We start from the raw sequence: 57316 nt of genomic DNA, 5'->3' as shown, positions 1-57316 counted from the left end.
ATAGTTGCTGTATGTTGTTGAGTATTCCTGGGCCAGTGCCGGGGTCGCCGCTCCAAGTATGGAAAGAGTTGCCACAAAAGCCATTATCAAAGCCAACAGCCGTCTGGCCATGGTATCACCGTTTGAAGGGGTGGAAAATCATCTTAAAACCTTTCCCGTTTGAATACCGTATTAACTTGTCCCTTTACCACCCATTCTGATTCTTTTTTGTCAGAAATGATACCATATAGTTAGATACCGGTGACATACCACCAAGATGCCGGTAAACGGAATACAACTCGAGAATCTTCTCCCTTAAGTCCTCCCGGGGGTTTACGAGATAGCGCGTAAACAAAACCGCCATTTCCACAAGGACGCAGTCCGCCCTACTGAACGGCCTTAGTGGGAGCATTCCCTCGATTTTACCTTCAGGAACCAGCTCACAAATTAAAACTTCCGTTTCTCCAAGGTTATCCTCCCAATGCTCGACCTTTGACGTGACGTTCCCATAAACTCCCGGAAGGCCTCTTATCCAACGGTGGCCATTTTGTTCTTCGAACTCAAGTTTGAGCGGCAGGTTTAGAGCCGTTCTGACGAGCAGTTCGGGGTCATTTGTGAGCTGGATTGAGGCTTTACCGGTTTCAAGAACCTCACGGAAACTTTTTCCGGGGAATAACTTGAACCTTAACTTCTTGCCGTCCCTAACAACACCAGCGGGAGTTATATTAGACCTCGTGACAAGGAGAACCTCATAGACCTTTTTTTCCTCAAAAACGTCCAGCATAAAGACCACCGAAAAAAGAATATAATTCAGAGAGTCTGCTTGGGCAGGACTATTATGTCGTCCCTATCAATGTAAAAGGTAACCGGCTGAGTCGGTTTCAGGTTTGCTACTTCCTTGTCGCTTATGGCCCTCGCAATGATTCTGGTATTGCCGAATATGCCGACGACCTCGGTGAAGAATCCGTAGTACTCAATGAGGTCAACGGTTCCCTCGAGCGAAACCGTGTTCTCCCCGGGCCTGAACTTTATGCGCTCCGGCCTTATGACGAGGACGACGTTGTCGTTCTTCTCGGTGTAGTAAAGCCCATCGAGGCGGAAGCTTTCAAATTCCACTGTAACGCGGTCGCCGTTCCTCTCGACGACTTTGGCCGGGATGACGTTGGTCTTACCCATAAAGCTCGCGACGAATTCCGTCCGAGGTCTCTCGTATATGTCCCTTGGGGTTCCGACTTGTTCAACGGTTCCGACGTTCATGACGGCTATTCTGTCGCTTATTGCCATGGCCTCCTCCTGGTCGTGGGTGACGTAGATGACGGTTATGCCGAGCTCACGCTGAATTCTCCTTATCTCAGAGCGCATCTCAAGTCTAAGCTTGGCATCGAGGTTGCTCAGTGGCTCGTCGAGGAGAAGAACTTTAGGCTCAACGACAAGGGCCCTCGCTATTGCCACACGCTGTTGCTGTCCACCGGAGAGCTGGGTTGGATAGCGGTTCTCAAAGCCCTTCAGCTTGACGAGCTCAAGGGCCCACTCCACTTTTCTCTTGATTTCCTCCTTTGGAAGTTTCTTTAGCTTCAGTCCGTAAGCGACGTTGTCAAAAACGGTCATGTGAGGCCAAAGGGCGTAGTTCTGGAAGACAAGGACTGCACCGCGCTGGTAGGAAGGAAGGTAAGTAACATCCTCGTCGCCGAAGTAGATGTGCCCACTGTCTGGGTAATCTAAGCCCGCTATAATCCTCAGCGTCGTTGACTTTCCACACCCGCTCGGGCCGAGCAAGGTAAAGAGTTCCTTGTGTTTTATGTGAAGGCTTATGCCCTTAAGGGCGGTCGTTCCCTCAAAGGTCTTCACGATGTTTTCAAGCCTTACATCAACCATCTTAATCACCACCTCAGGTAAGGCCAATGAAGGAGTACCTCTGTTTGGTTATTACATTGGCTATAACTATGGCCGTTATCTGCACGAGCATGAGGAACACACCAAGAGCCGCCGCAAGGTTTGCACTTCCAACGGCACTCATAATGAGCTCTCTCATCTTGGCCGTTATCGGGTACCATGTGGAGTTTATGGAACCGAGGGTGATACCAACACTGGTCTCACTCATACAGTAGACAAAGCTCAGCATCGCTCCGCCGAGAAGGTTCAGAGAAATCATGGGCAGGAGTATGCTCGTTAGAGCCTTCCATCTGCCCGCCCCAAGGTTCATTGCTGCTTCTTCAAGCGAAACGTGGACCTGCTGTAGTCCGGCCGAGATAGAACGTGCCGCGAAGGGCAGACGCCTGATAGAGTACGCCAAGATAAGCGCCGCTCCCGGGAAGAAGTAAAGCAGGTTCGTGGGGTCGAGGATTGTTCCCTTGAACGGCGGGACCGTTGAGAAGAAGAAGAAATAGCTCATCGCAATGACTATTCCCGGAACCGCTATCGGTATGGTTGCGAGGCTGTCGAGTATCGGGGCAAGCTTGGCCTTCTTGAACCTGCTGGAGGCGTAAGAGGCCGTAAGAGAGAGGAGTATAATAATAAATATTGCCACCGTTGAGTATAGCAGGCTGTTGAGTATAACGCGCTTTATGTCTGGCTGTGTTATTATAGCCTTCATGTTCTCGAGGGTAAAGCCACTGGGCCATGTTCCGTACCAGGTCTTTGAGAAGGCCAGGAGGACAACCCCAATCTGCGGGAATATTGTTATTAACAGGAGGGGAACTGCGACAAAGGCTATGATAAGGGCCTGCCACCACTTGGGCTTGGCAACCCTTGGCTTCCATCTTCCGCCCTTGCTGAGCATGGCATACTGCTTGAGTCCGACGTACCACCTGACGGCTAGGAACATTATGATGGCTATCGTGAGCATTATCAGAGCCAGAGCTGCCATTTGTGGGTTACCGATTGCAAAACCCGAAACGAACGAGCTGTAAATCTGGTATGACATGAGCTTCTTTGCTATTGCACTTCCTTGGAAGACTATCGGTGCGGCCAGGTCTTCAAGACTGAATATTCCCACGAGAATGGCTCCTGCCATTATACCGGGTAGGGCCAGTGGGAATGTCACCGTTCTGAAGAGATGGAAGCCCCTGCTTCCAAGGTTCTCTGCCTGTTCCTCCAGGCTGGGGTCTATGTTAATGAAGCTCGCATAGGCGTTGAGATATACTATTGGATAGTATGTTATTGTCTGGGCAATGATGACACCCACTAGACCGTCAATCCATACCGGCTTCGGGAAGAGGTGAAGGTGCTGGTAGAAAATCCAGTTTATGAGACCATCAGGAAGGAACATCTTCTTGACAACGACGACGTTGACGAAGGGAGTAACGAGGAGTGGGATGAAGAGGAGGATACGCATGATGTTCTTGCCCGGGAAATCGTAGCGGGCCATTATGAAGGCAAAGAACGTTCCGAGGATTGTGGTCAGAATCATGACGCTTATGGAAACGATGATTGAGTTCAGAACGACACCAAAGTCCCATCCATAAAAGTGGTAGACCTCTTTTCCTCCGTACTGCACGGTTTTGACAAGATATCCATCGGGATGCAGGTTAAAGTAATAGCTTGACCCGAAGATGCTCTTGAACCAGTAGAGGGATATATGACCGTTGTACTCGAAGGCCGTTCCAAGCATTACGAGAACAGGGATGACCAAAAACGCCAAGAGGTATAGTAGTGGGAACAGGAAGGACACTATAACAACCGGGTCTGGGAGGGGAGTTCCGAATAGTCTTTCACTCCACTTACTGACCTTCATTAGCGTTACCTCCTCGCAGTTTTTAAATCACTCGCAACTACCTTAGAATTTACGGACTCGTTTTAAAGGTTTTTGAAAAGGCCAGGGGAAGTTTTGGGAAAGAAAAAGAGAATTCTTGCCTTTGACCTGTTAAAAAAGGAGGTATAAAGGTCAGCTACCCTCCATCTTCTTGAGGTCTTCCATGACCTTGTTGTACTTGGCCTGAGCGGCGTTTCTCCACTCCTGCATGAGCTGACCCTGGAACGCGGCGTCGGTTGCAATCCTGTTGTTTATCTTGGCCGCGTACTGCTCCGTGAACGTCACCATCTTACCAGTTTCTGGGTCTTTGAACTCTATGGGTGCCGTAAGTTCGTCCTTGAGCTGTTCGAACTGCTCCTTGGTTATCTTGCCACTCTTGTATGCGTTGACTATGGCCATCCATGTCTGGTGAAGCGGCCCGTTAACGTCAATGAGCGTGGCCTTGAAGTAGTACTGCAGGGCGTTCACAGTGTTAAGTGCCTCGGTGCTGTTGAAGGGTATTCCCTTGCTTGATATAGAGAGTTTGTATGCCTTAAGCAGAGTCGGGCGGGCCTGTGCAAAGGTCTCCCCGGCGTATTTTCCGTTAAAGAGAACCTGGGCCTCCTCTTGGGTGATGGTCTGGTTGAAAATCGTCGGATTAATCGGAAGCCTGTTGATGTCGGGGCTCATCCAAACGGCCTGTCCCTGTGTGAGGACCCAGTAGATAAAGGCCTGAGCGGCCTCGGGGTGCTTGCTGTACTTGAGAAGCGCTATGGGGTCACCGTTAATAATGCTCTCTCCCTTCGGTATAACGTAGACACAGTTGGGGTTCTGCTTCATTGCGGTGTAACCATAGAAGTCTATGGTGTTTCCAGCGGCAATCTCACCGTTTATAACTGCGTCTCTAACGGCATCACTCGCCTCGTAAACCTTGGAGTTGGCCGCTATAAGGGTCAGAATTCTCCATCCCTTGTCCCAGCCGAAGGCCTGGAGGATAATCTGGTAAATCCTGGTGTTGGAGGTGCTCCTTGTTGGGTCGGCTATGCCGTACATCGGCGGGTCGCGGGCCCAGTCTGCTGTGGCTATGTCCTCCCACTTGTGGGGGAAAGGAAGGTTCTGTTTCTCAAGGACCTGCTTGTTGACGGTGAAACCGAAGGACGAAAGAGCCGCCGCAATCCAGTAGACCTTACCGTTTTCCTCCCTAATCATCGGCATTCCAGCGAGCTCCTTGGGAATCTGGGTGCCTATAAGGCTCAGGACTTTCTTGTCTGTTATTGGAGCGAGGTAACCCATCTTATACATGTCATCGAAAAGGGTTGGACCTCCACCCCAGCCAACGTCGGCACCCTTCTTGATGTACTCAGGCCAGAGTGACTCCGGAACGCCAATGAACTTAAGGTTGGTTATGTGGTATTCCTTGGCAATCTCGCTCTTTAGAAACAGTTCCTTTGTCTTGTACTGGATTGTGGCGTCGTGCCTTGTAACTATAACCAGAGTAATGCCCTGGGTCGCACTGCTGCTTGTGCCACTGCTACTTCCACTTATACACCCGCTTGCGACAACACTAAGACCCAAAACAAATATAAGCAGTATTCCGAGCATCCGCCTCATGGCAACCCCCACCTTTTCTTCAAGGTTCCTTTAAAAAGAGTGTTGGTTCAAAAGTATAAATAAAAGGAAGTCACTTCCTCCTCCTGAGGAGGAGTGGGAGCACTGCAAGGCCGACTATGAAGGCCGGACCACAGATTCCTCCGCCACTCTTGGTGGTAGTTGAGCTCGGAGTGCTTGAAGCTGGAAGTCCCTTTGTCATCTCAAGGCTCCACTCAAAGATGTTTGAGATGACAGTCGGGCCGTCGAGCTTAACACCGTAGTATTCGCTTGTCCACATGGGCTCGTATCCTCCAATGGGGGTCTCACCGCTGACGATGATGACATCGGGCTTCTTGTTGTCTCCGACCTTAACTATCTGGGCTGCAACAATCGGGAACTTGCCGGTCTCACCGGCCTGGTAAGCGTGTGCCGCAGGGGCATTGTTCTCGGTGATGTCAGAACTTGAGTTTGAGTGGACGATAACATAGGTGTACTGGGGCTTGCTGGTCTCGTTAAGCTGGTGCCAGTTTCCGCTTCCGTCCTTGCCGTCAACCCAAGCGACAACACCAGGACCGTGGGCGAGAACCTTTCCGCCGTACTTGAGGTTCTGGACGAGTATGTCCCTCTTCGGGGTGTCCTTCCACGGGTCGTCGTAGGCAACGACACGGTAGGACTTTCCACCGGCGTTGCTGACGGCATCCTCGACAGAACAGAGGTCCACACGGAGGTTGGTTATGTTTAGCTGGTCAAGAAGGCTGTCAATGAACTGCTGGGTCTTGGCACCGTTTCCGTAGTCGGAATCACCGGCGACCCAAAGAACCTTACCGCCCTCCTGGAGCCACTCTTTTATGGCCTTTATTTCATCCGGGAGAAGCGGGCTCGTCGGCTGGCCGAGGATAAGAATCGTGACGTTGTTGTTCTTCAGGGCCTCGTACGTTATTTTGTCACCAAGCCTCTTGATTCCAAGGTCGCTCTCGTACTTGGGGTCACCGAAGTAGACGAAGGTGTACTGCGTCAGTGTCTTGAGCATTCCCTGTGTCAGAACCTTACCCTTATAGGTAACGTCCGTAAGACCCTTGGGGTTCTCGCCGTGGGCGAGGTCTACTGCTATAACAACCTTGCCGGTGTCAGCGGCGCTGACCACTGGGCTGGCAACCATCCCAAAAACAGACAGCAGGACGACTGCCGCCAGGAACAGTGCAACCTTCTTCATGGTATCACCGTCTTCTTTAGCAATATTACGGTTATAAATCTTATCGCTTGAAAGTTTAACGGGTTAGAAAAACTTCCGCAAAGCCCTTAAACTCTTTCGCCGTTTCAGGCTCAGGTGGTAGTGGTGGACGTTAAGGAGAAGATTCAGCTCATAAAGAGGAAACCGACCGAGGAGCTCCTCACCGAGGAGAACCTGAGGCACCTCTTTGAGGTAGGAATTCCCATGCAACACTACATCGGATTCGAGATAAGCGGTTACATTCACCTCGGAACCGGGCTGATGGCAGGCGCTAAAATAGCCGACCTCCAGAAGGCTGGCATCAAGACCAGAATTTTCTTAGCGGACTGGCACAGCTGGATTAACGACAAGCTCGGGGGTGACCTTGAGACGATACAGAAGGTTGCCTTAACATACTTCAAGGAGGGCATGAAGCAGAGTATTAAGGTCATGGGTGGCGACCCGGAGAAGGTTGAGTTCGTTTTAGCGAGCGAGATACTGGAGAAAGGTGATTACTGGCAGACGGTAATAGACATCTCAAAGAACGTAACGCTAGCCAGAATGATGCGCTCGATAACGATAATGGGTCGGCAGATGGGAGAGGCCATAGACTTCGCCAAGCTGATTTACCCGGCAATGCAGGTGGCGGACATATTCTACCAGGGCGTTACTATCGCTCATGCAGGAATGGATCAGAGGAAGGCCCACGTGATAGCGATTGAAGTGGCCCAGAAGCTAAAATATCATCCCCTCGAGTGGAAGGGCGAGAAGCTCAAACCGGTAGCTCTACACCACCACCTCCTCCTCGGCCTTCAGGAACCGCCGGTCTGGCCAATAGAGAGCGAGGAGCAGTTCAAAGAACTCAAGACCCAGATGAAGATGAGCAAGAGCAAGCCCTACTCAGCAGTGTTCATCCACGACAGTCCAGAGGAAATCAGGCAGAAGCTCAGGAAGGCCTTCTGTCCAGCTAAAGAGGTCAACTACAACCCCGTTCTGGACTGGGCCGAGTACATAATCTTCCGCGAGGAGCCGACTGAATTTACCATCCACAGGCCGGCTAAGTTCGGCGGAGACGTTACATACACGACCTTCGAGGAGCTCAAGAGGGACTTCGCCGAAGGAAAGCTCCACCCGCTCGATTTGAAGAACGCCGTCGCTGAGTACCTCATCGAGCTCCTCAAGCCGGTCAGGGAGTACTTCGAGAGAAATCCAGAGCCGCTTGAGCTGATGAATCAGGTAAAGATTACCCGCTGACTTTTTCCTTTCCTTATGCGGTGATAGAATGCCGGGAATTGACGAAAAGGACAGGGAGATTCTACGGATTTTGAGAAAAAATGGCAGGATTACTCTGACCGAACTGGGAAAGCGCGTTAACCTATCCCCCGCGAGCGTGAAGAGCAGGATCGAAAAGCTTGAAAAGCTTGGAGCCATCAAGGGCTACTCCGCGATTATAGACCCGTCTTTCCTAGGGAATTTCGTCAGGGCTTTAATCTTCATAAGGCTCAAAGAGGTTGACCCCTACACGAGAAGCCTTCTGAGAGAAGTCGCATCGCTCGAGAACGTCGAGTTCCTCTACATAAAAACCGGGGACCGCAACGTCATCATCAAGGCGGAATTCGAGGACATGGAGGAGCTGAGGGAGTTCCTGGGGAGTCTAAAAAAGACCTTTGGAATAAACGCCCTGACGATAGAGGCCAACCTCGTCGTGGAAGAGCTCAAGGACTGCTGGCTCGCCGATGAGGACGCCTCCCGACTCTGAGCTGTGATGAATGGACGGCTAACCGAGGCGGTGAAGATGCTCTTCGTTATAAGGCCCGGAAGGAAGAAGAACGAGCTTGAGGCATTTTTCATCGAGAAAGAGCCTGAGAAGCTCTCGCAGATGCAGGGACTTAAGGCAGATAGAGTTTACCGATTCATAATGCGCGAGGGCAGGCTCTTTAAGGTCCTTGAGGGAAGCCAATACAGGAATCCTAAAGAGATAGAGAAGCTTTTGAGAGGGGCGAGAATAGTCCTAGTCAACGCCGACGAGTGGGAGGACTACTTCAGGCGAAGACTTCAAAACAAGAGAGTTGAAAAGGCCGAGCTGTGTCGTCTCTGTCTCCTCGAGGGTAGAATAACGGTTCTAACGCCTGGCAACAGGATAAAGTACCGTAACGAGTACATCTGCAAGCGCTGTGCCGAGGACGAGCTTAAGAGGGAGCTCCGGTTTCGTTTCAACACCATAGCGATGTTCGAACAGGCGAAGAAGCTCCTGGAGAGGTTTAGGGATCTTGATAAAGTCCTATACGCCTTCGACCCCCGCTTCGACCCGACTAAGCATCCAGAGATAACCAAGTGGGACGAGCTGAAGGCGAAACGGGTAAAAGTTGAGAAGATTAAGATTGATGAGCTCTCACTGCCAGAGAAGTTTAAGGAAGTCCTGAAGAAGGAAGGGGTTGAGGAACTCCTCCCGGTTCAGAGTTTGGCCGTGAAAAACGGCCTCCTTGAAGGAGAAAACCTCCTGGTAGTTTCGGCAACCGCCAGCGGTAAGACCCTCATCGGCGAGCTAGCTGGAATTCCAAAGGCGATGGAAGGCAAAAAGATGCTCTTCCTCGTTCCCCTCGTCGCTTTGGCGAATCAGAAGTACGAGGACTTTAAGAGGCGCTATTCAAAGCTAGGCCTTAGGGTTGCCATCCGCGTTGGAATGAGCCGTATAAAGACGAGGGACGAGCTCGTGGTCGTTGATACCGGAATAGATGCGGACATAATAGTGGGAACCTACGAGGGGATAGACTACCTCCTCAGGGCCGGAAGGAAGATTGGCAACGTTGGAACGATTGTGGTGGATGAAATTCACACGCTGGATGATGAGGAGCGCGGGCCCCGCTTGGATGGGCTAATCGCGAGGCTGAGGAGGCTCTACCCAAAGGCCCAGTTCATAGGTTTGAGCGCTACCGTCGGAAACCCGGAGGAGCTGGCGAAAGAGCTCGGCCTAAAGCTCGTCCTCTACGACGAGAGGCCCGTGGATTTGGAGAGGCACATAATCATCGCCCGCAACGAATCGGAAAAGTGGAGGCACATAGCGAACCTTTGTAAGGCGGAAGCCATGAGGAAATCCAGGCAGGGCTACAAGGGACAAACTATAGTCTTCACCTTCTCGCGCAAGAGGACGCACGAGCTTTCAGCATATTTAACGAGTAAAGGCCTCAAAGCAAAGCCCTATCACTCCGGTTTACCATACAAGCAGAGGAAACTTACTGAGATGGAGTTCTTAGCTCAAAGGCTCGACGTGGTGGTTACAACGGCGGCACTCGGGGCTGGCGTTGACTTTCCCGCTTCGCAGGTCATCTTTGAAAGTCTCGCGATGGGCAACAAATGGCTTAGCGTTAGGGAATTCCACCAGATGCTCGGAAGGGCTGGCAGACCGCTCTACCACGAGAAGGGCAAAGTTTACCTAATTGTCGAACCCGGTAGGAAGTATTCTGCTGGGATGGAGGGAACGGAGGAAGAGGTAGCCTTCAAGCTTTTGACTGCCCCGATAGAGCCCGTCACCGTTGAGTGGAGCGACGAGCTTGAGCAAGACAATGTTCTCGCTCATTCCTGCGTCTTTAACAGGCTTGACGTCATAGAGGAGGTTCAGGCGAGATGCCTCGGGGCGAACCAGAGCGCCGAGAAAGTTCTGGAAAAGCTTGAGGAGTCCGAGCTTGTAAGGCTGAAGAGGCCCTTCGTTGAGGTCACCCCCTATGGAAGAGCTGTGAGTATGAGCTTCCTCCTGCCGAGGGAAGCAGAGTTCATAAGGAAGAACCTGGGGGAGAAGCCCGTCCGCTGGATTGCCCTCAAACTGCTCCCCTTTGAGAACCTCTATTTGAGCGGGACGCTTCAGAGGGAGCTTGAAAGCGCCGTGAGGGGAAGGATAAGCTCCAACGTCTTTTCCTCAAGCTTCGCCTCAATCCTCGAGGAGCTCGACAAGGTTATCCCGGAGTTAAGTCCCAACTCAGCTGAAAGGCTCTTCACAATCTATCAGGAGTTCTTCATGTGCGGTGAGGATGACTGCACCGAGTACGCGATGGAGCGCGTTGGGAACCTTATTATAGAGCTCCGCAGGAATGGAAAGCACCCGACCCAGATAGCGGAGCATTTCAGGAAGGTTTACGGGCTAATAGTCTATCCCGGTGACGTTTTCACTTGGTTAGATGGGATAGTGAGAAAGCTTGAAGCAGTAGAGAGAATCGCGAGGGTCTTCTGCGTGAGGAAGGCCGAGGAAGAGGCTAAAAGGCTGAGGAGGGAAATAGAGGAGGGAAGAACACTCACACCTGAAGGACCATCTGAGCCGGGTCGCGTATCGCCGGGCCGAGGCCGAGGATATAAATCGCCAGATACCAGAACTTCCTCTCCTCCTCGTCGGGAACGAGCTCCCGGAGGGCGTAGTAGACGATAATCAGGATAAGGGTTATCCACGGGTAGTAGATGTAGGCCCCGAACCACCGGACAAGGTGGCTCTCGACCCAGTGAACCTCATGGTAGTGGTAGAAGTGGATTCCCACCACCGTTGAGGCTATGTCAAAGTAGTGAGCCAGCACAGGATACAGGTAGAGCTTATCGAAGGGCTTCCACTTGTAGAACGCCAGAACCACAGCCCAGCTTATGGCCGTGTGAATTAGGGTCAGCTCGTAGGGGCGCCAGTTCTTTGCGTGGGTAATCAACAGATAGTTCGCCCAGAGCGCCAGAATGGTTCCCCACGCTATCGTTATTTTTGGATACGTCTTCAGCTTTGCATCGGCAACGATTGCCGGGACTATTAGGGCAAAGGCCGTGAAGAAGATTCCCGGCGTCAAAATCAGGGGGTTCTCTGGCAATACCCCACCGTCCACGAGAGCCCTGACAGTTGCCCCAAAGACGACCATTGGAGTTACAGCCCAGAAAAGCCTCTCGTCAACATTTATTTTCAACGGCTTGATTATGTAGCGGTAGGAATAAATGACCCCTAAACCGAACAGCAGGGCGTAAACGAAGGTATTGACAGCGTTGTAGCCACTCCTCGTGAACATCGGCTCCCAGAAGTAGTTGTAGAAGAAGTCCCATAGAGCCTTCTCAACGCTCATTCTAACCACCGGCTCCCGTTGGAGTTGAACCTTATAGGCCTTTTGGGACAAGTTATTAAACAACCTCGCCGTAAATAGTTCGGGTGATAGGGTGTACGGGCATGCTGGAATGGTACCTTTCACGGGGTTTGGAGTAGTTGCGCTGATAGGCTTTCTCTTCGCGCTATTCATAGCGGGCCTAGTGCTGGCCTTCAGCGCGAAGCTTGTCGGGATAAAGGACGCATCGGTTATCGGCGCAATGGTTGCAATCGTCGGCGGTGGAATCCTGGGGCTAATCATTGGCGGAATAGTGTCACTGGTCTTTTCGGTAATGGGGCCGTTTGGAATCTCCCTCGGCTGGCTGGCCTTCATAGTGACCTACGTATGGGTCATAAAGGTCGTCTTCCACACGGATTGGATTAGGGCGTTCTTGGCGTGGCTGATAGCGATTGTGGTTGAGCTAATCATCGCCGGAATCCTCGGACTGATGGGAGTTGCAACCCTCGGAATGTTCCATCCATGAGCGGAAAGGATAAATAGGACTTCCGCGAAGGGTTCACGATGCCGGGCTTTTTCCAGCCAGTGGAAGAAATCAGCGGAATAAAACCCTTTGAGGGGTTTCCCCTTGAGTTCAGTCAGGCCTCAATCTCGGCCATTGTCTCTACCGATGAGTTAGCTGGCTCTATCTTCGTCCACACCCTTCTGGGCGAGTCCCTTCGCGGTGGAAAAGCCTACCACGTCGGACCGAAGAGGGTCTTTGCTCCGGGGGTTCTTAAGGCCCTCGAAGTCGAGCCTTCAAACCTGTTATCGGCGAGTGTTTATAGCGGCGACGAGCTTCTTCAGGCCCTCGAATACGTAGACGATGGTTCCCTCGTTCTGGTCTCCCAGTTCCCAGCCCTCAAGAACATCTCCCGGGAAACCCTCTTGGAGCTCAGGCGGAAAACGGACGACATGATGCTCACATTAGTCTTCCACCACGAAACCCTGACCCTCAACGAGCTCGACCTTCCCGGTGAATTCGCAAGGCTGTTCCTTCTCCCTGAGCTCTTCGATGCCCTCCTTGTCCTCAGAACAAGCTCCTACAGGGGACACCACAAGCTGAACGTAACGGTTCTAAAGGCCCCTCCTGAGCAAATAGGAAACATTGGAGACCACTTGATTCCTGTTGATTCTCTCGTAAAACTCATTGCTGGTAGATGAGTATGTGCCCAAACCCGTGGACAAAACGCAGGTACAGGAGCAGGGCAAAGGTCAAAACAACGGTGAAGAAAACAGCATAATCCGTTCCTCTCATTTTAATGTCCCTGTAAAACGTCCTTTTCTTGCCCGCTCCAAAGGCCCTGCTCTCAAGGGCTATGCTGAGCTCGTGGGCGGTTTTGAGGGAGGCAACTATCAGCGGAATCAGGATTGGGACGGTCTTCCTTATTCTGCTCAATATATTGCCCCTATCGAGCTCAAGACCGCGACTCCTCTGGGCGTCCATGATTGTGTTGGCTATGCCGTAGAGCGTTGGGATGTAGCGGAGGGCTATGGTGAGAGTCAGGCCTATCTCGTAGGGAACGCCGAGCTTCACAAAGCCGAGTATAAGTTCCCTCTGCCTCGTTGTCATGAGTAGCTGAAACGTTATCAGGCCAAAACCCAAGAGGCGAAGCGAGAACGAAACTCCGAGGAGAAAGCCGATAAGCCTTGGTTTGTAAATCAAGGGCCATAGGAAAAGGGTAAGAACGACCAGAAATGCCAGTGGCTTCAAAAGCCTTAACTGTTCTCCAATTCCAAGCCTTCCTAGGAACTTCCCCGAGAACAGGATTAGGAAGAACATGGGGACGAGAACCTTCGGGTCGTTGAAGAGCATGAGAGAAGATATCCCAAGCAACGTGGCTATTATTTTAACCCTTGGGTCGAGGGAGTGTAGGAAGGACTTCCTTTCAACGTAGAACTGATAAATCACCGCCGACCCTCCCGACCAGTTCCTCGGCGCTCCTCACGAAGCCTGTCCCAAGTTTCTCAGATAAAATCATAAGCTCTGGCCGTTCTAAGCCGTATCCTTCAACGTTGAGCCTGAAGAACTCCTCAACGGACCCATCAAAGACATTCCTTCCATCGTTAAGGAGAACAACCCGTTCGGCAAGCTCTAGAACTAAGTCCATGTCGTGGGTTATGAGAAGGATTCCGTGGCCCTTTTTCCTGAGGAATTTAATGACTTCCACAACGCTCCTCTCGGCCTTCAAATCGAGTCCAGTTGTGGGCTCGTCAAGGATTAAATATTTTGGCCTCATTGCCAAGACACAGGCTATTGCCAACCTCTGCTTCTCACCACCACTGAGGGAGTATGGAGCCCTTTCCTCAAAACCTTCGAGGTTTACAGCTTTAAGGGCCCATCTCACGCGTTCCTCAACTTCTCTCTTATCGAGTCCGAGGTTCTTTGGCCCGAAGGCAACCTCATTAAAAACCGTCTCCTCAAAGAACATGTGTTCGGGATTTTGAAAGACGTAACCAACCTTTCTGCTGAGCTCGGCTACCGTATGTTCCCTCGTGTCGAGCCCATCGACCAGAACCCTGCCTTTTTCCGGCTTGAGCAGGCCGTTTAGGTGCTTCGCCAGTGTCGTCTTTCCGCTCCCGTTCGGGCCAACTAGGGCAAGGACTTCTTCCCCGAGGGTAAGGTCTATCCCCCTAAGGACTTCCTGTTCGTTGTAGGCAAAGTGGAGGTTTTCCACCCTAATCATCACACCTACGGGAGCACTAACTCTTTTAAATATGAGCCCCGATTTAGCCGACATGAATGCGAGGGAAGTATCTCTAACCGCTCTCTTCGTGGCATTAACTGCCGTGAGTGCCCAGATTGAAATACCCTTAGGGCCCGTTCCATTCACGTTGCAGGTCTTCATGGTCATCCTGTCAGGTCTTCTCCTTGGTGCGAGGCTCGGGTTTTTAACTCAGGCCATTTACATCTTAGCTGGTGCGGTTGGTTTTCCCGTATTTGCCGGCTTTACGGGTGGTTTTGCCCACCTTTACGGCCCCACCGGTGGCTACCTCCTGGCCTTTCCGCTTGCCTCGTTTATCGCGGGCCTCTTTGCAGAGCGGTTTAAGAGTTCGTACCTCTGGATTGCCGGTTCCCTTTTGGCCCTTGGCATCATCTATCTACTCGGCTGGCTTAGGCTCGGCCTTTACTTAGGGGGCAACTTTGCAAAGGCCCTCTACATCGGCGTCCTTCCTTTCGTGCCCCTGGACATAGCAAAGGCCCTCGTAGCCGTTGGGATGGCGAGGGCCGTTAAAAGAGCTCTCCCTGAGTTTTGAGCTCCTCTATAGTTTTCTCTGCAAAGGCCACATCAAAGGAGCTCTTAACGCGGAAGAAGCTCAGCGTGACCTTTGGGTTTCTTTTTGCAAGTTCCTCTATCGAAATCGCCTCGTAGTCAAGGAACTCAACAACCCTCGAAAAGCTCTTATATCCTTCAGCAAATGCAGACTCCACCGCATCTCTCAGCGGTTCTGGTTCATAAACGGCGTGGAAAACTTCTCTGCTCCCGTCGCGCCAGACCGGGATTACGGCCTCGGGTTCGTTCTCGTAGTAGAGTCCAACAAGATAGTTCACGAGAAATGGCATAAGCAGGGGCATGTTCCCCTCAACCAGAAAGAACGGCTCGTCCGGAAGGGCTTTGAGAAGGGCCTCGATTTTGTTTCTCGCTGAAACAGGAACAGGGTTCAAGAGGTAGAGCGAGTAGGTTTTCAGCTTGTCCCTCCTCACGATTGTTATTGCTCTCTCTATCCTCTTGCTCGTCCGCAGTCTTTTTTCGGTGAGCTTTACCACCGGTTCGCCGTTGACTGGGGTAGTGTAGTTCTCCCACCTCTTCTCTGGAAACGCCATGATTACTCCGAGCATGTCCGTCAATGGGGGAGTGCTTTTAAAAAGGGTTCGAAAGTTTTATATACCCTGAGTTACTAAAATTTCCCGGCAAAAACGAGGAGGTGGTGGACATGGCCGAGATGATAATACCCTACCCACAGCTCCAGAAAATTCTGGAGAGAACCTGTGAGCTTGCTGTCATAAAGCCCCGTGCCGAGGAGATGATGGACATAGTTGAGAAGAAGCTCGCTGATCTCTTCGAGGTTGCCTACGAAAACGCGAAGGCCGAGCGCTCAAGCACAATAAAGATGCGCCACATCCCGATTACCAAGGGCTTCAAGAACAGCCTCAACCTCTTCAGGGCCGTCATCGAGGACGAGAACGTTCAGATTGAGCCCATCAGGAAGTACGTCCTCAAGAAGATACCGGGTGACATTCCACTTGAGGAAGATGTGATAAACGAGCTTCCGATTATAGCGGGAACGCTCTTCGTCCTCATCGGAAGGGTCATCAAGGCTCTCCATCCCGAGATTAAGAACGTCTATCCAGAGCATGTCGAGGAAGCTAAGAAAGTTCTGGACTACACGCTTTAACTCCCCAAACTCTTTCTTTATCCACTCGAAGTGTCTGTCCTTTGTCACGAGCTTAAACGCCTGTTAATGGCCACGGCGACAACTATTGCATCAACCTCTGGAACTGGGGTTTCCCTTTTCACCATCGCCTGCGAAATTTTGATTGCGAGAAGATAGTCCTCCAGAGTTGAGATTATCACGGTCAGTCCCAGCTCAAGGCCCCCTGGGGAACTCTACGACGTTGAGAACCGTTGTATGCCCATTGAGCTCCTCCCCGGATTTGACTGCCTCAATCAGGACGTCGGTGTCGTAGAGAGCCTCTTCCATTCTACATTCCTCGTTTCTTTGAGCGCTTCCTCGTACTTCTCAACCGGCGTTTCCCCAGGCTCCTTTCTAAGGGGGCGGAGAAGGATCATATTGGACAATTATGTGGATTTATTTAAGACTTTTACCTCTCCCTAAGTTCAAATTTGAGGAGCATGAATACTCCAATTACAGCCCAGAAAGCCAAGGAAATAAAGGCAAGCCCTATCTTTTCTCCACTCATGACTGTTGAAGCGCTCACTGTTGGGATAAGGAGCAGGGATTTCCTCAGTGGCTCTGGAACCACACTGAGAGGATAGTAAACTGGCGGAAAGACCGTCAGGAGTGTCGTTAGAATCGTTGAGAACCTCATAACCGTTAGGGGCTCCTTTATCCTCGCCCCAAGAAACGTTCCTAGAGAGACACTCCAGAGCCAGAGAGCTGTTACCGCAAAGAGAATGCGGAGAAGGTTCTCAACTCCCCCGCTCATTGTGAGGAAAAACCCCAGCACAATGACGTAAGGAAGGGCGGGCAGGCTCATGCCGATTGAAATCCCGAGGGTCTTCTCGATTCCTCTCCCCGGGAGGGAAGTGAAGATGTCGTAGAACTTCGAGCGGACCTTCATGCCCACGAGCTCTATCGAGAGGTCCGCTATTCCAACCCCGACGATGAAGCTCACCATCGCACCGGCTATCGCTGAGGAAAGAAACCTTCCGTCACTGACGACGTAGACTATGAAGATGAAGGAAAGGGGCTGTATCGCGAAGCTGAGCATCGAGCTTTTTCCCTTCATCAGGGCTCTGTGGTAATACTCCACTATCGCAAGAATCATTCCAGACCACCCATTAGGAAGATATCCTCTATCGTGAGTTCTTCCCGCCTGAACGGTACTCCAAGCTCCTCGAGTAAGTTTGTAGCCTCTCTTTCCTCGGCCTTTGAGCGGAGGTAAACGAAGGTGTCCTTCCCAGCCCTTCTTACCACGAAATCGCCTTCAAAGCGGTCGAAGACGACGAGCTTCGAGGTGAAGCCGGAGAGGTAGCGTTTTGCTATTTTCTCTGGCTCTCCAAAGGCGAGGGCCTTTCCGCCCTTGACCAGCAGGACCAAATCTGACACGCTCGATATCTCGTTGAGGTAGTGACTTGTCAGGACTATAGTTGAACTCTCTGCCCTCTCCCGAAGTATCTCCCACAGCCTCAGCCTGCTTTCAACGTCGAGGCCAACCGTAGGTTCGTCTAGGAAGTAGAGCCCGGCATCAGCCGATAGAACCATCGCGAGGAGGGTCTTTCTCACCATCCCTCCCGAGAGCGTCGAGACTATTCTGTCCGGATAATCAATCTCAAATTCCTCCATGGCCTTCTCTGCCCTGCTTTTGGCTTTTCCCCTCGGCAGACCGCGCATCCTGAGGTAGTAATAGACGTACTCGAAGGGCGTCAGCGTGTAGAAATGCGCTCTAGCCTCCTGTGGGAGGAGGGCTATTCTCTTCTTTATCCCGTCTCTGCATTTCGTTATTTCCTTTCCGAAGAGTCTGACGGTTCCTTCGTCATAGGTCAGTAGACAGCTCAGAATCCTGATGAGAGTGGTTTTCCCGGCACCGTTAGGCCCGATTATCCCTAGGATAACCCCCTCGGGGACAGAAAAGGAGACGGCGTCAAGGGCCCTTAGGCTTCCATAGTACTTTGTCAGATTCTCGACTTCGATGGCCTTCATACCTGGGAACTTTCAAGGGTAAAAAATAAAAGATTTCGGGCTACTTGAGCCACCTCTCCATCCAGCCAACAATCAGCTCGAGCCTTCTCACGCGGTGCTTAGGCTTCCCAGAGCGGGATAGGTCGTGGTTCTCGCCCGGGAAGAGCGCCAGCTCAACCGTCTTTCCGAGGTACTTGAGGGCCGTGAAGAACTGCAACGCCTCTGGAAGCCAGCACCGGTAGTCATCTGTAGAGTGGATTATTAACAAGGGGGTTTCAACGTTCGGTGCGTACTTCAGCGGACTCTTCTCCCAGTAGCCCTCAGCGTTGCTCCAGGGGTCGCCGCCAATCTGGTCCGGAGTGAAAAAGTAGCCTATATCCGTCGTTCCGAAGAAGCTTACCCAGTTTGAGATTGAACGCTGAGTAACTGCCGCCTTAAAGCGGTTCGTATGACCAACAATCCAGTTCGTCATGAAGCCGCCGTAGGAACCGCCGGTGACGCCTGTCCTCTCCTCATCTATGAAATCAAACCTCTTTAGAGCCTCATCAACGACCTCCATCAAATCCTGGTAATCCTTCTCACCGTAGTGCCCCCTTATGTCGGCGAACTCTTCTCCATAGCCGTCGCTTCCTCTGGGGTTGGAGAAGATAACCACAAAGCCCTTGGCCGTCAAGACGTGGAACTCGTGCATGAAGGAGTAGCCGTAAGCGGTTTTAGGCCCGCCGTGTATCTCAAGAACTGCCGGATACTTCTTGCCCGGCTCAAAGCCAACGGGCTTCATTACCCACGCGTCTATCTCAACCCCATCGCTGGCCTTAACTTCAAAGTGCTCGGGCTTCGAGAGGCTGTATTCCTTAATCCAGTCGTTGAAGTTGGTAACGCGCTTCTCCTTCCCGTTCCTCAGGATGTAAAGCTCTGTCGGAGTTACTTCGTCCTGGGCAGTGAAGGCTATGTAATCCCCTATTGCAAAGCTCTCAACGCTTCTGTTTCCACCAACAACGCGCTCAATCTTCCCGCTGAGGTTCACCCTGAAGAGGTTCGCCCTCGGACCGTCGGTGGCAACGTAGTAAACCCAGCCATCCTTAAAAACCAGCTCTGCCCTCTGGGCACCGCGAACGTCGCTGTTAAGCGAGTTGTAGGCTGACCTGTCAAGGTCTTTTGTAAGCTTTCTGAGTTCCCCACTCTCGGGGTCGTAGTGGTAGATGTGGGTGTTGGTCGGGATTCCACGCTCGCGGGTGTTGGCCTTTAAAATGAAGGTTCCATCGTCGAGGGGTATGAAATCCGAGATGCTCCACTTCCCTGGTGTTAGGCGTCTAGCTTTCTTCCCTTCGAGGATGTAGAGGTCGCTCACCATCGGCTTCCTCTCGCGGTCTTCCTGAGCGATGAAGTAGAGCTTTCCTCTGTGGAAGCGGATTTGAGAGACGTCGAGGTTCTTCGGCGTTAGGCGTTTCTTCTTCCCCGTTTTAACGTCCACAAGATAAACCACGCTCCTCTTCCCATAGACCCAGCCGATTCCGTTGAACCAGAATGGAATCTCCTTAATCAGGTGGACATCGTCTTTGGGCTTCTTTTCGATGTCTATCGGAGTAACGACCGCTATGCCCTTTCCATCCTCCGTAAAGCGGAGGTTCTTAATCCCGTACTTGAACTTCGCTAAAAGCCTTGCCTCCCCCCCATCGGTCGGGATGACGTACATCTCTGCCTCTTCGCCTTTATCGCGTTTGGAGGTAAAAGCTACGAGCTTCCCGTCCGGCGAGAACCTTGGATTCCCGTCCTTCTTGCCGGAGGTGAAGGGTTTAACTCTCCTTCCGTCGTAGAGGTAGAGCCTTGAGAAGTAGTCGTCCTTCTCAACGCTTATCTCCGTCACCTGAAAGACGAGCTTTCTCCTGAACGCGTCGATGTTTCCGACGAGCCTGAACTTTCCGAGGTCTTTCTCGGTCAGACCTTTCGCCATTTAGAATCACCGAACTAATTCGGCTCTTTTCATATAAAAACTTGGCGTTTCGATGAATATAGAAAAAAAGGTTAAATATACTTTTGTCTATAGTTATCATTGAAAATTAAAGAAGGTGAATTTATGAGAAGAAAATATGTAGTAGCTTACCTATCTATCTTTGTTGTCGGATTTCTATTATTTGCACCGGCAATTGAGGGTGTCCCTCCAGCATATTCTGGGCAACTGTACTCACTATACGGAGACTGGCTCCAGGGAAAGCCAGTTGGGCTTGCAGTGTTCAACGTTGAGCCAATGATTAACGGAAAGGAGTTTACGGGGGATTTGATTCTGACAATTATTAATTATTCCTCAGATTCTCCAAAGATTGTTCTTGTAAAACACATAAATGGTTATTCTCAAACTGCATTCAAAATAGAAAGAATCCCAGTAGGTTTAAGAAAATTTAGTACTCTTCAAAACGGTAAGCTAGTTCAGAGAACTAGAACTGCTTTTAGGGATAGAGAGTACTATGTAGGGGTCTTTGGATATGTAAATGGGAAATTCTACAGCGGTGGAAAGTTTGTTGTTTTTGAACCCAAAAAACCAATAACACAACTGAACATTCAGTTAAAGCTCGTCGAAAAAAACGTCTCCAAATCGGCTGTATTCAAAGGAAAAACTCTTGTTAGAGACCTGGAAAGTCAAGGAATCAATCTTAAATACTCAGAAGGCATTGCTTACTCCTCAACCCCTGTAAAAACTCAAACACAAACCGTTTACCTCCCAGCAGGAGTCATACATAGTGCCCCTTGGACCAAGGTTTCTTGGTGGATATCAGGGGGTTACATAGTTAACGGTTATGGAACAGATCAACAAACGGCTCTTTGGTATGATTCCTTTGATCAATACATAATTGGATATTTAACCCCACCGAATCCCCATGAATGGGGGAAGAGCGGCAAGGACAAAGCGGTCTCCTATGTAACCACTTGGGTTACACTTGATAACACAAACTCCGGGAAATATAAGAAAGAAACAGTGATGGCTCACGTTATGTATGAGCTTAATGCCTACGTCTATACATCCTGGATAACCGGACTTACGGTAACCCAGTATATCCTTAAGCCTGTGAGAATAAGTGGGCTCTCTAGTGGTCAAGTGTCCGTTGAAACTCCCCCTGCCGTTCCAAGTTACAGTGATACAATCAATCAGAACGGAGTAGCATTTGGATTTGAGCCAAGAAACTCTGGCTCCGGCTGGATGGTCAAAGAAGTTACGTTCAGTTTTGGGCTCAACTATGGTGGAGCAGATGCAGATGTTTCAGTAACTCTCTACAGACAAGCTGGTGGTTCGTCCTATGGGACACCTTTTGTAGTTGCTTACAATGCCGTTGGGGCAAAATACTGGTATAAAAACAATGACCCAAGGAATTATGAGCTCTTTATTCATTGGTAATCCCCAACTTTTTAAAACCTTTTTCCCCCTTTACCAGGGGATGAGAAATGACCGTCAAGGTCCGCTTCGATAAGGAAGTGAGAGACTACGCTAAAGGCGAGAAGGTTAAGGACTCGATTCTCAAGCTCACCGAGACGGCATTAGCTCAGGCACTCGAAAACTTCCATAGGAGAATGATTGTAATCGAAGGGGACACGCTAAGGAAGGCGGAACTGGCCGGAATTCTTGCAGGGGCCTCTGCTAGAGTTCTGAGCGATGTTATCGATGAGCTGATTAGGAAGCGCCTCAGGGATGAGAGCGAGGATAAAATCGAAGTTCTTTACGCCACAGACGCCCTCGGGGAGGAAACCTTTGGAAGAAAAAGATACGAAGCTTTTAGGAAGCACTTTGACGTTCTAGCTGGTTCAAACGTCGATGTAAAGGCAGTAACCTTCAAGCACACCCGCGACATACTCGGAAGGACATACGACCTTCTCGTCCTTGATATGAGCTACGATTACTCCCCCAACGATTTGGGAAGGATAATCGAGACGGTTCGCGGTGGCGGGCTGATATTCATCCTTGCCAACCCCTTCGAAAAGTGGAAGGACATGTGGACGGGCTTCCACAAGAGCCTAGTTACTCCTCCCTACACGATAGACGATGTGAAGAAGCGCTTCAACAGAAGGCTCATCAGAAAGTTCACGGAGCACGATGGGATTTATATCATAACCGAGAACGGGAAAGCGAGAAAGAAACCAAAGCGCTCGAAGAGTCAGGCAAGGATTAAAGGAAGAAAGGGCGTTCCAATTCCCGAGGAGACGCTCTTCCCGAAGGAGCTCTACGAGATGGCCCTAACCAAGGGGCAGGTTGAAGTGATTAAAGCCTTTGAAGAGCTCGTTGACGGCGGAATGCTCGTTTTAACCGCCGATAGAGGGAGGGGTAAGAGCGTTTCAGTTGGTATAGCGTCTATCGGCCTTGCACTCGCACTCAAGAAAAGGACGAGGATAGTTGTTACTGCTCCAGAGCTTGAGAACGTCCAAGCGTTGTTCCGCTTCGCTAAGAGGGCCCTTGAAAGGCTCGGCTTCAAGCCCTACGTGGTGGAAGAGAAGGGCCTCATAAAGGAACTCTACGCGAGGAAGATAGGCCTACGCTATTATCCGCCAGCTGAAGGGCATAAAAAGAGCGCCGACCTCTACATTCTGGATGAAGCTGCCGGAATCCACGTGCCGGTACTCCACAAGTACCTCAACAAGGAGCGAGTGGTTTACTCGTCAACCATACACGGCTATGAGGGAGCGGGTAGGGGTTTCTCGGTCAAGTTCCTCAAGAAAGCAAGGGAGAAGCGCTCTTTTAAGGAGCTCCACATGGACGAACCGATTCGCTACGCTGAAAACGACCCCATTGAGAGGTGGCTCTTCGACGTTCTGCTCCTCGATGCGGAGCCGGTCGAGCTGACGGAGGAAGATTACGAGCTCATAAAGAGGAAGGAAGTCTACCTTGAGGAGCCTGATTTGGATAACTGGTTCGAAAACGACAGAGAGGATTTGAGAAACTTCGTTGGAATCTACATTCTCGCTCATTACCGCAACAGGCCGAGCGATGTGGCTCTTTTGGCAGACGCTCCGCACCACGAAGCGAGGGTTCTGAGGCTCAAGAATGGCAAGATAGTGACGGCGATACAGATAGCCAAAGAGGGTAGCATTCCGAAAAAGGTAATAGACAAGATGGCCAAGGGTTACAAGCCACGCGGGAACATAATCCCCGACATGATGGTCAAGCACCATTATCTGAAGGAGTTCGCCAGGCTGAAAGGCTACAGGATAGTCAGGATAGCGACTCATCCAGATGCCATGGACATGGGACTCGGAAGCAAGGCTCTTGAGCTCCTTGAAAAAGAAGCCAGAGAGAAAGGTCTCGACTGGATTGGTTCCGGCTTTGGAGCGAGTGAAGAGCTCGTCCGCTTCTGGGTCAGGAACGGCTTTGCCGTGGTTCACCTCAGTCCGGCCAGAAACCCTGTCAGTGGAGAGTTTACCGCTATAGTCCTCAAGCCGATAAGCGAGAAGGCTAAAAAATTAATCAAGAAAGCCAATGACGAGTTCAGGATTAGGCTTACAGAGTGGCTTGGAGATACTCACCGTGAGCTCGAGCCTGAGATAGCGCGCTGGCTCTTCGAGACGCCCTTCGGCGAGGCCGTTGATTACCCGGTTTACCTCACCGAAATTCAGAAGAAGCGCCTTGACGCCTTCACAGGCAAGGTTTTGACCTACGACACGGTGGTAGATGCCGTAAAGCCAATAGTGAAGCTATACTTCCTCGACGGCTGGATGAAGCCTTATCTGGATGAGAGGCAGATAAAGCTCTTAATCTACCGTGTTCTACAGGCCCACAGCTGGGAAGAAACCGCGAAGCTCATAGACAGGACCGAGACCTTCACAATGATTGAGGTGCGCGACATCATAAGGGGCCTCTGGTACTACTACAAGAGGCTCCTCTGACGAACATTTTTATATGATTAGCATCTAAATGGTCATGTTCATCTCAGCGGTTTCAACGGTGACAGCTATGCCAGGGGGAAGCTGGGAGAAGATAATCTCGATGACGAAGGACGGAATTCGAAGTATCGGAATTATCAAACGGAATTCTCGGCGCGGGAAGAGAATTGCACTTCTCATAGATGGTCCGAACATTCTTCGCAAAGAGTTTGGGATAAAGCTTGAGGACATCGTCGAGGTGCTTGAGAATCTTGGAGACATTCGGGTCGCTAAGGTCGTTCTGAACCAATACGCGCCACAGGGTCTTATTGAGGCCGTTTCAAATCAGGGGTTTGAGGCCATTGTCGTTTCCGGTGAGACAGGAGTCAAGCTCGCCGTAGAGGCCATGCGCGAAATTTACAATCCAAACATAGACGTTATAGCCATAGCGACCAGGAACGCAGAGTTCCTTCCGGTCATCCTCAAGGCAAAGGAAAAGGGGAAAGAAACGATAGTCATAGGAATCGAGCCAGGCTTCTCCGTTGCACTGAAGCACGCCGCGGATTATGCTATAATACTGCAGTCAAAGAACGAGAGGGGGAACGAGGGATGAAGGAGACGCTAATCAAGGTTCTGAAGCGTGAGAAAGAAGAACATGAGGAGACCCATGGGAAGAGTATCGGGCTCATAATTGACGGCCCAAACATCCTCCGAAAGGAGCTCGGCATAAAACTTGAGGACATCATTGAGGCACTCGAACGAATCGGCCGAATAAGGGTGGCGAAGGTCGTGCTCAACCAGTACGCACCGCAGGGGCTTATAGAGGCAGTCGTTAACCAAGGACTTGAACCTGTAATTGTTGCTGGCGATACCGATGTGAGAATAGCCATTGAGGCGATGGAGCTGATTTACAACTCTGAAGTTGATGTCATAGCGTTGGCCACGCGCGACGCCGATTTCCTGCCTATAATCCAAGAAGCTAAGAGGAGGGGGAAGGAAACGATAGTCATAGGAACAGAACCTGGCTTTTCTGTAGCGTTGCAGAACGCAGCGGACTACGTCATCAAAATGGTAGGCAAGAAGGAGTAATGGACAACTATGTGAAGCAAACCTTTTTTAATCCCGTGATTATTAGGTTATGGAACTCAACAACCGGTTAATTGGAGGTGATTCAATGAAGAGAATAATGGCACTGCTCCTGATGGCCGTTCTCCTTGTGTCCCTCACGGGGGCGAGGCCAGTCAAGGCCGAGGAGACGCTGACAGTTTACTCCTACGACAGCATTGAACCCTGGATGAAGGAGATAATTCCAATATTTGAGAAGGAGTATGGGGTCAAGGTTCAGCTTGTGACCTTTGGAGATGCCGGAGAAGTCCTGAGCAAGCTTATAATCGAAAAGAACAACCCTCAGGCTGACGTCGTGGTTGGAATAGATAACAGCTACCTCCAGAAGGCCCTGCAGGCCGGCATTCTAATCCCATACAAGCCCGAAAACGCGAGGTACATACCGGAGTGGATTATCAAGGACTTTGACCCGACCTTCCACCTGACCCCCTACGATTATGGAGCCATAGCGATAGTCTACAAGAAGGATGTCATTAAGAACCCGCCGAAGACCTTTGAAGACCTGACCAAGCCGGAATGGAAGGGCAAGCTAATAGTTGAGAACCCACTCACAAGCTCAACGGGAATGGCGTTCCTCCTCTGGACGATAGGAGTTTACGGCGACAGGTGGCCGTACTACTGGGAGAAGCTCAAGCAGAACGACGTAATAATTGTCAAAGGCTGGAGCGCCGGCTGGGAGATGTGGGACAAGAACCAGGCCCCTCTCTTTGTCAGCTACGCCACAGACCCCGCCTATGCTGCCTGTGAGGAGAACAGCACAAACATCGGTGCGATTTTCCTCAACAACACAGCTTACGTCCAGATTGAGGGTGCCGGAATCGTCAAGGGAACTAAGCACCTTAAGCTCGCCCAGGAGTTCATAAACTTCCTGATAAGTAAGGAAGCCCAGGAGAAGCTTCCAACTACCCAGTGGATGTATCCTGTCAATAAGGAAGTAAAGCCCCCGACATGCTTCAACTATGCACTCAACGTTAGCTCAGCGAAAGTCATCTCGATACCGGCCGAGGAGCTCGCTAAGAACACAGACAAGTGGCTCAAAGAATGGAGGGAACTGATGGTCGAGGGCAAAAAGCCCGAGGAAATATCGCCAACCCAAACGAGTTCATCGGACAGGACGACAACGACAGAGGGTAAGAAGGGTTCAAGTATCTGCGGTCCCGGTTTGATTGTCGGACTTACGGTGGCGCCTCTCCTACTGAGGAGGAGGCTCTGATTTTTCAAATCTTTTTTACTCAGCCTCTGTTTTACCGGAATTACCCACTCACAGGTTTCTCCAAAATGGAGAAAACTTTAAATAGGCAATAACGCCAAATACTAGCGTTTGAGAGAACCGGGGTAGTGATGGCGTATGAAGTACCTCGTCGTTGTTTCGTACGATGATGACGCCGAGCGAAAGCGCGTTGACTACCTTCTCTCCAAGTGGGCCGAGAGGGCAGGCGTTGAAAAGCCAAGGGGTATGACGTTCATCATAGAGACCGACCGCGATAGGGAGTTCTTTGAGGAGCTGTTTTCAAAAATAGAGGGCAATCCCGCCGAGAAAGTCAGGGTCTTTCGCGTTGCTGAGGAGTGGCCTGAACTCAGGGAAAGGAGTGTTACGAGGGAGTACCGGATACCAGAGGAGGAGGGCTTCGTCAGGAGGTTTCTCACCTACCTGTGCTCCAAGCTCGGAGGGACGTTCAGGCTCGATGAGACCTGCGAGGTTTACACGAGGAAGGGGAGGGGAACGATAAAGTTCGACCTCACTGGAGTTGGAGCGAGTACCCTCGTCAGGGTCACGGTCTCGGGCTACGGTGAGGTCGTTGATTATCTCATTTCTCGAATTGACGAGGAGCTAAAACCCCTGGCGGGTGATTCCCATGGGGCTCCTTGAGGAGGGAAACGCGAACTGCGTTAAAGAACTTCTCCGCCCAGCGGAACGGGTTTTGAGGCTAGGAACCGACGTCTGGCGGGAAAGCTACGGAACCAGGGCTGAGCTATGGGGCAGAATCGTGGAGGCTTACAACCGCTACCAGGAGGGTGAATGCGGGGATTTCCTTAGGGACCTGGACAGGCGCTTCAGGGCAAAGTTCGAGGGGGCGCTGGCCCTTTTGGCGTGGTCGTTTAGCAGAAACGGAGAGGATTTTGAACCCGCTAAGAGAAGGTTCACCCCCGAGGAGCTGGGGGCCATTGAGAGGCTCTTCCGCTACAACGTCTTTGAAATCTACTCAAGGGAGGACGTCATGAAGCTGATAATGCACAGGGACAACGAAGTTCTTTCTCTCCTTCGGGAGTATTACTCCTTTGACAAGTGGCTCCAGGAGTTCCTCAGAAATCCAAGGCACGGACTGGCCCTCAGGGACTTCCTGAAGTCAACCTGGGACTCGTACAGGGAGAAGATAAACCTCGCGATTGCGGAGGCAACCGCGCGCTTCGACTGGTTCAGGGACTTCCTTGAGGAAGCCAAAAAGGAGACGGAGGCAGTCGAGAGGGTTTACAGGAAAAAGCTTGAGGAGAAGGAGCTGGAAGTCCAGAGGCTGAGAAGGGCCATAGAACTCATCCGCGAGCGCTGGAAGGAGGAGGTTGAGAGGATTAGGGCTGAGGTTGAATCGGCCAAGGAGGAAGAAATCGAGGCGCTAAAACGGAAGAACGAGGAGCTCAGAAGACAATTCGAGGAGGAGAAGGCCAGACTCATCGAGGAGATATCGCGGATGAAGGATGAAGAGCTAAGGGAAAAACTGGAGGAAGAACTCAGGAAGGCAGAGGAGAGGATGAAGGCCGAAGTCGTTGCCATCGCCGAGAGGCTTAGACAGAGGGAACTTGAGCTGAGGAAAAAGGAGATGGAACTCAAAAAACGAGAACTGGAGCTCTCGAAAGCTGAAGAGGAAGCCAGAACGCAGATTGAGGAAGTCCTTAGACTTGCTGGAAAGGTGGAGAAAGGCTCGCGCTTCGTCAGAAGCGATGAGGCCAGGATGATGGAGATGAACTTCGCAGGCAGGATTAGGGGCAAGCTTAGAAACGAGGTAAGGTTGCTCGGAAAGACCTTCAAGGTCGAGGCCATAGAGGAGAAGGAAACCTTTGACCGCTCCAGATACAGGGAAAAACTCGACGAGATTGCCCTCAAAAACGTTCCAACCAACGTTCTCATCGAAGCTAGCTTGAAGGAGAAGAAGCTCCTTGGTAAGAAGGAGAACCTCATCGTCAGGGCCCTTTACCTCTCAAGACCTGAGCGCTACGCCGAATACGGCTTTGACACGGATCCTGTAGAGCTCGCCGAGCTGAACGCCATCCTCGACGACGTAAGAAAAGGAGAAAAGAGAACTGTTTTACTCATAGCTTCACCAACCGGCTTTGAGAGGAGGATTTACAACTACGTCTCCTCCGATGAGTTCCACAGGAACTTCGTTGACGCAAACGTTTCCCTGCTACTCCTTGACCTCGGCTCGGGCGAGATGATTCACAATCCCAACGATCCCTACGCAAGGGCCTTTGCCCCGCTCCTCAGGCTTGAGTTCGACGAGGAACTGCTTGAAAAGGCCCGGAGCTTCCTGCGCAACCGGCTAACTTACAAGCACTACGTCCGCTTTGAGGAGGCGCTGAACGAGCTGAACCTGCCCGTTGAAATCGTAAGGAAGGCCTTCCTCTCCCTCCAAGGGGAGGGCTACGTTGCCAAGTACGTGGAGGGTGTTGGATACGTCCTCGTTTCAAAGGAGTTTGGAGGTGAATGAGATGGGAATACGAGACGTTTTTGGTAGGAAAAGCACCGTTGAGAAGCTCTCCCTCAGGGAACTCCAGGAGGAGGAGATTAGGCTTAGGAACCGGCTCGAGAGGCTGAAGAAGGACATAAACGCCATAGAAAAGAGGAAGAAGGAGATCTTCCAGCAGGGCACAGGGGCCGACAAACTCAAGAAAAAGATGCTCGCCCAGGAAATTAAGAGCCTGGATATGGAGGAGAAGCTCAAGCTCAAGGAGTTCACGACGGCCCAGAAGCAGTACACCCTGATAAAGAACCTAATCGTCGTCAAGAAGTACGAGAAGGAGCTCCGCAAGGTTGGAGTCTGGGACAAGCTCAAGAAGGTGGAACCTGGAGAGCTTGAGAAGGCCCTCATAAGGATAAACCTCGACGGCAAGGAGTTCAACGAGATGGTGGAGAGCCTTAACAGGGTCTTCGAGATGGAGATAGCCGAGTTCGAGGAGGGCGAAGACGAGACGGAGAAGGAGCTCTTCGAGGCCTGGACCCAGGTTGAGAGCGGTGAGGCGGAACCAGAGGAAGTTGTGGAGAAGGTCCTGAAGGCCGAGACGGAGGAGGAGTGACATGGGGCTCCTCTCAAAGTTTTTTGGACCGAAGAATCCGCTGGACGTTCCCCTCAAGGACCTACTTGAGAACCAGATGAAGCTTGAGGCCCAGATTGAGAAGGTTGAGCGCGAGCTCAGGGCCATAGAAGCGGAGATAGCCGAGCTCTTTGAGAGGGCAAAGAAGGTCAGGAGCAGGAGCGAGGAACTCACGATAGCCACGAAGATAAAGACCCTCAACAAACGCAAGAAGAACCTCCAGGCGACCCACGCCCAGCTGAACAAGCAGTTGATGCTCGTCAGCAACCTGCTCATCATCAAGGAGAACGAGGAGCTCCTGAAGGGAACGCCAACCTGGGAGATGCTCAAGAAAATGTCGCCAAGGGAGCTGGAGGAGAAGTTAATCGAGATGGAGCTAGATGCGAGAAACTTCAACGAGAGCCTTGAGAAGATGCTCGGCATGACCGACAGGACGATCGGAGTCGAGGACTTTGAGGCCGACGAGGAGCTTGAGGAGATACTGAGCACAATAAGAGCTGTCAAGGAGGGCGAACTTGAGCCGAAGGAGGCCACGAAGAAGGTAATCGAGGAGGAGACGGAGTGAGATGCCGAGGAAGAGCCTCGAAGAGGACTTCGTCAGGCGACTCGTCATCTCGATTTTCCTGATTGCCCTCCTGAAGGGCTTTGGGTTACTCATATCGTTTTTCGTCTTCCTACCGTGGGTGGAGAGGTTCCTGAGGGAAACCGGCTCACGGGGGCCATATCCCAGGCCCAGACAGGTTCCGAGGCCGATGCCGAGGGAACCGAGTAGCAAGAGTAGAAATCGTGGGATTCCTCTCGCTGACGGGTTGATTTTTGAGGCGCCGAAAAAGTTAATCCGGGGAACTGAGGCACTGATAAAGGTCGGCTTCAGGAACAGGACAGGAAAAAGCCTTCGCGTTTCGATAGACCTGTCCGAGTTAGCTCTTCATGGGAAGCTGGAGAGAAAGGTCATCGGCTTTTACCTTCTCCCCGGGGAGGAGAGGAGCGAGTACGTGCGTTTCGTGCCTTCTAAAGCTGGGAGGCATTCGATTGCAGTTCGCGTTAGCTCAGGGCCGTTTGTGGAGGTGAAAACCTTCGAAATCGAGATTACCGGGGAGAGCGGGGTTAGCGGACTGGATGCGCTCCTGTCGAGGTATGAAAGGGTCGAGCTCATAGGCGAAGGGGGCTTTGGCAGGGTCTACCGTGCCCTAAAGGATGGCAGATGGATCGCTCTCAAGGTTCCCCACGTTGTAAACAAGAGAACCGGAAAGCTCTTCCTCCGCGAGGTTTCGGTATGGCGCGAACTCAAACATGGCAACGTAGTGAAACTCCACGACGCCAATCTGGCTCCATACCCCTACATAGAGATGGAACTCTGCGACCGCTCCCTTGAGGACGTTAAGAAACCCCTTTCCCCTGGAAGAGTTGCTGAGATAGCCTTTGAAATAGCGGAGGGATTAAAATACGCCCACTCCAAGGGGATAATCCACCGCGATTTGAAGCCCAGTAACGTCCTTCTCAAGGGCTCCAAGCCGAAGATAAGCGACTGGGGGCTGGCGAAGGTTCTCTTCGAGAGTGGAACCACGACGGTAACGGCTATGACGCCCTACTACGCCGCGCCGGAGCAGATAAGCCCCTCACGCTTCGGGGAAGTTGACGAGAGAACCGACGTGTGGCAGTTGGGAGTTCTCATGTACGAGCTCTCGACCGGAAGGAGGCCCTTTGAGGGGAGTGATTTTGTCGAGGTTGCCGGAAGGATAGTCATGGAGGAACCGGTGAAACCGAGCGAGCTGAACCCCAAGGCAAAGCCCCTTGACGGAATAATCCTCCGCTGTCTGAGGAAGGATAAGGAGGAGCGCTACGAAAGTATGGAAGAACTGCAGAGGGACCTGGCCGAAATACTCGGTGTCAAATACAGGGAGGGGCTCAAAAGGAGCGTCGAGCTGTCGCGCTCGGCCTACTACGCGGGCCAGCTGTTTCTCCTCCATCTCAGGATTGGAGACACAAAGGAGGCGTTAAAATACGCGAGGGACTTCCTACGGTACGCGAAGGGGAAGGAGAGGAAAGAACTTGAAGGACTCATCGAACAGATTGAACTGAGGATTGAAGAGGGGCTCCCCGTTCCGGAGGAGCTCGTTGAGAAGGGTGAGGTTATCGTTCACTCGGTTGGTGGTTTCTGAGGGGTGAAAACCTTGGACAGGCTTGTGGCGAAGATAAACTGGTCCTTCAACCGATGGAAGGGCTTCGATTGGGAATCCTTTGAGAGGAGGTACGACTCCGGGTTTGAGTTCGTCAGGAGAACCGGCTATGCTCATGAGTGGTGGAACTTCTACGAGGACTTTTCCCCCAACAAGTACTATGGCTTCACAATTAGGACCCCTCAGAAGTTCCACCGTGGAATCGTGCTCTTCATAAGTATGAACCCCCTTAACAGGAGATGGTACTTCGTTGGATTTTACTGCGATGCCGTTAGACCCCCAACGGACGCCTCCCCAGGGGTTCCAATCAGGAACCTTCTCCCGAATGAGGTCATAATGGAACTCGAGGAGCTACTGAGGAACCCGAACTGGAAGGACAGGCATCTGGCCTACGTCTCGCGGGTTCTCTCCGGTGAGGAGGAATACCTGGGCACGCTCGTCGCCCCCAAGGAGTGCTCGGCATCGTTTTTGCCCGAGGCTTATCTGGAGGTTTTCCCGGAGGATTTGGGCGTCTCTCGTATCGGCGGACAGTGGAAGATAACCTACAGGATAACCCCAGCCCAGGTCAAAAGGCTCCTGGAGGAGGTGAAAAGACGGCATGAGGTTATCACCAGCGAAGAGGCACAGTTAATCGTGGAGAGGATAAATCGAGCCCTGGAGAGGCTCAGGGAAGACTCTGTTACCGGAGGGCGGGAAAGAGGGACGAAGTGGGTTCTTACGTTTCCAGGTAACGCGCGCAGAACCGGGAGGACGGGTACGAGGAACGCTCCAGGTTTCCCGTTGGAGCTTCTTCAGCGCTACGAGCCCCTGGAATTCCTTGGTGAGGGTGGGTTCGCCAGGGTTTACAAGGTGAGACGAAAGAAGGACGGTAAGGTAGTTGCGCTGAAAATCCCAAGGATAGACGAGAGGACGAGCAAGACTTTCCTCCGCGAGGTTTCGACATGGTTCCAGTTGAACCACCCGAACATTGTAAAGCTCTACGATGCCGACATTCTCCCGGTCCCGTACCTTGAGATGGAGTTTGTTGAAGGCGCCAACGTTGGCGGGAAGGTAGTTAGAACGCTTGAGAAATTGTCCAAGCCCGTTGATGAGCAAACCGCTCTGAGGATAGTAAGGGGAATCGCCGAAGGACTAAAACATGCCCACTCGAAAGGCATCTACCACCTTGACCTAAAGCCTGGAAACGTTCTCCTCAAGAGTGACCTAACGCCAAAGATAACCGACTGGGGACTCGCAAAAATCGGAACGATGAGCTCGGGAAGGAGCGTCATGGGCTACACACCGCTCTACGCCGCACCCGAGCACCTGATGCCCAGTAAATACGGCAACACCGATGCGGGAACCGACGTATGGCAACTCGGGGCGATTTTCTACGAGTTGCTGACCGGCAAAGTTCCCTTCGAGGGCTACACATACGAGGAGGTCTTCGGCAAGATAACCGACGAGAACTACCGCCACAAACCCCCTTCGGAGTTTAACCCCGCCCTTGCGAAGTACGACGGCATTTTTGAGAAGTTACTTGCAAAGAGGAAGGAGGAGCGCTATCAGTCGGTTGAGGAGTTCCTGAAGGACCTCAACGAGCTTGAGGAGAGTGAAAAACGCAGGGCGGAACTTGAATCCCGGGTGGAGGAGCTGAAGAAGACCCTGGCCAAAAGCGTGGAGGCGTTAAAGAGAAGCAAGACCGCGGAGGAAGTCAGGGAAAACAGCAGGCTCGTCGTGCAGACGCTCTCAAAGCTCGCCCTGGCCTACGCGGAGCTCAACAAAAAGGCGGAACTGCTGAACACGCTCAACGACCTGAAGTTCTACACGACGCAAAACAGGGAGGAACTGGGAAAGGCCATCGAGACCCTTGAGTTGATGATTAGGGAGAACCTGCCCGTGGGGGAGGACTTTGTTGAGAGGCTAAAGGTCCTCCTCCACAAGATAGAGCGCGAAAACGGGGTGTGAAGGATGAAGTTTTGGAAGTCCAAGGAGGAGAAAGAGATAGAGCGAAAAATCCGGGCCAGAAAGGCCAAGATGGCCCTTAAACAGTACATAAGCAACCTTGAGGCACTGAAGCGCAGGGTCTTCCTCCAGGGGAGGGAAGCGGCGAAGCTCAGGGATGATGCACTGTTAATGAGGAGTGCCGTCAAGTACCTAACCCTTGAGAACAGGATAAAGCAGGCAAAGCGTCTGCTCCTCCTGATGGAGGAGGCCGAGATCCAAAGGGAGCTCGTCAAGGTCTCCGCGGAGTTCCTCCAATTCAGCAGGGACATCGTCGAGAGCATCGCCGAGGGACCGGGGGCGGAGGACATCGCCAGAATGCAGGTCGAGTTCGAGAAGGCAATGACGAAGGTGGAAAGCCTCGACGAGGCCCTCAGTGCGATGCTCGACATGACGAGCGAGAGCATCCTGAGTGGAAACTTTGACGAGGATGTGATAAAGGAAACGGAGGCCTTCTTCGACATAGAACCATCGGAGAAGAAAATCAGGGAGATTGAAAAGATGATGAAGGGTTAGTCCACACAATCTTTCCATTTATCACAACCTTTTCGACATCGCTTCCCCTCGCGGAGTAAACGAGGAGCGAATAAACGTTTTCCATCGGCATGAACCACGGTTTGTCGGCGTTTATGAGGACCAAATCCGCTAAGTAGCCTGGCTTTATCAGCCCTGCCCTCAGGCCGAGCGCCCTCGCCCCAAAGAGCGTCGCCATACCGAATATTTCCCGCGCCGGAACCGCGTGGGCTTTTCCAGCTGTCATGTTTGCTATTACTCCAGCCGTCCTCATCTCAAGGAACGGGTCAAGGATTCCCGTTGGGTTTGGCGAGTCGTTGCCGAGGGCAACGTTGAGTCCAAAATCCAGAAGAAGTCTCAGGTTAACAGTCTTCGCCTCAAGCTTGACATTGCTCGTCGGACAGTGGACGAGCGTCGAGCCTGCTTGAGTGAGAGCTTTGAAGTCTGAAACGCCAAGGTAAACGCCGTGAACCCCTACCAGCCTCTCGTTCAAGAGACCAGCTCTTTTCAGCAAACTAACTGGCGAAAAGCCATAGCGCTTCTTGACTTCTCTAACCTCCGCCCTGCTCTGGGCAAGGTGTATGTGAACCCTCGCGCCGGTTTCCTCCGAAAGACCAGCAAGTTCACGCATAAGCTCCTCCGAGACGGTGTTGGTCGCATGGGGGGCAAACACGGGTTTAACGAGTTCGCTTTTTCCATCCCAGCGTTTGAAGAACCTAAAGCCTTCCTCAGGGCTGGCGAGGGGGAAGTCCACCTCGTCCATAACCGTTTGCCCGATGAAGGCCCTTATCCCGAGTTTTTCAGCGACTCTGGCTATCTCATTGGCAAAGAAGTAGTGGTCGTTTATCGTCGTCGAACCGTTCGCGAGCGCTTCCCTAATGCCAACCTCCGCCCATTCTCTGACTTCTTTTTTGCTCCAAGTCTTTTCCATAGGCCATATGATTTTTTCAAGCCACTCCTCCGTGGGTAAATCCTCACCCAGACCCCTAAACCTTGCCATCGTCACGTGGGTGTGGGCGTTGACAAATCCGGGTGTTATAATGTAGTCTTCCCCGCCGTAAACCTCATCGATTCCCCAGTCTTTCAGCTCCTCCTCGGAAATAACCGCCTGGATAATGTTTCCATCGACTATAACAGCGCCGTCGCGGAGGGAGTTATAATCAACGAGCTTTCCAAGTAAAGCAAACATGCTCTCACCGTTGAACATACGGCAGTTGGTGACTTAAACCTTTTGACGTTATGGCAGACAAATGCCCAAAGAACTTAAATTTGGAGATAGGAAACTTCCTCCATGCCCCGGCTCATCAGAATTGATTCGGGAACAAGGGTTCTCTCGCTCTGGCTGAATAGCCTCTTCTGATTGGGTTAGCGTTATAAACTCGTGGGGAAAGCTTTTGGAGGTGATAATGGTGATTGATAAGGTTTACTGTGCCGATGTTAAACCCGAAATGGAAGGAAAGAGGGTTAAACTCGCAGGCTGGGTTTATAGGAAGAGGGAGGTCGGAAAGAAGGTCTTCATAGTGCTGAGGGACTCAAGCGGAATCGTCCAGGTCGTCTTTTCAAAGGACCTGAACGAAGAGGCCTACAGGGAAGCGAAGAAGCTCGGCATCGAATCGAGCGTAATCATTGAGGGAACGGTAAAAGCCGACCCCCGTGCTCCGACCGGAGCTGAAGTTCAGGCCGACAAGCTCGAGATAATCCAGAACGTTGACTTCTTCCCGATAACGAAAGACGCCAGTCCAGAATTCCTCCTTGACGTTAGGCACCTCCACCTCCGCTCGCCGAAGGTAGCGAGCATAATGAAGGTTAAAGCCACTCTCGTTCAAGCGGCCAGAGAGTGGCTCCTCCAGGACGGCTGGTACGAGGTCTTTCCTCCGATACTCGTTACTGGAGCGGTTGAAGGCGGTTCAACCCTGTTCAAGCTCAAGTACTTCGATAAGACCGCTTACCTCAGCCAGTCGGCACAGCTCTACCTTGAGGCGGCCATCTTCGGCCTCGAAAAGGTCTGGTCGCTTACGCCGAGCTTCAGGGCAGAGAAGAGCAGGACAAGGAGACACCTCACCGAGTTCTGGCACCTTGAGCTTGAGGCCGCCTGGATGGATCTCTGGGACATCATGAAGGTGGAGGAAGAACTCGTAAGCTACATGGTGCAGAGAACGCTCGAGCTCAGGAGGAGCGAGATTGAGACATTCAGGAAGGACTTAACGACCCTTAAAAACGCGATTCCACCCTTCCCGAGGATAAGCTACGACGAGGCTATAGAGATACTCCAGAGCAAGGGAGTAAACATAGAATGGGGCGAGGACATGGGGGCGGATGAAGAGAGAGTTTTGACAGAAGAGTTCGAGGCCCCGTTCTTCGTCTACGGCTATCCAAAGGGCATCAAGGCCTTCTACATGAAGGAAGACCCCGAAGACCCGAGGAAGGTCCTCGCAGCGGACATGCTGGCTCCGGAAGGCTACGGCGAGATTATAGGTGGTTCCCAGCGTGAGGACGATTATAACAAGCTCGTGCAGAGAATCCTTGAGGAGGGCATGAAGCCCGAGGACTACGAGTGGTATCTGGATTTAAGGAAGTACGGTTCAGTCCCGCACAGCGGTTTCGGTCTTGGCTTGGAAAGGCTCGTCGCATGGGTTCTCAATCTCGACCACGTTCGCTGGGCGACCCTCTTCCCGAGGACACCGAGCAGGCTGTATCCATGAGCCCTTTGCTTTACAAATTCTCGGGAAAGTTTTCGATTTTTCTTCTTACTTTAAGGTTTGGAAGTACGAGAGGCTTTTGGAAAAAGCTTGACCAAAAGTTGGTAGCTCTTCTTTGAGAGAGCATGCTATAGGGTTTTTATCCTCCAACAGCTCATTTCCAAGAGGGAACGTTTTGAGTGGACCATTGGTAATGGTTTACTCCTCTTTTGACATCCTTCGGGCGTCGATTTTAGAGTTAACCGTGAAGCATTTTATAAAGTTCTCTCCAAAATAGCTGTTCATGAGGAAAAACCACTTAGAATTTGGCTTTTTAGAAAGGAGCTACGAACTTTGATCAAACTTCGCGCAGGCGAAGTTTGTAATGGTGGGCCCGCGGGGATTCGAACCCCGGACCTCCACCTTGTAAGGGTGGCGTCATGACCATCTAGACCACGGGCCCGCCCTAAATAGGAAAAATGATGGCGGTTATAAAATTTTCTACTTCTCAACCCCCCTCCTCACTTTCACGGCCAAACCGCTCTGGAAAACCTTCAGCTCCTCACCGTTTAAGAGCGTTTGGCCTGTCGCGAGAAGCTCATCCCGCTCGTTCACCACCAGAACCTCATCATAAGGCCTTATTCCCGGGTCGGCATCAACTACAAACTTCGCGAAGACGTTCCTCCCCTTTCTTGCGAAGGGCTCGGCATCGCCCTTCACAACGACACGCATCCTCGGGAACGGAAGAACTTCATGGAGCCTCTTGGCTCCTTCTATTCCAAGCGTCAAGAGACCGTCCTCGGCTCTAAAGGTAGCGAGGTGCTTGCCCTTGACCTTAATCTGCCTCGGCATGCCTGTCTTTCTTGAAAGCTCAACGAAGGCATCCCTGAAAGCCTCTCCAGCCCCTTCCCCGAACTGGTATTCTGCTATGGCCATTACGTATTTTTTGGCCTCCGTCTTTTTGGGTTTCTCTATGGTAAAGTCCTCCTCGCCCTCGCTCTGGGCAAAAGGATAGCTTAAGCTGAGGTGCCTCGGAATCTCGCCGAAAATCGGGTGCCTTACCGTTTCCGGGAATTTTCTCTTTACACGCTCGGCCCGTTCTCTGGCCCTAACGGCTGTGGGCCACCTCAGGGATTCCTCGCTCACCTTGAAGAAGGCGCTGGCTTTGGTTATCGGCTCGTTCTTCTCGAGGTAGTCCCTGTATTCGAGCAGACGCTTGTAAGCCGAGTATAGCTTTGGATGACTCCTCGCCCTCTCGTCAACCAGCTCCCACAGCGTTCCTTCCTTTATCGCCTGCTTCACCCTGTTGAGCTCCTCCTTAATAACCCAGAGGTTGTGGATTGCCAAAAGTCTTGTCCTCTCTTCCTTTGGCATCTCCCTGAGTTCCTGAGGGGTATAGCGGGAACAGACGGGACAGGAGCAGGGGAAGTACTCGAGCTCCTCAAGCTTTTTCGTCCCCTCCGGCGTTAAATAGCGGTCGTCCTTTGCGTAGAGAGCGTAGCTGGCAGAATCAAAGAGGTCAACACCCATGGCAACGGCTAAAGCGAAAATCATCGGATGGCCTGCACCGAAGAGGTGGACTGGCCTGTCAGGTCTAAGGCCGAGCTTCGATGCGATAACTACGTCAACAAGGTCTCTATACCGGTAGCTCTCCATCAGCGGAACTACCGCACCGATTGGATGAATCTCGAAGTTCATCTCGCTGAGCCTTTTAGCGGCGTAAGTCCTGAGGTCTGGGTAGGTTGAACCCTGAACGGCCGCATTCATCGCTATCTCCTTTATTTCCTCCGCTTCCCTGGCCCTCTCCAGCGTTATCCTTAAATCCTCCTCAGCTTTCTCTCTTGGAGCGTCAGGCGGAGTTGGTATGTCGAGAAAAGTGCCTATGTCGACGCCTATTGCCTGCTGGAACTGGACTATTTCGCGGTTCGTGACCTTAACATCCCCATATCGCATGAGCTGGAAACTGCCGGAATCAACCTCGATTATCCCATCGTAGTCGAGCAGTTTATGAATTCCCATATCAAGGGCCTTTTCCCTGAGCTCAGGTGTCTTGTAGACGATGTAGGAGTTCGTGATGATAATCCCAAAGCCCATCTCCTTGAGCTCCTTTGGCGTTACGATGAGCTGTTTTGGATTAACCACAGGCATTATTGCGGGGGTTTCTATGGTCTTCCCGTTAACGGTCAGCTTTCCAATTCTTCCAGCGGCGTCTCTGGCCTTAACCTCGAACCTGAACTCCATGCTCTCACCTCTAAGGGAGCTCTCCCTTCAACTTAAAAGCCTGCCGAGAAGAGCCTAATCAGGAGAAACGCCAGAAGGCCCGCAAAAAGGGGTGCCCTCACCCAGCTCTTCACGATGTCAACTAGGAGCTTTTTGTTTACCCTTTCTCCCTTGTAGGCGCTCAGCCCGCTTATCGCCCCCACTATCGCCTGTCCCGAGCTCACGGGTAGGCCAAAGAGGTTCGCGACGCTCACAGCTATGGATGCACCGAACTGGCTTGAGAAGGCCGAAGTCGGCCCGAGTGGGGCTATGTCTCTTCCTATGGTCATCATGACTTCGTAGCTGAAGGTGAGAGTTCCAAGTGCCATGATGAGAGCAAGGAAAGCGTTGGGGTTTGACATACCGCCTGCCTTGGCCAGGCCTATCACGTTTGAGACCTCGTTAGTTCCGAGGTTGAAGGCCGAGTATGCCGAGGCCAGGAAGACGAGCCACTTCTGGGTCAGCTCAAGGTTCTTGAGACACTTTATCCTCCTCAGTAGGGGTTTGTAGAGTTTGTATATCGCTATTGCTAAGAGGGAGGCAAAGACCGGCGAGAAGAACCAGGCGGAGATTATTTTAGCGATAGTCCACCAGTCAACGGGAAGGCCAAGGGCAAGGGATGAACCTATTAGGGCGCCTATTATGGACTGGGTCGTTGAGATTGGCCTGCCCCAGAGACTCGCTATTGTGACTGCGGAGGCCGCACTGAAGAGGGCCAGGGCAACTTCTCCCGGAAGGAGTCCGCTAGCTAACCTTGTTATCGTTCCTGAAACCGCCGAGTGTCCTATAACGGCACCAAGGGTGGTAAAGACGGCTATTATCAGGACAGCCCGCTTAAAACCCACTATCCCGGAGCCGACGGCGGTTCCTACAGCCTTTGCACTGTCGTTCGCTCCAACGGCCCATGCCATAAAAATGGCAGTCGCTACGACCTCCAGCATCTCCCTCCCTCTATAGTCTATATAGTCTATGTAGTACAGAGTTGGACATTTTAAAAGGGTTTCGCCTTTAAAAGCGTTGTGGCACACTAGAGTTTTTCCAATTTTTCCAAGAGGAACTTAACGTAGCTGTAGAGGTGGAGCGAGAGATAAAACAGAGCCCAGAACCAGACGAGTATGGGGAAAAGAAAGGCGTTTGAAAGTCTTCCACCCTCGGCGAAAGTTGGGATGAGCATGGTAACGGCCTCAAAAGCCCACCAGAGTAAAAAGAGTCCCCAAAAGCCCAGAAAAAGCAACAGTGGGGGAACGACTACGTCCAAAAACGCTACAAAATCACCGAGCAGAAGGAAGGCCCAGTCCTTGGTGAAGCCCCCGCCGAGGTTTTTTAAATCCCCCAGAAACCAGCGCTTCCTCTGCCGCCAGAGGATTCTTAGGGATTTTGGCATCTCAACCCAAGTTTTCGCCTTCGGAGCGTAAACGACCCTCCCATTTCCCTTGAGGGCTTTTGTCGTGGCGTAGTCCTCAACAATGTCCTCTACAAAGCCCCCTATTTTTCCTAGGGCCTCTCTCCTGAAGGCTGCTATTGGGCCCGGTGCGAGGCTCAAATCATCGAGCTCCTTCGCCCTGCGAAACATCGCTATCCTCAAATGCTCCGCGTCCTGTGCCATTTCGAGGAACGAATCCCCCCTCACCCTTACCTGACCGCCGACGGCCAAGACTTCATCGGAGTAAAACCTCCTTACGAGCTCCTTAACGGCTTCCGGTTCGAGGTAACTGTCAGCGTCCGTTGTAACTATCACATCGCCGGAAGCTTTTGAAAGGCCGAAGTTCAGGGCCTTCGCCTTTCCGCCGTGCTCCTTTCGGTAAACCCTCAGGCGAAGGTCCTCAATGGAAGAGGCTACCTGGAAGGTGTCATCACTGCTTCCGTCATCAACGACGATAACCTCAAAGTTCGGATAATTCTGCGCCAAGGCAGATTCTATAGCCCTTAAAACTCTCTTCCCTTCGTTGTAGGCGGGGATTATGATTGAAACCCTCGGCCTCCATTCCCTAATTCTGTAATTCCTGAAAAGGCTAATTATGTAATTGAAGAAGAAGTAGCCGTCCCATAGGATGATTACTGCCAAGGCCAGTATGAGCAGTTTCATGGAAGAAACTCCGAAAAAGGTGTTTTAATCCTTGGCGTTTAGAGTTAGGATAGGCTTCTTTCCGAGGCGGTATCTCACAACGTACCTCCCGTGCTCGAAGTCATCCTCTTCTGCCTCAAGGACCTCCACCGGCTCGAGCTCAAGGCCGAAGTCCATAGCCTCCCACCTGATGTCATCGAAGTAGTCGTAAAGCCCGCAGGTTGCGCAGAACGAGCCCTCGAACTCGATTATAACCTCATCCCCCTCCATCCTAAGGATTCTAGCGTTAGCCTCGCTACCGTGGAGCCTGTTGAACTCCTCGAGGACCTTCTCAAGCTTCTCCTTTACCACCATTCTCCCACCGAAATGGGTTCGTGAAAATGACTTAAAAAGTTTGCTTAACCAACCGAATAGTTTAAAAACCGAAGAGAAGAGGATGGCGCGATGGCGGAGGAAAGGATAAGGTGGGCCGAGAGGGAATACAGCGACGAGGAGATATTCTCAATCCTGAGCGAGCCCGTTAGGGAGTGGTTTAGGCGGAAGTTTGGAACCTTCACCCCACCACAGCGCTACGCCGTTTTGGAGATACACAGGGGGGAGAACGTGCTAATTTCTTCCCCAACGGGTTCCGGAAAAACGCTCTCCGCTTTCCTCTCGGCCATAAACGAGCTGATTCTCCTAGGCAAGGAGGGAAAGCTCGAGGATAAAATCTACGTCCTCTACGTTTCTCCGCTTAGGGCTCTCAACAACGACATAAAGCGCAACCTTGAGGGGCCTTTGGCTGAGATAAAGGAAGTTGCAAAGGAGCTCGGCTACGATTTGCCCGAGATTCGCGTTGGAATAAGGACGAGCGACACCTCAAGCTACGAGAAGAGTAAGATGATAAAAAAGCCTCCCCACATACTCATCACAACACCGGAAAGCCTCGCCATCGCTTTAAACGCCCCCAAGTTCCGCGGGAGGCTGAAAACAGTAAAATACCTCATAATAGACGAGGTGCACGCTTTAGCCGAGAACAAGCGTGGTTCACACCTTGCGTTAAGCGTTGAAAGACTCCAGGAGATGGCCGATAATGACTTCGTGAGGATAGGCCTGAGCGCGACGATACACCCCCTCGAGGAGATAGCCAAGTTCGTCTTCGGCTTTGACGACGAAGGAAACCCGAGGCCCGGCCTTATAGTTGATGTGAGCTTCGCCAAGAAAACGGAGATAAAGGTTGAAAGCGTCGTGGAGGACTTAATCTATACCCCGGCAAGCGTTCTGAGCGATGCCCTCTACAAACGCCTGGCCGAGCTGATAAAAGCCCACAGGACGACGCTCATCTTCACGAACACGAGGAGCGGTGCCGAGAGGGTTGCCTTCAACCTGAAGAAGCTCTACCCAGAGTTCGAGGGATTAATTGAGGCCCATCACTCTTCACTGTCTAGAGAAGTTCGCCTTGACGTCGAGGAGAAGCTGAAGAGAGGCGAGCTTAAGGCAGTTGTTTGTGTATCGGGGAACTCAAAGATTCTAACCGACAACGGCCCTCTTCCGATTAAAGAGCTGGATTCCTCACACATTACGGGAATGGATTCTCTCAAAACGAAATTCGTGAAATTTAAGGAGCCACATAGGATATCTTATGAGCGTGAAGGCATAAGAATTAAAACTAGGCTTGGCTTTGATGTCTTGGCTACGAAAGAGCACAAGTTCCTAACGGTGAGAGATGGAGAACTCACCTGGATTGAGGCGTGGAAGCTTAGAGAGGGGGATTACGTAGCCGTAGTCAGAAGGCTTCCGAGCCCTGAGAGGGAAGTTCCAATTTTTGAAGTTCTCCCGGATTCAGCCTACCTGCACCTTAAGGAGGGCTTTCTCCAGGAGCTTAAGCTCTCTATACGGGCAAAGTTTGGCTCGATTAGGGCATATGCACGCCACAGAGGGTGGAGTGCCTCTTATCTCAACAAGCAACTCAACGGCGTTTATCCATTTAGGTGGGGTAAGTTAAAGACTCTTCTGGAGGATACTGAGCTTGAAATAAGCCAGGAAAACGTTGAAAGGATAACCTCCGACAAAGGTCGTTACACTCTGCCGCTTAAATTCACTCCCGGAATGGCCAGACTGCTGGGCTTCTGGATGGCCGATGGCTCGTGGAAAAGCGGGACTCTGACCCTGTTCTCGACTGACAGGGGAATGCTCGAAAGGTATTTGGAGCTGTGTAAGAAAGAATTTGGCGTTGAGGGAATTATAAGGAAGCAGAACGAGAGCACGTGGGCGCTTGAGATTCCCTTCGTCCTGATTCCAAGGATTTTCAAGGCCCTAACGGGAAACACAGGGAGAAAGTCGAAGAGGGGAGTTTTTCCCTCAATAGTTTATGTCCTTCCCGAGGAGCATAAGAGGGAGTTCTTGGCAGGCTACTTCGACGGAGACGGCTACCTTGAGATCAAGGATGGGCGAATCTATTCAGCGGGCTTTTCGACGTTCAACAGGGACTTCGCAGAGGGGATTAGGGACGTGCTCCTTCAGCTCGGGATAGTATCTTCCATCAGAGCCAGGGATTACGATGAGGTTCAGCGTTTCGGGGGCAGAGAAATTGCGAAGAAAGGAATCTCTTATACGGTGGCCGTCATAGGAGGAGAGTATCTCGGACGGTTCTTCGAGAAGATACGACCCTGGAGGAGCGATTTCTCCAACTGGGAGGAACTCTACTCTGAAGGGTACTCAAACCTCGACGTCATTCCTGGAATCGGGAAGCGCTTGAGAAAACTCCGGAAGAGGCTTAGGATAAGCTCCTATCGCCTCCAGAAAATGGGCCTTTATAATCCCGTGAAAGTCGAACTTGGGACGCGAGAAATCAGCAGGAGGAATCTCCTAAAGCTCCTAGAGGTGTATGAGAAAGAGGCAAAGGATAAAGGGATGCGGGAGGTCATAGAGGAGATTCAGGAACTGAGAAAACTCGCCGAGGGTGATGTATTCTTCGACAGAATAGCGTTACTCGAACCCTCTTATATTGATTACGCCTACGGAATAATAAACTCCGAAACCGGGAACTACGTTGTTAACGGCTTCATCTCGAAAAACAGCTCAACAAGCCTTGAGTTAGGGATTGACATTGGTACAATTGACTTAGTTGTTCTCATCGGTTCACCAAAGAGCGTGAACCGCGCGTTGCAGAGGATTGGGCGGGCCGGCCACAGGCTCCACGAGGTTAGCAAAGGCGTTATCCTCGCCCTCGACAGGGACGATTTGGTCGAGGTTACGGTTTTGGCGCACAACGCAAGGAACAGGAGGCTCGATAGGGTTAAGATACCCAAAAACCCGCTCGACGTTTTGGTGCAACACCTCCTTGGGATGGCCATCAACAGGGTTTGGGAGGTTGAGGAAGCCTACCGAGTCGTTAGGAGAGCCTACCCCTTCCACGAGCTACCCTTCGAGGACTTCATGAGCGTTTTGAAGTATCTGGCGGGTGAATACGCGGGCCTTGAGGAGAGAAAGGTCTACGCCAAAATATGGCTTGAGGACGGGAAGTTTGGAAGGCGCGGTAAGATGACTAGAGCTATCTACTACATGAACGTCGGCACGATTCCGGATGAGGCCAAAATTCGCGTTTACACCATGGACAAGAAGCTCATTGGGACGGTTGAAGAAGAGTTCGCCGAAAGGTTAATGCCCGGTGATATCTTCGTTTTAGCTGGCAGAACCTACGAGTTCGTCAAAAGCAGAGGGAACAAGATATACGTTATTCCGCGCGAGGGCGCAAAACCTACAATTCCAGCATGGTTCTCCGAGATGCTCCCGCTGAGCTTTGATTTGGCCCTCGACATACAGAGGTTTAGAAGAGAAGTTAAAGGTCTTCTCGGTAGGAAAGATGGAGTTAGAAGACTAATGAGAAAGTACGGAATAGACGAAAAAGCGGCGAGGGCAATTGTAGCTTACTTCCGCGAGCAGGCGAGGTATTCGGTAATCCCCGACGACGAGACACTCTTGGTCGAGTTCGTGCCGGGAGAGAGGAGAAACCGATACTTCTTCCACACGCTCATTGGAAGGCGCGCCAACGACGCACTCAGCAGGGCCTTCGCCTACCTCGTTAGCAAGAGGAAAAACTGCAACGTAGGGGTAGCGATAAACGACAACGGCTTCGCTTTGCTCCTTCCACCTGAGGTAACGCTGAGCGAGGATGAAGTGAAGGAACTTTTCCGGCTCGATGATTTACGAGAAACATTGAAGTTGGCCCTTGACAACACCGAGCTGTTGAAAAGGCGCTTCCGGCACGTGGCCAACCGCGGGTTGTTAATCCTAAGGCGCTACGTAGGAAGGAGCAAGAGGCTTGGAAGACAGCAGGTTATGGCCGTTGCACTGCTGAAGGTCTTGAAAGATAACTATCCGGATTTCCCGCTCCTCAAGGAGGTTTACCGCGAGATTATGGAGGACAAGATGGACGTTGAGAGCGCTGAACTCTTCCTGAGCTGGGTCAGGGAGGGTAAGATAAAGGTCATCTTCGAAACCCACAGCGTGCCGAGTCCCTTCGCCTTCAACTTGGAGGCGATAGGCTCAAGCGACGTAGTTCTCATGGAGGATAGGAGGGAGTTGATAAAACAGCTCCATCAAAAAATAATGGCGATGATAGGGGCTAAATAAGCTCTCTCTCGGTTTTCGTGAGCCTCTTCGCCCCGTTTTCCGTTATCACTACCGTGTCCTCTATCCTGACTCCCCCGAACTTTGGGATGTAGATGCCGGGCTCTATCGTAATCACCATGCCAGGCTTCAGAACGGTCTCGTCTCTCTGGTTCACGCCGGGCCACTCGTGTATCTCAAGGCCAACGCCATGTCCCGTTGAGTGGATGAAATAATCTCCGTAGCCGTACTTCGCAATAACATCCCTCACGATGGTGTCGAGCTCCTTAGCGGTGATGCCGGGTCTCGCCATCTCAACGCCCTTAATCTGGGCCTCAAGGACCGCTTGGTACATGTCTTTCTGCCTCTCGTTTGGACTGCCAACGACTATTGTCCTCGTCGTGTCGGAGTTGTAGTGGTTGTAGAGGGCGCCTTCGTCTATAACGACCAGCTCTCCCCTCTCAATCCTCTTGTCGCTCGCTACCCCATGCGGTAATGCCGAGCGCCAGCCACTCGCTATTATCGTGTCAAAAGCCGGCTTTTCTGCACCGTTCATCTTCATAACGTATTCCATCTTTGCCGCTATCTCCCTCTCGCGTTTGCCCTCGCTTATCTCCTCTATAGCCACTAGCATAGCCTGGTCCGCTATCTCGCAGGCCTTCTGGATAACCTCAAGTTCCTCCCTCATCTTCACCATCCTGAGCTCCTTTATGACCTCGTCAACGATGACGAACTCCTCAACGCCGAGCTTCTCGCGGTAGCTTTGAACCGTTGAGTAAGCCGTTCTTCCCTCGATTCCGAGCTTTTTCAACTTGAAGGACTTAAGCTTTTCAAAGAGCTCAGGCCCGCGCTTGAATGCCTCCACTGGAACGCGGGAGCTTTCCTTAGCTTCCTCATACTCTAGCTGGGGAACGAGGAAAAGCTCCTCATCGGCAGTAACGAGCAGGTAACCGCCAAGAACCGGGGCTGAGCCCGTGAAGTAGTAGAGGTTCGGTTTATGGGTTATTATCACGCCGTCGAGTTCCTTTTCGGCGATGTATTCCTTCAGCTTTTCAATCCTCATTGCCACCACCTAGGGGAGTTAAATCGAAAGGATAAAACGGTTTCGGAAACGATATATACCCCTCCACCTAAGCCCGAACAGGTGTTAATAATGACGGTTTATCTCTTTGACTTCGACGGAACGCTCGTTGATAGCACCGGCGCCGTTGAGAAAGCGCTCAGAATAGCGATTGAGAAGACGATTCCGGCGGTGATAGAGAGCGACCTCTACGATGAGTACTACAAGGCCCTCTTCCTCTTCATCAAGGGGAAGCTAACCTACCAGCATCTTGGCGTAATTCACGAGCTTGTTGCACAGGGGACGATTCACGAGTACTACAAGCTCATGCCCGAGTATATCAAGGATTTTCCCTTCGCAAGACACGTCGTTAGGGAGCTGAGAAAAAGGGGGAGGAAGGTGATAAGTTTCTCCGGAGAGCACACATATCCCGGGGGCAAGGTGATATTCCTCAAGAAGACCAACTGGTACGACGAATTTGACGATGTCGTGACATTCAAGGGCACGAAGGACATGCTCCACAAGTTCGAGACCCTCAGGGAGCTCTATCCCAAGGAGCCCTTCGTCTGGGTTGACGACAGTCCCGCGCGCTTTACCTACATCATAGACGAGAACACGCTTTTGGTTCAGAAGGCATCGCCTTACAAAAGCGACGTTCCACTGCTATTCGACAGGGTTAACTTCATTAAAATAAAATCTATCAGGGAAGTCCTTGAGATAGACGATGGACTGAGCGAGTTCCTTGGCGATAAAACTTAAAAATCCCCCCTCCAAATAAGCCCGGGTGAGGGCGATGGCTAGGGTGAAGGCTATCGTCCTCTCCTACGCGGGTTCTCATGAGCACCAGGACAACCACAGGATGATTCTAAAACCACTCGGCATAGACGACAGGGGAAGCGCGGCGCGCTTAATCGGCAGGAAGGTCGTCTGGAGAACGCCAACAGGCAGAAAAATGTTCGGAAAGGTCATCAAGACCCATGGAAACCGCGGTGAGGTCAAGGCCGTCTTTAAGCCCGGTTTACCTGGCCAGGCCCTCGGTGACTACGTCGAGATTCTCTGAAACCTTTAAAGCCCCTCCACCCTTTTCTTTGTGGGTGAGAGAATGGAGCTCGTCGAGAGAAGGGAAGGTTTGGCAAGGTTTCTGGTTCCAAAGGCCGAGAGAATTTACGATGCCCCGGTCTTTTACAACCCCATTATGGCACTCAACAGGGACGTGAGCGTCCTCGTCGCCAGGGTTCTCAAGCCGAAGAGAATTCTGGATGCCCTCTCCGCCACGGGCATAAGGGGAATCCGGTACGCCCTCGAAAGTCCCGCTGAAGAGGTCTGGCTCAACGACATAAGCGAAGAGGCCTATAGCATTATGAAGCAGAACGTTGGCCTGAACTTCGAAGGGGAGCTCTATGAAGAAGGCGACAGGGCCTACCTCTGGGGGAAGAAGCTGATTGTAATCAACAGGGGCGATGCCAACGGGCTGATGGCTGAGAACTTCCGCTACTTCGATTTGCTTGACCTCGACCCCTTCGGCTCGCCGATGGAGTTCCTCGATACAGCTCTAAGGAGTGTCAGACGAAGGGGGGTTTTAGCTGTTACGGCAACTGATACCGGCGTTCTCTGCGGTGCTTACGCACGGGCATGCCTCAAGAACTACCTCGCGAGGCCAATCAGGGGAGAACTCTGCCACGAGGCCGGCCTGAGAATACTCCTCGGGACGGTTGTCAGATACGCGGCAAAGTATGACCTAGGCGTCGAGGTTCTTCTCGCCTACTACCGCGACCACTACTTCAGGGCATTTCTGGGGTTCAAAAGCGGTGCCAGGAAGGCCGAGAAGAGCCTCTCCCAGCTCGGCTACCTGTGGCAGGAGGAAAGCGGGCGGTTCAGCTACGAACGGACTTTTCTCCCTGAGAGGCCTAACGCGTATGGCCCTCTATGGCTTGGCCCTCTGAAGGGAGAGGCTCTCATGGAAGAGGTCTCCAAGGAGCTTGAAGGCTTTGAACCGGCCCATAAGAAGACAAAGCCATTCCTCAAGCTACTCTCCGGGGAGCTGGACGTTCCCTTCCACTACGACACCCACGCCCTAGCAAAGAGGAACGGCCTGCAGGCTGTAAAGGTTTCAACCGTCATTGAGAGACTTGAAGAGCTCGGCTATTTGGCGAGCAGGACTCACTTCTCGCCAACTTCTGTAAAGACCAACGCGCCCTTTGAGGTGGTAATAGATGTCCTCAGAGGCGATTAAACTAGCGAAACGCTTTTATTTGGACGAGTGGGCCGATGCTATGCTCTATAAAAAGCTCGCCGAATGGGAGAGAAACGAGAAAATAAGGAAGGAGTTCGAGAGACTTGCAGAGCTAGAGGCATGGCACGCCGAGTTCTGGAAGTCTTTCCTAGAGAAAAGGAACGAGGAACCTCCAAAGCCAAAGATAAGCAGACTCACACTCTGGGGCGTTAAACTCCTCAGAAAAATCCTTGGACCCGGTTCGGTGGCGTCACTCCTTGAGATGGGCGAGAACAGCGCGATAGAGAAGTACTTCAGGTTTCTGACGGAATACTCAACGGAGCTAAGCGACGAGGAGAGGGAGACGCTCAGGAAGATAACATTAGATGAGATAGAGCACGAGAAGTTCTTCCGCGAGGAGGAGAAGGCCTTCCACGTCGAGAACATCAGGGACCTCGTCCTTGGAATGAACGACGGACTGGTTGAACTTCTGGGCGCTGTTACTGGCCTCTCTGCCGTGTATCCGAACAACCCCCAAATCGTCGGTGTTAGTGGTCTGGTCGTCGGCGTTGCCGGGGCGCTCTCAATGGCGATTGGAACCTTCATTTCCGTCCGTTCCCAGAGACAGGTTAAGGAATCGATTCGCTCGAGGATGGAAGTCCTCTTCAAGGTTTCCCCCGAAAAAACGGTTGAAGAACTCAAGGAAAAGCTCACCGAGGGTGGACTGCCAGAGGAAATAGCCGAAGAGATAGCAGAGAAGCTCAAGACCAATCCCGAGACCGTTAAGAGGCTCCTTCTCCCGGAGACTGAAGAAAATGAGGTTCGCGCGTCCCTCTACACGGGGCTCTCATATCTACTCGGCGTGGTCTTCCCCGTAACGCCTTATTTCCTGGCCTCGAATTCTCTGACTGCCCTTGCATTTTCGGTTCTGCTGGCCGGTTCGGCACTTGCCATAGTAGCTACTCTAATTTCGCTCCTCTCGGGAATCTCGGTAAGGAAGAAGGTCGCGGAGATGGTAGCCACAGGTCTCGGCGCGGCGTTCCTGAGCTACCTCTTCGGCAGGCTTATGGAGGCTGTCTTCCACGTCTCGGCGCTTTAGAGGTGAACAACGCTGATACCAAGCCTTTCGGCTATTTTTCCCTGTTTCTCATCACCCATGGCGAGTTCCAGTACTTGGGGGCCTAACTAGTAGAATGCCTCGTAAATTGGTATGGCATGCCCAACTGCTATTTCTCCCACCTCCCACGGGTAATCAGTTCTGCTCCAAGAGAATAACGCTTGGGGGAAGGCCAAAAACGTAGGTACAAACGGTTTTGTCATACCTTCACGTACTTCCACTTTCCTTTCTTGAAAATCCACCAGTACATCAGGGCGCTCGTGAAGGTCTCAAGGCTCATGGCTATCCAAGCCGCTACAACGCCAAGACCCTTGAAGGTTATGGGCCCGAGTGAGAAGCCGAAGCCGAGTAGATAGGCGGGAATTATCCTGAAGAGGAGCTTGCTTATTGCAGTAACGTACATAGGGCTCTTGGTGTCACCGGCCCCTCTCAAGGCACCGCTCAGAACGAACACCCAGCCGAGCGGAACCTCACTGATTCCGACTATTATGAGGTAGATTTGTGCAAGGCGAAGGACTTCTGAGTAGTGTGGGTCGCTAGGGTTTAGGAAGGGCATAACCAGATAGTGGGGGAAGAGGACCAGTATTGCACCCATCACGCCCATGAAGAGGCCAGCCATTTTGAGGGCCTCGTAAACAGTCTTCTCCGCTTCATCCGGCCTGTTGGCCCCGAGATTCTGTCCGACCAGCGCTGAGGTCGCCACGTTGAAACCGAAGGCCGGCATGTAGGCGATGCTCTCAATCCTGAGGCCTATCTGATGCGCGGCTAGGGCAACGTCTCCGAAGCGCGTGACGATGCTCATGTAAAGGAAGTTGTAGAAGCTGAAGAGGCTCCTCTCGACGAGCGTAGGGGTGCCGATGCGGACTATTCTCTCCACAATCAAGGTGTCAAAGCGCCAGCTTGGTTCAAACTTGAGTACAAGCCTGTTGGAGACGAGTAAAGCAATCAGAACGATGAAGGCAGAGGTGATACCGATGCCGGAGGCCCACGCGGCGCCAACTGCACCGAGCTTTGGAAAGCCCAGCTTTCCGTAGATGAGGAGGTAGTCAAAGACGGCATTAAAAACGTTCATTAGAATGCCAACCTTCATCGGCGTCTTCGTGTCGCCCGCACCCCTGAGGGCGGAGTTAATCGTAAAGACGACGAAGCGAACCGGGTAGAAGAGGAAAACAACCTTAAGGTAGGCATAGGCAAGGCTCAGAAGCTCGCCTTTGGCGCCCATTATGCGGAGAACGTCATCACCCAGGAACCATCCAAAGAGCAGAACTGGGATTCCAAGGAGAAAGGCAAGATAAAGGCTCTGTTCGAGGACCAGCTCCGCCCTCTTGAAATCCTTTGCGCCGACGGCGCGAGCAACAAGGGCCAGCGTTCCGACGGAGACGGACATCATTATCGGGAACATGAACCAGCTTACCTGCCCGCCGAGGCCCACCGCCGCTATTGCCAGCGAACTCACGTGGCCGACCATCAGGGTGTCCACTAGGTTGAGCAGGGTTTGGGAGATGTTGGCTATGATTGCTGGCCACGCTAACTGCCATATCCTCCGCTGGGTCTCGTTGAGCCCCATTAAGATGTCCCTCTGAACGAGTAAAAGAGCATTTCATCTAATAAGGTTTGTGGTCTATTAGGCTCTAGAAATATCTGAACAGGGAACAAAAGCGGAAAAGAAAAGAAGTTCAGTAGGAGAGGTTCCTCTTCTTCTTCCACTTGTGGCTCCAGCTGTACTTCCTCATTCTCCTGCTTCTGCCGAAGCCACAGGCGGCACAGTAGCCCTTCTTGACGTTGAAGGCCCTCCTACCACAGCGCCTGCACCTGATGTGGGTTGGAGTCCTATTGCGCTTTCCCTTCGGCGCAGTTCCAGCTCCCATGGTATCACCCCGCTAAGCTCACTCTATCTCGACCGGAGAGATAGCCAAAACGTTGTCTCCCCTGATGACGATTTTACCGTACTTCTTAACCTCCTCGCCGTCCTGCATGAGCGAGGCATCGGCGAGGACGACGTTCAGGTGGATGTCGTAACCGATAAGCTTGCCCCTGAACTCGCCACCCCTCTTAAGGAGCACGAGTACGTCCTTATCAAGGGACTTGTGAATAACGTCAAGTGGTCTTTCCGCCATTTTCACGCACCTCCAAACAATCAAAGCTCATAGCCTAAACGACGGGAACGGTTTATAACTCTTTCCCCAAAATAACACAGGGAAAGACCCTTTCTTGAGTGTTGGCTATGTTGTTGCACTCGGGATAGGGGACTTGCTAAATTTTCTTAATCCAATGAGTACTTTCGTGAATCCTTAATTTTGAGGTGACGAAACACTTAAATACTACAAGTTATCTAATTTTACTTGACAACTCTGTTGGGGGGTTGAATGCGACAGAAAGTGGTATGGTTCATACTTGGTGTTTTGGTTGGAAGTCTATTTGTTGTCTCCGCGTATCCAACGAACGGGAACATCAAGTCCACAAATCTTGGAGAAAAGATTAACAACACTGTTCCTGTTTATTACATTGGTAGCGATATCCCTAAGTACTTTGTAAAGACAAGGAGAGTAAATCCCAACCAAGATATCAGAACTCCGCATATTCTCATTGTTGAGAGCTCTTACGTAGAGAACAATCCAAGTCTCAAACAGCTCGTTAGAATGGAAATCCTTTCTGGGATTCCAGTGATTGTAATTGGAAATCCAAGTATTATCAACGGAACTTTCAAGGGACAGTTTTTTGCAGAGCTTGTAGCTGGTCGGGGACCAAATGGAAAAATTAACCATGCAACAGTTTATGGGTATGTAGTCTATTCTCACAAGGGAATACTCCAAAGCAGAGAGTTTGTATCAATCGATTCAGTCTCCAATGCCCTTAGGGAAGCGTATGAGTGGGCAGTCAAAAACATCAAACCCAACATCGGGAGTTTCAAGCTTGGAGTGGAGCCTCTCTCATCTGGAGCGTACTGGTCTTATCAGAGCCAGCTTGATTTCACAACAGGAGACAGTTGGAAACCGTACGGAAGGTTAAACGTGAGAACAATCTATTACAAACTTATGAACGATGGCTCATCCCAGTACGACTGGTATGATGTGCATGTAAGACAACAGTCTATTCCGGGTAAAGAGCTTGGATGGTCTGATTGGAGAACGGCCAGGATGTACACTTGGATAAAGGCCAACTACTACAACCCAAACTGCTTCCTCTCGGATTACTCCCCCACCACAACATCTGGAACAACAACGGTTGGAGTTTCAATAGGTGTTTCCGTAGGAGATGATGGGGCACAAGTAAGTGCATCTCAGTCGTGGAGTTATACTATTCCAGACGTCCAAGTTTATGATGAGAGCGATTACTCCCAAGAACTCGCAAAGTGGGTACATAAGATTGCACCTGATAAAGCCGTGGGAATGGCTACGTATCAAATAGAACCAGGAGCAACTCTGAGATTTAGGGAGTGGGATGTTGGGGCAAAAGTGTGGAGAGAGCACTATGGTGTCCTCTACGCAAAACCTCCAAGCTGGTGGGAACCCAGGTGGTACTGGCATTATACTGGAGAAGACTGGGTTGAGTTCCGCATTTCCATTGGATGAAGTCGAAATTTTTTCCTGCTTTCTTCTGCTATTTTTATCTTTATATTCATCCCCAACGCCCAAAACCTTTTTATGAAACTTCCCCGCTCAACTCTCAGGTGGTAGGGCATGGGAGAGAAACCCGACAAATACGAGATTCTTCAGGATTTGATGAGACGAAGGGGCTTCGCTTGGGGGAGTTTTGAAATCTACGGCGGTTCACGTGGATTCTATGACTACGGCCCTCTTGGAGCGACTATAAAGAGGAAAATCGAGCAGAAAATCAGGGAGGCCTTTCAGAGGGAGGGCTTTTTCGAAGTTGAAACCCCCGACATAACACCCGAGAAGGTCTTTATAGCGAGCGGTCACGTCGAGAAGTTCGTTGACCCGCTGGTCGAGTGTAAGAAGTGCGGCGCGCGCTTTAGAGCAGACCACCTTATAGAAGAGGCCCTTGGAATGGACGTAGAGGGTCTCTCTGCCGAGGAGTTGACCAATCTCATCCGGGAACACGACATCCGCTGTCCGGAGTGCGGTGGGGAACTGAGCGATGTATGGTACTTCAACCTCATGTTCGAGACGAGAATCGGTCCCTATGGCGACCAGAAGGGCTACCTGAGACCCGAAACGGCACAAGGCATGTTCGTGAACTTTAGAAGGTTAGCTCACTTCGCGAGGAACAAACTGCCTTTCGGGGTCTTCCAGATTGGTAAGGCCTACCGCAACGAGATTTCACCGAGGCAGGGGATGCTTCGCCTCAGGGAGTTTACGCAGGCGGAAGCAGAGATATTCTTCAACCCGAAGGAAACAGAGCACCCGCACTTCGATGAGGTTAAAGATGAGGTTTTGAGGCTCTATCCGATTGAACACCAGCTCAAGAACATTGGAACCATTGAGGTAACCGCGGAGGAGGCAGTAAAGAGGGGCTACGTGATGAACACCTTCTTCGCCTACTACATGGTGATGGTCAAGAGAACCCTCCTTGACATCGGCATTCCGGAAGATAAGATACGCTTTAGACAGCAGTTGCCCGAGGAGAGGGCCCACTACTCGCGTGACACCTGGGATGCTGAGATACACAGCGAGCGCTTCGGCTGGGTGGAGTGCGTGGGCATAGCCAACCGCGGTGATTACGATTTGAGTAGGCACATGCGCGAGAGCGGGGCTGATTTAACGGTCCTCATCCACTACGACGAGCCAAAGATAGTAAGGAAGCTCGAGGTGAACCTTAACCTCAAGCGCGTTGGTCCAAAGCTCAGGAAAGATGCTAAGAGGATAAATGAGCTGATAAAGAGCCTGAGCGAGGAGGAGAAGCGCGAACTTGTTGAGAAGCTTGAGAAGGAAGGAAAAGTTACAATCGAGGGCTACGAACTCGAGAAGGACGACTTTATAATCAGGGAAGTTGAGGAGAAGATAACGGGCGAGAAGATAATTCCGCATGTTTTGGAGCCGAGTTTCGGAATAGACCGGCCATTCTACCTGCTCCTTGAGAACTCGCTGGTTATCGAGGAGGACAGGACCTACCTGAAACTTAAAAAGGACATGGCGCCGATAGAAGTCGCGGTTTTACCGCTGGTCGCCAAGGAACCGCTCAAGAGCATAGCCTACGACGTCTTCAGAACCCTCCAGAAGGCCGGCTTTATAGTCGTCTACGACGAGAAAGACACGATTGGAAGGCGTTACTTAAGATACGACGAGATAGGAACGCCCTACTGTGTGACAATAGACAACCAGACGCCCGAAGATAATACCGTTACAATCCGCGACCGCGACACGAGAGAGCAGGTGAGGGTTAGCATAGAGGAACTGCCCGACAAGCTAAGGGAGCTGATTTTTGGGAGCTAACACTCCCGCTCGATGATTTTTTGATTTCTTCTTCCAACTCATCAAGCTGGGGACTCACGATAACCCAAACAACTGAAAGGTCAACACCGAAGTAGTGATGAATGACAAAGTTTCTAAGACAGACGATTCTCCTATAAGGAACTGAGGGATGCCTATTCTCAACTTCGTCCGGAACGTTTCTCGCAGCTTCTCCAATGATTTCAAGGTTTCTCAGGACTTCATCGACGTCTTCCTGTCGTTCACGAACCATCCAAAGTCATATCCATCAATGTATTCATTAATTCTTCCAACAGCCTTGAGGATATCATTTAAGAACAGGCTGGGATTCCGTATTAGACATATACCAAGTTCTCCCTAATGTGCTCCCACAGCTCTTTTCTGCTCATGACGGCGTTTTTTTGTGATCACGTCCACAGGCAGGCCGAGGGGTTTTCCAAGTGGTCCTGCGGTCAACTATCTCCCACCCTACAGGTCTTGTAAATTCGATTAGTATGTCCACGTCGCTAAGCTCGGTCTCTTCGCCCCTTGCGTAGGAGCAGGATATGGCTATTGACTACCCAAAGCGTTCTCTAAGCTCTTCCTTATGTTTTCTGCGAATGGCCTCAATTTTCTCAAGTTTCTTGGTCATCAATCAAAAATCAACACGGAAATATAAAAAAGCTCTTGGCAACTCGACAGAGAAATCAATAAAGAAAAGGAAAGATTCAGATTTTTATCGATATTTTCGCTTTCTCGTTTTTCTTCAGCTGAATTATAAGTAGTTTTTTGCTGTAGTCCCTGTATCTTAATAGGAGATTATCCAGAGCACAAAACTCACGAAACTGAAAAGGGAGAACACGCCTATTGAGAGAGTCGTCAACCAGTGAGGGGGCCCATAGTAGATGAGCGCTCCGTTGATAGTGCCAGGGATTATCCAAGACACCAAAAAGTTGACGAAAGGGCATGAGCCCTTTCGGCAGCTAGAGAATAGGCCTTTTCTAAATTGCCTTCCACTCGACGTTTGCACTCTGACAGTATCTGATTTGGATCCATCCCAGTTATGAACTCGTTTAAGCTGTCAACTACCAGGAGACTCATCATAATGCCCGTTCCAATTAAAACACTTGTAAGGATAACTCTCAATTGCCCGTATGTGTCCCAGATGTCTTGACCATAAGCAAACATCAGGAAACTTCAATAAGAGCTCCAAAAACAACACTAAGTTCAATATCTAACGATTTAAATTTAAGGTACAAATCTACCCCATTTTCCTTGGGTAATATCCTGGAGGAACATAAGGTGAGGTCAAGCTGGCCAAAATCATGTGCTGGAAGGTTTAACGTGTCACGAACAAATTAGCCAGCTTTTTAACCCCCCATATCCTATCCAAAATGGGAACTTTAATGCCGTCCAAAATCCACCTCATCTACAGGCGCGTTCCCAACAGGGTTCTGGAGAGGGACGACGAGGTAATAGATGACTTAGGGGACATTGTGGTTGCCAGGTCTCGTTTCGAGGGCATGCTTGCCCCTCTTAGGGTGAATGGAATAAAGGTTATAGACAACGGCTACGGCATGCTTTACTTCGCATTCGTCGGGAAGAACTACGACATTCTGAAGGTCTACGACACGAAAGGAAACTTTAAGGGTCTCTACATTGACGTTTTGGCATATACAAAGCGCAGAGGAAACGTAATCGAGATGCTGGACCTTTTCCTGGATATCTTCGTTTTCCCCGATGGTGAAGCCTTTCTTCTTGACGAGGATGAGCTTGAGATGGCCTTCAATTACGGCCTGATTGACAGGAGAACCCTCGATTTTGCCTACCGCATCGCGAGGGAGGTACTCGAAAGACTTAAGCGCGGGGAGTTTCCTCCAGAAATCGTCTGGAGGTATGAATGGAGGGATTGAAATGGAGTTCCTGAGGGAGACAAAGGAGGGGACTATCTTGTTAATCTACGTCCACCCAAAGGCCAAGAAAAACAAAATCGAGGGAATAGATGAGTGGCGCGGTCGCTTGAAGGTCAAAATCAAAGCCCC

The 57316-nt window shown here is 51.4% G+C and carries 53 protein-coding genes, 1 tRNA gene and 1 pseudogene (1 of these 55 cut by a window edge); 28 read left to right on the top strand and 27 right to left on the bottom strand.

The genetic code is table 11. From position 1 onward, the window contains the following. The 6 genes from F7B33_RS06230 to F7B33_RS06205 all read right to left on the bottom strand — a co-directional run. Nucleotides 1-111: the start of a metallophosphoesterase gene (locus F7B33_RS06230; protein ID WP_297062102.1), read on the bottom strand. It extends 1902 nt beyond the left edge of the window; 111 of the gene's 2013 nt are visible here — the first part of the coding sequence; it begins with the start codon at nt 109-111; its stop codon lies off the left edge, out of view. A 73-nt stretch (nt 112-184) separates the two neighbouring features. Then, complete coding sequence (locus F7B33_RS06225) at nt 185-763, bottom strand: DUF447 domain-containing protein (protein ID WP_297073810.1); 579 nt, start codon at nt 761-763, stop codon at nt 185-187. Nucleotides 764-789: 26 nt separating this feature from the next. Further along, nucleotides 790-1854 carry an ABC transporter ATP-binding protein gene (locus F7B33_RS06220; RefSeq protein ID WP_297073844.1) on the bottom strand — a complete coding sequence of 355 codons (1065 nt, stop codon included), beginning with the start codon at nt 1852-1854 and terminating at the stop codon, nt 790-792. A gap of 13 nt (nt 1855-1867) precedes the next feature. After that, the gene (locus tag F7B33_RS06215; protein WP_297073808.1) at nt 1868-3712 is read right to left on the bottom strand and encodes an iron ABC transporter permease; all 1845 of its coding nucleotides are present in this window, start codon (nt 3710-3712) and stop codon (nt 1868-1870) included. A gap of 150 nt (nt 3713-3862) precedes the next feature. Beyond that, on the bottom strand, nt 3863-5320 hold the full coding sequence (locus F7B33_RS06210) for an extracellular solute-binding protein (protein ID WP_297062263.1): 1458 nt from the start codon (nt 5318-5320) through the stop codon (nt 3863-3865). Between the two features lie 70 nt (nt 5321-5390). Beyond that, nucleotides 5391-6512 (bottom strand): CGP-CTERM sorting domain-containing protein, encoded by a 1122-nt coding sequence (locus F7B33_RS06205; protein WP_297062265.1) that lies wholly within the window; start codon nt 6510-6512, stop codon nt 5391-5393. Nucleotides 6513-6635: 123 nt separating this feature from the next. Between F7B33_RS06205 and F7B33_RS06200 the strand changes: the two genes are divergently transcribed. From F7B33_RS06200 to F7B33_RS06190, 3 genes are read left to right on the top strand one after another with little or no spacing between them, the layout of a single operon-like run. Then, on the top strand, nt 6636-7763 hold the full coding sequence (locus F7B33_RS06200) for a tyrosine--tRNA ligase (protein ID WP_297073841.1): 1128 nt from the start codon (nt 6636-6638) through the stop codon (nt 7761-7763). A 28-nt stretch (nt 7764-7791) separates the two neighbouring features. Then, the gene (locus tag F7B33_RS06195) at nt 7792-8268 is read left to right on the top strand and encodes an Lrp/AsnC family transcriptional regulator (protein WP_297073806.1); all 477 of its coding nucleotides are present in this window, start codon (nt 7792-7794) and stop codon (nt 8266-8268) included. A gap of 36 nt (nt 8269-8304) precedes the next feature. Beyond that, nucleotides 8305-10926, top strand: a complete 2622-nt coding sequence (locus tag F7B33_RS06190; protein WP_366927521.1) for a DEAD/DEAH box helicase — start codon at nt 8305-8307, stop codon at nt 10924-10926. Here the strand turns inward: F7B33_RS06190 and F7B33_RS06185 are convergent. Continuing rightward, nucleotides 10859-11536: pseudogene (locus tag F7B33_RS06185) on the bottom strand (DUF63 family protein); the annotation flags it as partial. The gene F7B33_RS06190 and the pseudogene F7B33_RS06185 sit on opposite strands and share 68 nt — an antisense overlap. A 145-nt stretch (nt 11537-11681) precedes the next feature. On the opposite strand from F7B33_RS06185, the gene F7B33_RS06180 reads away from it, so the two are divergent. Next, the gene (locus tag F7B33_RS06180) at nt 11682-12092 is read left to right on the top strand and encodes a hypothetical protein (RefSeq protein WP_297065960.1); all 411 of its coding nucleotides are present in this window, start codon (nt 11682-11684) and stop codon (nt 12090-12092) included. Between the two features lie 38 nt (nt 12093-12130). Continuing rightward, a complete protein-coding gene (locus tag F7B33_RS06175) occupies nt 12131-12769 on the top strand; it encodes a hypothetical protein (RefSeq protein ID WP_297073804.1) in 639 nt (212 codons plus the stop codon). On the opposite strand, the gene F7B33_RS06170 is transcribed toward F7B33_RS06175, so the two are convergent. Both F7B33_RS06170 and F7B33_RS06165 read right to left on the bottom strand, forming a co-directional pair. Beyond that, complete coding sequence (locus F7B33_RS06170) at nt 12753-13517, bottom strand: energy-coupling factor transporter transmembrane protein EcfT (RefSeq protein ID WP_297073801.1); 765 nt, start codon at nt 13515-13517, stop codon at nt 12753-12755. The two genes, F7B33_RS06175 and F7B33_RS06170, sit on opposite strands and share 17 nt — an antisense overlap. After that, complete coding sequence (locus tag F7B33_RS06165; RefSeq protein WP_297073799.1) at nt 13495-14292, bottom strand: ABC transporter ATP-binding protein; 798 nt, start codon at nt 14290-14292, stop codon at nt 13495-13497. Before F7B33_RS06165 ends, F7B33_RS06170 begins: the two co-directional genes overlap by 23 nt. A 52-nt stretch (nt 14293-14344) precedes the next feature. On the opposite strand from F7B33_RS06165, the gene F7B33_RS06160 reads away from it, so the two are divergent. Beyond that, nucleotides 14345-14863 carry a biotin transporter BioY gene (locus F7B33_RS06160; protein ID WP_297073798.1) on the top strand — a complete coding sequence of 173 codons (519 nt, stop codon included), beginning with the start codon at nt 14345-14347 and terminating at the stop codon, nt 14861-14863. On the opposite strand, the gene F7B33_RS06155 is transcribed toward F7B33_RS06160, so the two are convergent. After that, nucleotides 14838-15446 carry a molybdenum cofactor guanylyltransferase gene (locus F7B33_RS06155; RefSeq protein ID WP_297065944.1) on the bottom strand — a complete coding sequence of 203 codons (609 nt, stop codon included), beginning with the start codon at nt 15444-15446 and terminating at the stop codon, nt 14838-14840. The genes F7B33_RS06160 and F7B33_RS06155 overlap by 26 nt on opposite strands. A 95-nt stretch (nt 15447-15541) precedes the next feature. On the opposite strand from F7B33_RS06155, the gene F7B33_RS06150 reads away from it, so the two are divergent. Further along, entirely contained in the window at nt 15542-16003 is a 462-nt protein-coding gene (locus tag F7B33_RS06150) for a DUF1931 family protein (protein ID WP_297073795.1), read from the top strand. 44 nt (nt 16004-16047) lie between these two features. Here F7B33_RS06150 and F7B33_RS06145 read toward each other — a convergent pair whose 3' ends face one another. From F7B33_RS06145 to F7B33_RS06125, 5 genes are all read right to left on the bottom strand, one after another. Continuing rightward, a complete protein-coding gene (locus F7B33_RS06145) occupies nt 16048-16182 on the bottom strand; it encodes a hypothetical protein (protein ID WP_297073793.1) in 135 nt (44 codons plus the stop codon). 93 nt (nt 16183-16275) lie between these two features. Then, the gene (locus tag F7B33_RS06140) at nt 16276-16398 is read right to left on the bottom strand and encodes a hypothetical protein (RefSeq protein ID WP_297065937.1); all 123 of its coding nucleotides are present in this window, start codon (nt 16396-16398) and stop codon (nt 16276-16278) included. A 32-nt stretch (nt 16399-16430) separates the two neighbouring features. Further along, complete coding sequence (locus F7B33_RS06135; protein ID WP_297065933.1) at nt 16431-17117, bottom strand: multidrug transporter; 687 nt, start codon at nt 17115-17117, stop codon at nt 16431-16433. Then, nucleotides 17114-17992, bottom strand: a complete 879-nt coding sequence (locus F7B33_RS06130) for an ABC transporter ATP-binding protein (RefSeq protein WP_297073790.1) — start codon at nt 17990-17992, stop codon at nt 17114-17116. Before F7B33_RS06130 ends, F7B33_RS06135 begins: the two co-directional genes overlap by 4 nt. 40 nt (nt 17993-18032) lie before the next feature. Next, entirely contained in the window at nt 18033-19925 is a 1893-nt protein-coding gene (locus F7B33_RS06125; protein ID WP_297073788.1) for a S9 family peptidase, read from the bottom strand. Nucleotides 19926-20024: 99 nt separating this feature from the next. On the opposite strand from F7B33_RS06125, the gene F7B33_RS06120 reads away from it, so the two are divergent. The 12 genes from F7B33_RS06120 to F7B33_RS06065 all read left to right on the top strand — a co-directional run bounded on the left by F7B33_RS06120 (nt 20025) and on the right by F7B33_RS06065 (nt 33927). After that, complete coding sequence (locus F7B33_RS06120) at nt 20025-21362, top strand: hypothetical protein (RefSeq protein WP_297073786.1); 1338 nt, start codon at nt 20025-20027, stop codon at nt 21360-21362. Between the two features lie 47 nt (nt 21363-21409). Next, nucleotides 21410-23839, top strand: a complete 2430-nt coding sequence (locus tag F7B33_RS06115) for a tRNA(Met) cytidine acetyltransferase TmcA (protein WP_297073784.1) — start codon at nt 21410-21412, stop codon at nt 23837-23839. Between the two features lie 67 nt (nt 23840-23906). Further along, nucleotides 23907-24428, top strand: coding sequence for a TIGR00288 family NYN domain-containing protein (locus F7B33_RS06110; protein ID WP_297064363.1), 522 nt, complete (start codon nt 23907-23909; stop codon nt 24426-24428). Beyond that, nucleotides 24425-24904: a TIGR00288 family NYN domain-containing protein gene (locus tag F7B33_RS06105; protein ID WP_297064358.1), complete on the top strand. Its 480-nt coding sequence runs from the start codon at nt 24425-24427 to the stop codon at nt 24902-24904. The genes F7B33_RS06110 and F7B33_RS06105 overlap by 4 nt, the downstream gene beginning before the upstream one ends. A gap of 85 nt (nt 24905-24989) precedes the next feature. Next, nucleotides 24990-26153, top strand: coding sequence for a thiamine ABC transporter substrate-binding protein (locus F7B33_RS06100; RefSeq protein WP_297073783.1), 1164 nt, complete (start codon nt 24990-24992; stop codon nt 26151-26153). Between the two features lie 135 nt (nt 26154-26288). Then, nucleotides 26289-26810, top strand: a complete 522-nt coding sequence (locus tag F7B33_RS06095; protein WP_297073781.1) for a hypothetical protein — start codon at nt 26289-26291, stop codon at nt 26808-26810. Next, the gene (locus F7B33_RS06090; RefSeq protein ID WP_297073778.1) at nt 26797-28644 is read left to right on the top strand and encodes a hypothetical protein; all 1848 of its coding nucleotides are present in this window, start codon (nt 26797-26799) and stop codon (nt 28642-28644) included. Before F7B33_RS06095 ends, F7B33_RS06090 begins: the two co-directional genes overlap by 14 nt. A gap of 1 nt (nt 28645) precedes the next feature. Beyond that, a complete protein-coding gene (locus tag F7B33_RS06085) occupies nt 28646-29230 on the top strand; it encodes a chromosome assembly protein (protein ID WP_297073776.1) in 585 nt (194 codons plus the stop codon). 1 nt (nt 29231) lies between these two features. Next, complete coding sequence (locus F7B33_RS06080; protein WP_297073774.1) at nt 29232-29813, top strand: hypothetical protein; 582 nt, start codon at nt 29232-29234, stop codon at nt 29811-29813. A 1-nt stretch (nt 29814) separates the two neighbouring features. Next, complete coding sequence (locus F7B33_RS06075) at nt 29815-31410, top strand: serine/threonine-protein kinase (RefSeq protein WP_297073771.1); 1596 nt, start codon at nt 29815-29817, stop codon at nt 31408-31410. Between the two features lie 12 nt (nt 31411-31422). Beyond that, a complete protein-coding gene (locus F7B33_RS06070; RefSeq protein WP_297073769.1) occupies nt 31423-33375 on the top strand; it encodes a serine/threonine-protein kinase in 1953 nt (650 codons plus the stop codon). Between the two features lie 3 nt (nt 33376-33378). Continuing rightward, complete coding sequence (locus tag F7B33_RS06065) at nt 33379-33927, top strand: hypothetical protein (RefSeq protein WP_297073767.1); 549 nt, start codon at nt 33379-33381, stop codon at nt 33925-33927. Here F7B33_RS06065 and F7B33_RS06060 read toward each other — a convergent pair. Next, nucleotides 33896-35113 carry an amidohydrolase gene (locus F7B33_RS06060; RefSeq protein ID WP_297073765.1) on the bottom strand — a complete coding sequence of 406 codons (1218 nt, stop codon included), beginning with the start codon at nt 35111-35113 and terminating at the stop codon, nt 33896-33898. The genes F7B33_RS06065 and F7B33_RS06060 overlap by 32 nt on opposite strands. A gap of 220 nt (nt 35114-35333) precedes the next feature. On the opposite strand from F7B33_RS06060, the gene asnS reads away from it, so the two are divergent. Further along, the gene (asnS, locus tag F7B33_RS06055; RefSeq protein WP_297073837.1) at nt 35334-36626 is read left to right on the top strand and encodes an asparagine--tRNA ligase; all 1293 of its coding nucleotides are present in this window, start codon (nt 35334-35336) and stop codon (nt 36624-36626) included. Nucleotides 36627-36988: 362 nt separating this feature from the next. On the opposite strand, the gene F7B33_RS06050 is transcribed toward asnS, so the two are convergent. The 5 genes from F7B33_RS06050 to F7B33_RS06030 all read right to left on the bottom strand — a co-directional run bounded on the left by F7B33_RS06050 (nt 36989) and on the right by F7B33_RS06030 (nt 41280). Further along, nucleotides 36989-37065: transfer RNA gene (locus F7B33_RS06050), tRNA-Val, on the bottom strand. 38 nt (nt 37066-37103) lie between these two features. Beyond that, nucleotides 37104-38843, bottom strand: a complete 1740-nt coding sequence (gene tgtA, locus F7B33_RS06045; RefSeq protein ID WP_297073763.1) for a tRNA guanosine(15) transglycosylase TgtA — start codon at nt 38841-38843, stop codon at nt 37104-37106. 32 nt (nt 38844-38875) lie between these two features. Beyond that, complete coding sequence (locus F7B33_RS06040) at nt 38876-39802, bottom strand: inorganic phosphate transporter (protein WP_297073761.1); 927 nt, start codon at nt 39800-39802, stop codon at nt 38876-38878. A gap of 86 nt (nt 39803-39888) precedes the next feature. After that, nucleotides 39889-40947: a glycosyltransferase gene (locus F7B33_RS06035; RefSeq protein WP_297073759.1), complete on the bottom strand. Its 1059-nt coding sequence runs from the start codon at nt 40945-40947 to the stop codon at nt 39889-39891. A gap of 24 nt (nt 40948-40971) precedes the next feature. Continuing rightward, the gene (locus F7B33_RS06030) at nt 40972-41280 is read right to left on the bottom strand and encodes a hypothetical protein (protein ID WP_297073756.1); all 309 of its coding nucleotides are present in this window, start codon (nt 41278-41280) and stop codon (nt 40972-40974) included. A 90-nt stretch (nt 41281-41370) separates the two neighbouring features. Here F7B33_RS06030 and F7B33_RS06025 point away from each other — a divergent pair, with 90 nt between their 5' ends. Continuing rightward, nucleotides 41371-45540 (top strand): DEAD/DEAH box helicase, encoded by a 4170-nt coding sequence (locus F7B33_RS06025; protein WP_297073754.1) that lies wholly within the window; start codon nt 41371-41373, stop codon nt 45538-45540. Here F7B33_RS06025 and pepQ read toward each other — a convergent pair. Beyond that, on the bottom strand, nt 45533-46585 hold the full coding sequence (gene pepQ, locus F7B33_RS06020) for a Xaa-Pro dipeptidase PepQ (protein WP_297073834.1): 1053 nt from the start codon (nt 46583-46585) through the stop codon (nt 45533-45535). The genes F7B33_RS06025 and pepQ overlap by 8 nt on opposite strands. 84 nt (nt 46586-46669) lie before the next feature. Here pepQ and F7B33_RS06015 point away from each other — a divergent pair, with 84 nt between their 5' ends. Genes F7B33_RS06015 through F7B33_RS06000 form a run of 4 tightly spaced genes read left to right on the top strand, consistent with a single transcriptional unit; the run spans nt 46670 to nt 49887 of the window. Next, nucleotides 46670-47335 (top strand): HAD family hydrolase, encoded by a 666-nt coding sequence (locus tag F7B33_RS06015; protein WP_297073751.1) that lies wholly within the window; start codon nt 46670-46672, stop codon nt 47333-47335. Nucleotides 47336-47369: 34 nt separating this feature from the next. Then, nucleotides 47370-47636 carry a 50S ribosomal protein L35ae gene (locus tag F7B33_RS06010; protein WP_297063465.1) on the top strand — a complete coding sequence of 89 codons (267 nt, stop codon included), beginning with the start codon at nt 47370-47372 and terminating at the stop codon, nt 47634-47636. Nucleotides 47637-47678: 42 nt separating this feature from the next. Further along, nucleotides 47679-48809 (top strand): tRNA (guanine(10)-N(2))-dimethyltransferase, encoded by a 1131-nt coding sequence (locus tag F7B33_RS06005; RefSeq protein ID WP_297073832.1) that lies wholly within the window; start codon nt 47679-47681, stop codon nt 48807-48809. Next, a complete protein-coding gene (locus F7B33_RS06000) occupies nt 48790-49887 on the top strand; it encodes a VIT1/CCC1 family protein (protein WP_297063461.1) in 1098 nt (365 codons plus the stop codon). Before F7B33_RS06005 ends, F7B33_RS06000 begins: the two co-directional genes overlap by 20 nt. Nucleotides 49888-50104: 217 nt before the next feature. Here the strand turns inward: F7B33_RS06000 and F7B33_RS05995 are convergent, their stop codons facing one another. The 3 genes from F7B33_RS05995 to F7B33_RS05985 form a co-directional block, all read right to left on the bottom strand. Further along, a complete protein-coding gene (locus F7B33_RS05995; RefSeq protein ID WP_297063458.1) occupies nt 50105-51472 on the bottom strand; it encodes an MATE family efflux transporter in 1368 nt (455 codons plus the stop codon). Between the two features lie 109 nt (nt 51473-51581). Beyond that, a complete protein-coding gene (locus F7B33_RS05990; protein ID WP_015859350.1) occupies nt 51582-51773 on the bottom strand; it encodes a 50S ribosomal protein L37e in 192 nt (63 codons plus the stop codon). Nucleotides 51774-51791: 18 nt separating this feature from the next. Further along, complete coding sequence (locus F7B33_RS05985; protein ID WP_297063455.1) at nt 51792-52022, bottom strand: LSm family protein; 231 nt, start codon at nt 52020-52022, stop codon at nt 51792-51794. A gap of 249 nt (nt 52023-52271) precedes the next feature. Here F7B33_RS05985 and F7B33_RS05980 point away from each other — a divergent pair, with 249 nt between their 5' ends. Both F7B33_RS05980 and glyS read left to right on the top strand, forming a co-directional pair. Next, complete coding sequence (locus F7B33_RS05980; RefSeq protein WP_297073749.1) at nt 52272-53477, top strand: hypothetical protein; 1206 nt, start codon at nt 52272-52274, stop codon at nt 53475-53477. Between the two features lie 108 nt (nt 53478-53585). After that, nucleotides 53586-55298, top strand: coding sequence for a glycine--tRNA ligase (glyS, locus tag F7B33_RS05975; RefSeq protein ID WP_297073746.1), 1713 nt, complete (start codon nt 53586-53588; stop codon nt 55296-55298). Here glyS and F7B33_RS10210 read toward each other — a convergent pair. Together F7B33_RS10210 and F7B33_RS10205 are read right to left on the bottom strand one after the other, a co-directional pair. Next, nucleotides 55246-55548, bottom strand: coding sequence for a HepT-like ribonuclease domain-containing protein (locus tag F7B33_RS10210; protein ID WP_366927519.1), 303 nt, complete (start codon nt 55546-55548; stop codon nt 55246-55248). The genes glyS and F7B33_RS10210 overlap by 53 nt on opposite strands. A 132-nt stretch (nt 55549-55680) precedes the next feature. Beyond that, nucleotides 55681-55842 carry a nucleotidyltransferase domain-containing protein gene (locus F7B33_RS10205; protein ID WP_366927520.1) on the bottom strand — a complete coding sequence of 54 codons (162 nt, stop codon included), beginning with the start codon at nt 55840-55842 and terminating at the stop codon, nt 55681-55683. Between the two features lie 826 nt (nt 55843-56668). Here F7B33_RS10205 and F7B33_RS05970 point away from each other — a divergent pair. Then, nucleotides 56669-57187 (top strand): DUF402 domain-containing protein, encoded by a 519-nt coding sequence (locus tag F7B33_RS05970; RefSeq protein WP_297073744.1) that lies wholly within the window; start codon nt 56669-56671, stop codon nt 57185-57187. Nucleotides 57188-57316 lie beyond the last annotated feature (129 nt).

Origin of the sequence: Thermococcus sp., from assembly GCF_015523185.1 — an archaeon.
Lineage (GTDB): Archaea > Methanobacteriota_B > Thermococci > Thermococcales > Thermococcaceae > Thermococcus.
The sequence above is the reverse complement of the archived record's forward strand: the minus strand, read 5'-3'. Positions and strand labels throughout refer to the sequence as shown.

Bases quoted from the DNA above. Each gene is read 5' to 3' on its own strand.
- F7B33_RS06225 (WP_297073810.1), bottom strand. From the start codon at position 763: ATGCTGGACGTTTTTGAGGAAAAAAAGGTCTATGAGGTTCTCCTTGTC.
- F7B33_RS06220 (WP_297073844.1), bottom strand. From the start codon at position 1,854: ATGGTTGATGTAAGGCTTGAAAACATCGTGAAGACCTTTGAGGGAACG.
- F7B33_RS06215 (WP_297073808.1), bottom strand. From the start codon at position 3,712: ATGAAGGTCAGTAAGTGGAGTGAAAGACTATTCGGAACTCCCCTCCCA.
- F7B33_RS06210 (WP_297062263.1), bottom strand. From the start codon at position 5,320: ATGAGGCGGATGCTCGGAATACTGCTTATATTTGTTTTGGGTCTTAGT.
- F7B33_RS06205 (WP_297062265.1), bottom strand. From the start codon at position 6,512: ATGAAGAAGGTTGCACTGTTCCTGGCGGCAGTCGTCCTGCTGTCTGTT.
- F7B33_RS06195 (WP_297073806.1), top strand. From the start codon at position 7,792: ATGCCGGGAATTGACGAAAAGGACAGGGAGATTCTACGGATTTTGAGA.
- F7B33_RS06190 (WP_366927521.1), top strand. From the start codon at position 8,305: ATGCTCTTCGTTATAAGGCCCGGAAGGAAGAAGAACGAGCTTGAGGCA.
- F7B33_RS06175 (WP_297073804.1), top strand. From the start codon at position 12,131: ATGCCGGGCTTTTTCCAGCCAGTGGAAGAAATCAGCGGAATAAAACCC.
- F7B33_RS06165 (WP_297073799.1), bottom strand. From the start codon at position 14,292: ATGATTAGGGTGGAAAACCTCCACTTTGCCTACAACGAACAGGAAGTC.
- F7B33_RS06160 (WP_297073798.1), top strand. From the start codon at position 14,345: ATGAATGCGAGGGAAGTATCTCTAACCGCTCTCTTCGTGGCATTAACT.
- F7B33_RS06155 (WP_297065944.1), bottom strand. From the start codon at position 15,446: ATGCTCGGAGTAATCATGGCGTTTCCAGAGAAGAGGTGGGAGAACTAC.
- F7B33_RS06150 (WP_297073795.1), top strand. From the start codon at position 15,542: ATGGCCGAGATGATAATACCCTACCCACAGCTCCAGAAAATTCTGGAG.
- F7B33_RS06140 (WP_297065937.1), bottom strand. From the start codon at position 16,398: ATGATCCTTCTCCGCCCCCTTAGAAAGGAGCCTGGGGAAACGCCGGTT.
- F7B33_RS06135 (WP_297065933.1), bottom strand. From the start codon at position 17,117: ATGATTCTTGCGATAGTGGAGTATTACCACAGAGCCCTGATGAAGGGA.
- F7B33_RS06130 (WP_297073790.1), bottom strand. From the start codon at position 17,992: ATGAAGGCCATCGAAGTCGAGAATCTGACAAAGTACTATGGAAGCCTA.
- F7B33_RS06125 (WP_297073788.1), bottom strand. From the start codon at position 19,925: ATGGCGAAAGGTCTGACCGAGAAAGACCTCGGAAAGTTCAGGCTCGTC.
- F7B33_RS06115 (WP_297073784.1), top strand. From the start codon at position 21,410: ATGACCGTCAAGGTCCGCTTCGATAAGGAAGTGAGAGACTACGCTAAA.
- F7B33_RS06110 (WP_297064363.1), top strand. From the start codon at position 23,907: ATGCCAGGGGGAAGCTGGGAGAAGATAATCTCGATGACGAAGGACGGA.
- F7B33_RS06105 (WP_297064358.1), top strand. From the start codon at position 24,425: ATGAAGGAGACGCTAATCAAGGTTCTGAAGCGTGAGAAAGAAGAACAT.
- F7B33_RS06100 (WP_297073783.1), top strand. From the start codon at position 24,990: ATGAAGAGAATAATGGCACTGCTCCTGATGGCCGTTCTCCTTGTGTCC.
- F7B33_RS06095 (WP_297073781.1), top strand. From the start codon at position 26,289: ATGAAGTACCTCGTCGTTGTTTCGTACGATGATGACGCCGAGCGAAAG.
- F7B33_RS06090 (WP_297073778.1), top strand. From the start codon at position 26,797: ATGGGGCTCCTTGAGGAGGGAAACGCGAACTGCGTTAAAGAACTTCTC.
- F7B33_RS06085 (WP_297073776.1), top strand. From the start codon at position 28,646: ATGGGAATACGAGACGTTTTTGGTAGGAAAAGCACCGTTGAGAAGCTC.
- F7B33_RS06080 (WP_297073774.1), top strand. From the start codon at position 29,232: ATGGGGCTCCTCTCAAAGTTTTTTGGACCGAAGAATCCGCTGGACGTT.
- F7B33_RS06075 (WP_297073771.1), top strand. From the start codon at position 29,815: ATGCCGAGGAAGAGCCTCGAAGAGGACTTCGTCAGGCGACTCGTCATC.
- F7B33_RS06065 (WP_297073767.1), top strand. From the start codon at position 33,379: ATGAAGTTTTGGAAGTCCAAGGAGGAGAAAGAGATAGAGCGAAAAATC.
- F7B33_RS06060 (WP_297073765.1), bottom strand. From the start codon at position 35,113: ATGTTTGCTTTACTTGGAAAGCTCGTTGATTATAACTCCCTCCGCGAC.
- tgtA (WP_297073763.1), bottom strand. From the start codon at position 38,843: ATGGAGTTCAGGTTCGAGGTTAAGGCCAGAGACGCCGCTGGAAGAATT.
- F7B33_RS06040 (WP_297073761.1), bottom strand. From the start codon at position 39,802: ATGCTGGAGGTCGTAGCGACTGCCATTTTTATGGCATGGGCCGTTGGA.
- F7B33_RS06035 (WP_297073759.1), bottom strand. From the start codon at position 40,947: ATGAAACTGCTCATACTGGCCTTGGCAGTAATCATCCTATGGGACGGC.
- F7B33_RS06030 (WP_297073756.1), bottom strand. From the start codon at position 41,280: ATGGTGGTAAAGGAGAAGCTTGAGAAGGTCCTCGAGGAGTTCAACAGG.
- F7B33_RS06025 (WP_297073754.1), top strand. From the start codon at position 41,371: ATGGCGGAGGAAAGGATAAGGTGGGCCGAGAGGGAATACAGCGACGAG.
- F7B33_RS06015 (WP_297073751.1), top strand. From the start codon at position 46,670: ATGACGGTTTATCTCTTTGACTTCGACGGAACGCTCGTTGATAGCACC.
- F7B33_RS06010 (WP_297063465.1), top strand. From the start codon at position 47,370: ATGGCTAGGGTGAAGGCTATCGTCCTCTCCTACGCGGGTTCTCATGAG.
- F7B33_RS06005 (WP_297073832.1), top strand. From the start codon at position 47,679: ATGGAGCTCGTCGAGAGAAGGGAAGGTTTGGCAAGGTTTCTGGTTCCA.
- F7B33_RS06000 (WP_297063461.1), top strand. From the start codon at position 48,790: ATGTCCTCAGAGGCGATTAAACTAGCGAAACGCTTTTATTTGGACGAG.
- F7B33_RS05995 (WP_297063458.1), bottom strand. From the start codon at position 51,472: ATGGGGCTCAACGAGACCCAGCGGAGGATATGGCAGTTAGCGTGGCCA.
- F7B33_RS05990 (WP_015859350.1), bottom strand. From the start codon at position 51,773: ATGGGAGCTGGAACTGCGCCGAAGGGAAAGCGCAATAGGACTCCAACC.
- F7B33_RS05985 (WP_297063455.1), bottom strand. From the start codon at position 52,022: ATGGCGGAAAGACCACTTGACGTTATTCACAAGTCCCTTGATAAGGAC.
- F7B33_RS05980 (WP_297073749.1), top strand. From the start codon at position 52,272: ATGCGACAGAAAGTGGTATGGTTCATACTTGGTGTTTTGGTTGGAAGT.
- glyS (WP_297073746.1), top strand. From the start codon at position 53,586: ATGGGAGAGAAACCCGACAAATACGAGATTCTTCAGGATTTGATGAGA.
- F7B33_RS10210 (WP_366927519.1), bottom strand. From the start codon at position 55,548: ATGGTTCGTGAACGACAGGAAGACGTCGATGAAGTCCTGAGAAACCTT.
- F7B33_RS05970 (WP_297073744.1), top strand. From the start codon at position 56,669: ATGGGAACTTTAATGCCGTCCAAAATCCACCTCATCTACAGGCGCGTT.